Below are 57042 nucleotides of genomic sequence, written 5' to 3'. Positions count from 1 at the left end.
ATCTGGCCGACCGCAGCAATCTGAAACAGGTCAGAGAAATAGAGCTGGATGGCAACTATCTTTCCTCAAGAAAAATCGGCCCTATTCTCTATCTGGTCAATAATAAATACATTCCCCTCTACCGGCTGCAGGAACAGCCGGAAGCACTGACGACACCCGGATACAGAGACAGCCTGGAAGGCGGGGAAATGAAGCGGATCGGTTATGAAGAGATCTGCTATTTTCCGGGGTCCCCGCAACCGAATTACCTGCTGATTGCCGGAATTGATCTTGAGAATCTGAGTGCAAAGAAGATGGAGTTGAAAACCTATCTGGGAGCAGGCGAGAGTATCTACAGCTCCTTGGAAAATCTTTATGTGGCCGTACCTGAATATAAGTACGATCAAGACCGGCCTCTTCCGGAGCCAGCAGATACGGCAGTAAGTGATACCCCTGCTCTGTCCAGGATGATTGCGGTTATGCCGGCGGAAGTAAATACCCGTGTTTATAAATTCAACCTGCAAAATAGTGAGACGAAGTATCTGGGGATGAGCAGCGTACCCGGTAATATTTTGAACCAGTTCAGCATGGATGAGCACAACGGTTATTTCCGGATTGCCACCACCCTTCAGAAGTTTTCTATTCGGACAGGGGAGGCGGAACTGACCAATAACCTTTATATTTTGGACCAAAACATGAATCAGGCGGGAAAAATAGAAAGCATCGCTCCTGGAGAGAGGATTTACTCAGTCCGTTTCATGGGGGACAGGGGCTATATGGTCACCTTTAAAACAGTAGACCCGCTGTTCGTCCTGGACTTAAAAGACCCGAATCATCCTGCTATTCTCGGTGAACTTAAGATTCCGGGCTACAGCAATTACCTCCATCCTTATGATGAGAATCATATTATCGGTTTTGGGAAAGAAGCTGTAGAGGTGGAAGAACCTCACTGGTCGGGAGAAGGTACAGTGAAAAATGCCTATTATCTTGGCATGAAGGTGGCTCTCTTTGATGTCAGCGATGTGAACAACCCCAAAGAAAAATTCAAAGTCGAAATTGGGGACAGAGGGACAGAGTCAGAACTATTCTCGAACCATAAAGCCCTTCTTTTTGATAAAGAGAAAGGTATCCTGGCTTTTCCGGTGACGGTTTGCGATGTGGACCCGGCCATCGTAAACAAAGACGATTACCTGGCTCAGAAAGATCCGCGCCAAGCTCACGGGCAGCCGGTTTTCCAGGGAGCCTTTGTCTATAATCTTTCCGCATTGGACGGCTTTACCCTTAAAGGAATGATAACTCACCACCCCCCGGGAGCGGTGGCGAACCTCCAGCATACCGGGCGCTATGACTATAACCGGAACATTTCCCGCATCCTCTATATCGGAGATACACTTTACACCCTATCCAACGGCTATCTGAAAGCCCATGATTTAAACACCCTGGAGGAGCAGGGAGGGATAGAGATTCTCAACTGATCTCTTCCTTCCTCGGCAGTTCCGCGAGTCTTTAGTATCGATCAAATGGTGCACCGGTGCACCATTTGATCGACGGATGGGAGATTAAACATTAAAGCCGCCTTTTGAAAACTGCACCCCCAAAGTGCCAAAAGGAACACCTTCTGAGGGAGAATGATGAAAAGCTTAACTATTTGAGTTAGAATAAGATTAGGAGTAAAATGGTACCTGGGAGTGAATATTGATGAATAATAAACCTGAACCAGAAAAAGGCGGCAGAGCGGTGATTGACAAATTGGAAGAGAAATGCCTGGAAAAAGAAATCGTCTTTGCCGGGCGGATGCTGAGAATGGACCGGGACAGGGTTCGTTTGCCCAATGGTGCGGAAACCACCCGTGAAGTGGTGAGACACCCGGGGGCAGTGGGAATCTTACCCTTTAAAGGGGATGAGCTGCTTTTGGTCCGTCAATATCGTTATCCTATTCAGCAGGCTACCTTAGAGATGCCGGCGGGTAAGCTGGACCCAGGGGAAGAGCCGCTGGTCTGTGCCGAGCGGGAATTGAGAGAAGAGACGGGTTATCGCGGCACCTTGGAGCATTTGGTCAGTATTTATACGACCCCGGGCTTTACCGATGAGATCATTCATCTCTATAAGGCAACGGAATTAGTTTGGGATCCTCTGCAAGCTGATGAGGATGAATTTTTGAATGTGGTGAGTATGCCTTGGGCCCAAGCCAAAGAACAGGCTTTATCCGGTAAACTTAATGATGCCAAAACCATGCTGGCCATATTATTGTTATTAGGTAAAGAACAGTGACACGTTACTATACCGATCTCCATATTCACATCGGCCAAAGCTTAGATGGAAAACCAGTCAAGATTACTGCGGCTAAGTCCATGAATCTACCCGGCGTCATCCAGGTTGCCCGTGATATCAAAGGTCTATCCATGATCGGGATAATCGATTCCCAATCCCAAGGAGTGCGGAAGGATTTTCTTACTTTGCTTCAAGAGGGTTTACTCCGGCCTCTCGAGGGAGGAGGATATACGGCCCAAGGATTGATAATTATTCCGGGTACGGAAATCGAACTCTCTCTGGGGACGGGTTCCGCTCATTTTCTTGCTTATTTCCCTACCTTAGACCACCTGGAAAAATATATCCGTAAACTACAACCCTATGTAAAGAATTGGCAGCTTAGCTCTCAAAAAGCTCATCTGAGTGTGGAGCAATGGCTTGAAGCCGTAGCGGTTGGTGAGGGCATCTGGCTGCCTGCTCATGCTTTTACACCCCACAAAGGGATTTATGGCAATTGCTGTGAGAGCCTCCTTGATGTTTTGCCGGGAATGCCCCTGGCCTTAGAGATTGGTCTGAGCGCGGACCGGCAAATGGCGCGCTCCATCAGCGAATTGGGTAAGGTCGTGCTCTTCAGCAATTCAGATGCCCATTCTCTGCCCAAGATCGCTCGGGAGTATAATCTGCTGAATCTATCTGAGGGCTCCTTTCAAGGGCTGCAAGAGCTGGTCCATAGGATTAAAGGCGAAGTTTTAGTTAACTATGGACTGCCCCCTGTATTTGGCAAATACCACAGAACCTATTGTTTAGTCTGCGAAAAGGTCGTTGAAGGGGAGCCGCCCTTACTGGGATGTTCGACTTGCGGTGGTGGACATGTGGTCATGGGTGTGCTGGATAGATTGGTCAGTATTGCGGATGCCGAAATTCCTGCTGAACCGGATCCGCGCTATATTTACCAGCTGCCTCTTAAGGACTTGCCGGGAATCGGACCGAAAATGGTCCAACGCTTACTCCAGAGTTTTGGTACTGAAATGAATGTGCTTCATCACGTCCCTATGGAAGATTTGGTGAAGATAGCAGGAGAAAAGGCCGCGCGCTGGATATACCTTTCCCGCCAGGGAAAGCTGCATTTACAAGCAGGTGGGGGAGGAGTATTTGGCAAGGTAGTGGACATACTTTCCTAGTTTTCCGAATAGGATGTCTATAGAGGATGTCGACACATAATTTTGTGTGTTGCGAGCCATTGTGCGGCTATAGACGGGAGGCTGGAGGTATGCGTAAGCTTGGAGAGCATATCCGACAATATTGGGTGATTTATCTGGCTCTGGTCAGTGTTTATCTGGCGGGAGTCATCTTTGGAGCAGTGGGCGTGGGTGCCTTAAATAGTGGGGAAATCCAGGAACTCAGCAGTTTTCTGGACAAGCTTCTTGCCGGTCAGCCGACCACCCTTGACACTGATTTCCTTCTTCAGCTGGCCAGGGAGCAATTCATCATTATGGCCGGTATTTGGCTTCTCGGCTTAACCGTCATTGGAACGCCCTTAATCTTTCTCATCATATTTACAAGAGGATTTGTATTCGGCTTCACCTTAAGCTTCATTATTGGCATGAAAGGACTCTGGGGGTTTGGACTTGTTTTGATTTCCATACTGATTCCGGCCTTGGCGGGTATTCCCTTCCTTCTTTTGGGGGCGGGTTTGGCTACCATCTTCTCGGTAATGCTCTTAAAAGGTAAACAAGTCGGAGAATCCTTACGGCGGGAGTTTATGTATTATTCCGTGGCGACCATCCTGGTCTCTCTGGGAGCTGTCTTTATCGGTGTTTCCCAGGGATATTTCTCCATTTTGGGGGCGCGTTTCTTTAACCTCTGAGAAAAAGAATGATTTTCCAAGCGATTGATATGCCTGAAGGGTAGGAGCCGGGACAACGGACTGCCCTCCAGGCATTTTTTCTGTTATGGCCCTACCTAAATCGGCAATGTATCATAAGCAATTCTTATAAAATTTGTCGGGAAATAAACGTAAAAACATATTGATTAATGGAGTTAGCAGTGGTAAACTATGCCTAGTTAGCACTGCCTTACTATATTTTTTGTGAATTAAGGAGTGATCATAATGACAACACAAACTCTCGGTCTCCCGATTGGAAATTTAAATGGAGCCGCTTTGGTACCGGCTGCTGGCTTAATGCCATTAGCTATGGTAACCCCCGGTGAGGATGTCAAAGTCGTTTCCATTAAAGGAAGAGACAATACCAAACGCTTTTTGGAAAACTTGGGCTTTGTGGAAGGAGCGGTTATCGCTGTGGTCACGGAGCTTGCCGGTAATGTCATTGTTTCCGTTAAGGATGCCCGGGTTGCAGTAAATAAAGCCATGGCAACACGGATTCTTACGGTTAAAGCATAAATGTGAGCATAAAGAAGTTCTTTTTTAGCTCTGCAATGAAGATTCGTCAAGGACGATGAAGGAGGAACAGGAATGTCTACCCTGAAGGATGTGAAGGTAGGTCAAACGGTAAAGGTGGTAAAGCTCCACGGTCAAGGAGCTATTAAACGCCGTATTATGGACATGGGGCTGACAAAAGGCACGGAGGTATGTGTGCGCAAAGTAGCACCTTTGGGAGACCCCATCGAGCTGAATGTTCGTGGGTATGAGCTTTCCATTCGAAAAGATGATGCTGCGAATATCGAAGTTGAATACTAGGATACCTATTTTTTTTGGCCCGCAGTTAGCCTGGGCTAACTGCGAGAAGGAGGAACAATGATGCCATTGAAAATTGCACTGGCAGGTAACCCTAACAGTGGAAAGACCACCCTGTTTAATGTCCTTACGGGTTCTAATCAAACCGTAGGAAACTGGCCGGGAGTAACTGTAGAGAAAAAAGAAGGCAAGCTTAAGGGACATAAGGATGTAACCATCGTTGACCTGCCGGGAATTTATTCCCTTTCACCCTACACCCTGGAAGAGGTCGTCTCCCGGAATTATTTAATCGGTGAAAAACCGGACACTATTATTAATATTATTGATGGCTCGAATTTGGAGCGGAATTTATATCTTACAACTCAACTCATTGAAATTGGAATTCCCGTGATTGTTGCCATTAATATGATGGACATCGTCAATAAGAATGGGGATAAGATTAATACAGAAAAGCTCTCCAAAGCTCTGGGCTGTGAAATTTTCGAGATCTCGGCCATCAAAAAGATGGGAATCTCCGAATTAGCGGATAAAGCGGTAAAGACAGCACAAAACCATCGAATAAATCCTTCCCGGCTCGTTTTTCAATCGGAAATCGAAGAAGCCCTCAAGGATATTGGCAGCAAACTCCCTGGAGGTATTCCTGAGGAACAGAAGCGCTGGTATGCGGTAAAACTCTTCGAACGGGATGCAAAAATCCTTGAACAAATGACCGCTGTGGATGTGGAAGAGGTCATTGCCGCTGTAGAAGATGCTCTGGATGATGATAGTGAATCCATTATCACCAATGCCCGGTATAATTATATTTCTTCAATTATAAAAGGAAGCTACATTAAAAAGAGCTCCTCTAAAATCACTACCTCGGATAAGATCGATAAAGTGGTAACCAATCGCTGGCTGGCCCTTCCTATTTTTGCGGTCATCATGACGATGGTCTACTATATCGCCATTACGACAATCGGTGATCTTCTTACCGGATTCACCAACGATACCCTCTTTGGGGAATGGATCAGCGGGCCCCTGGCAGCTTGGATGGAAGGAATCGGTACAGCCGGTTGGTTGAACGGACTTGTAGTGGATGGGATCGTCGGCGGAGTCGGTGCGGTACTTGGCTTTGTTCCCCAGATGCTCGTTCTCTTCTTCCTCCTGGCCATTCTCGAAGAATGCGGCTATATGGCACGGATTGCCTTCATTATGGACCGGATATTCCGCCGCTTCGGTCTTTCCGGAAAATCCTTCATCCCCATGCTGGTTGGTACCGGGTGCGGGGTGCCTGGGGTTATGGCCACACGGACCATTGAAAGTGATCGCGACCGGAGAATGACCATTATGACCACCACCTTTATGCCCTGCGGTGCAAAGATGCCGATTGTGGCGTTGATTGCCGGGGCAGTATTCGGCGGTGTATGGTGGGTGGCTCCCAGCGCTTATTTTATCGGGGTTGCGGCTATCATTATTTCCGGTATTATTCTCAAAAAAACCAGTCGTTTTGCCGGAGACCCTTCTCCCTTCGTCATGGAGCTGCCGGCTTACCATATGCCCACTGCGGGAAGTGTTCTGCGCAGTACCTGGGAACGGGGCTACTCCTTTATTAAGAAAGCCGGAACCATCATCCTGTTAGCCAGCATCTTCATTTGGTTCCTGTCCTCCTTCGGTATGGTCGATGGAGCCTTCCAGATGGTTGAAGACATGGATGCCAGTATCCTGGCTGCCATCGGCGGAGTTGTGGCACCAATTTTTGCACCCCTTGGTTTCGGTACTTGGCAAAGTACGGTAGCTACTATCATGGGACTGGTTGCTAAAGAAGAGGTTGTTGGCGTGTTCGGGGTTCTCTACGGAGTGTCGGGGGATGCGCTGGGATTGGTTGAAGAAGGAGCTTTTGGCAGCCTGGGTGCAATAGCTGCTCACTTCACAGCTCTTTCCGCTTACTCCTTCTTGATCTTTAACCTCTTGTGCGCTCCTTGTTTTGCAGCTATCGGAGCCATCAAAGGGGAAATGAATGATATGAAATGGACTTGGTTTGCCATCGGATACCAAATGGTTTTTGCCTATGCCATTGCCTTCATGGTATTCCAATTCGGTTCCTTGTTCAGCGGCGCAGGGTTTACGGCGGCTACAGCAATTGCAGTCCTTGTCCTGGCGGGGCTATTGTATTTCCTCTTTAGACCCAATCGGTCTACCCCAAGAGTCAGCGGGGTTCCGATAAAAGGGTGACATCTATAAGTAAGATTTGATTCCTAGTAGTAAGAAGGTGAATGCTATGCTTGAATGGATAATATCCAATGGAGCGAATTTAATTATCGGTGCTGTTGTTCTTGCTATCGCTGCCCTGGCTGGGCTCAATGTGTACAGAACAAGAAAGAGCGGTGGATGCTCAGGATGCTCCAGCAGCTGTGGTAGCGGGAGTGAATGCAGTGTGTCCGATCATAAGCCATAATAATCAAACCAATAGCTAAATAATAATACGATGAAAGCCGCCGCTGTATATCAGTCAGCGGCTTTTTTTCACAAAGTGGACTGAATTTTGCTTGTGCAAAGGTCCCGCCGACTCTTTAGCAAAGTTTGACAGCGAACGATTGATTTTTCCGCTTAATTATACTATGCTTTTATAGAGTCGTATTATAGGAAGCTTGTATAAATAATGTAAAAAGGAGCTATAGCCATGAGTATTCAAGAATCCGGCGAGATGTATCTCGAGACTATTTATATACTTCAGAAGAAAAAAGGCGATATTCGCTCCATTGATATTGCCAATGAGCTTGGTTATACAAAGCCGAGTATAAGTCGTGCGGTAGGAATTCTTAAGAAGAATGACTATATCGAAGTAGATTCTTCCGGTGTTATTACCTTGACCGATGAGGGAGAGAGGATTGCCTCCCATATCTATGAACGTCATGATATCATCACCCGATATCTGGTCTATTTAGGTGTGGATAAGGAGACCGCAGCACAAGATGCTTGCCGTGTGGAGCACGTCATTAGTCAGGCTACCTTTGAGAAAATGAAAGAAGAGTATCACAGACGAATGAAAGAACAGAGCTAGAATAGAGTGCTATGTATGGAATAGAGGGCTGTTGCAAAATGAACTGTAAAGTTCGTTGAGCAACAGCCTTTTTTGCTCCGGGCTATTCGATATTCGGGATTTAATTCGCTAAAATAAGTATTCTTTTCTAAATTTAAGAAGGGTATTGACGTACATATCTGCCAGTGTCAGAATATTCATAATAATAGACAAATGAATGACTATTCACTTTAGAAAAGGAGAGAGAGTATGTTTGATTTCCTCTTGACCCCGGGACAAAAACTCCTCCAAGAAGAGGCGGCAAGGTTTGTCAAAGAAAAGGTGCCAAAACAGCTTATCCTGGATATGGATGAAGAAAAGGTAACCTATCCAAAAGAATACCTAATGGATTTAGGTCAAGCAAAACTTCTGGGCTTGCGCTTTGCTGAACAGTATAGTGGACGAGGCTTGCAATGGGTGGATGAAGTTTCAGTTCTCGAAGAGATCGGGGTTTTGGGTACGAGCTTGGCCTGTCTCTACTCCTTACCTTCCATCGTCGGAGAAGCGATTAATCATTTCGGCTCGGAGGTACTGAAGAACCGTTACTTAAAGCCCACTTTAGAAGGAAAACTTTACACCGCCGAAGCTTTGACTGAGCCTAGGGGAGGATCGGATTTTTTCGGAGCGACCACTTTAGCCCGGCGTGAAGGGGATTTTTATATTCTCAATGGGCAAAAGCGCTTTGTAGTGGGAGCAGAGGGTGCTGACTACTTCATGGTTTACGCCAAGACCGATCCGGAAGGACCCGCCCATCAGAGTATTAGCGCCTTTATCGTAGACCGTGGCCCTGGAGTGGAAGTGGAACATATCTATGGCTTAATGGGAACCCGCGGAGGTGGCGCAGGCCGTGTGGTTTTCAAGGATGTAAAAGTTCCCGCAGAAAACCTTCTCGGTGTGGAAAACGGGGCAGCAGATATCTTTTATCAGATGATGATCCCCGAACGATTAACCAGCGCTGCAGGAGCTTTGGGGATGGCCCGGGCTGCTCTGGAAGTAGCTTCGGATTATAGCACCAAGCGCAAAGCCTTTGGCAGAAAAATTAAAGATTTTCAAGGAGTCAATTTCAAAGTGGCTGATTCAATCACCCGCTTGGATGCCGCCCGCGCTTTGGTCTACGCTACCGCCCGGGCAGTGGACTCAGGTGTGCCGGGGAATGTGGCGCGCCGTCTGGTCTCAGAGGCGAAAAAGTTCGCAACGGACTCGGCTTGGGCTGTGGTGAATGATGCCATGCAAATCATGGGAGGGATTGGTTACACTAATATATTCCCCATCGAGCGGTTGCTGCGGGATATCCGCCTTATCATGATTTGGACCGGTACCAATGAAGTAATGAATCTTATTATTCAACATGAGTATTACAAAGAGCGTCGAGAGAATTTACAGCCCCACCGATCCTTAGAAGAGGATGCAGTGAATGCCCATTTGACAGAGGAAAAAGTATATGAGTAGCAATCTGTAACTATATAGAAGTTAGGGTCCGGGGATTAAGGGTTAGAGAGTAAGAACCATATTAATGGAGTTGGGAGGTATATCATGAGTCAGGAAAACAAAATGTCTGAATTTCCCTGGAGAGCTCAATACGACCAACAGGTTCCCCATCAGCTAAACTACCCTGAAGAGACTGTGGATGCGTTGTTCCGAAAGAGCGTGAAGAAGAATTCCAAAGATATTGCCCTAATTTATTTTAATAAAAAGATGAAATACGAAGATTTGGGTGATAAAGTTGAACGATTGGCCGGTTCTCTGCAAAAGCTGGGTATTAATCCGGGGGATCGGGTTGCCCTTTTACTGGCCAATTGTCCTCAATATGTTATTTCTTATTATGCTATTCTTAGCATTGGCGGGGTGGTTGTTCCTGTTAACCCCCTCAGCACTGAATCGGAATTATTGCATATCTTTCGGGATGCTCAGGTCAAAGTAGTCATTTGTCTGGACCTTTTGGCAGAGCGGCTGGAAAATGTGAGAGACATTTGCCACAACGCCGGAGAAACCCATTTGTTGTCGCATACCTTCTATACAGCCCTCAATGAGTACATGCCTTTTCCTCTGAAATTCCTGTATCCATTCACACGGAAGTTGTCTCCAGGAGGTAAAGCCCGCCTAAAAGTGGCTAAGAAGTTTAAGGATTTGCTGAATCAGAGCAATAGTCCTGAAATAAAGGAACATCTATCGCAAAAGGTTGATGTCCGGAAGGATGTTGCGGTCCTTATCTACACCGGCGGAACCACCGGACGTCCCAAAGGAGTTATGCTTTCTCATTATGGCTTGCTTACGAATGCTTACCAGGCTATAGCCTGGGTTGAAATGGACAGTAAGGATCGTTTGGTTACGGTTCTTCCGGCCTTTCATGGGTTTGGCATGTCTGTATGCATGAATGCTCCTCTGTTCTCAGGGGCTTCTACGATTTTGATTCCGCGCTTTGAAGCGAAGGATGTACTAAAAGCCATTCACAAACATAAGCCCACTTATTTTGCCGGAGTTCCTACGATGTATATAGGTATGATTAATTATCCCCAATTAAAACGCTATAGCCTTTCCTCCTTAATCGGGTGCTTTGTAGGAGCAGCGGCCTTGGCTCCCGAAGTAAAAAGAAGCTTCGAAGAGCTTACCGGAGCCCGGCTTATGGAGGGTTACGGTCTCACAGAAGGGGTCAATGCCCTATGCTGTAATCCTCTGCGGGGTGAAAATCGAACTGGCAGCATCGGCTTCCCCTTTTCGGATGTAAACTTTAAAATCCGGGATATCGACACAGGTGAAGAGGATCTGGCCCCCGGCGAATCTGGGGAGCTGGTTATTCAGTGTCCGGATTTAATGCTTGGCTATTATAACCGGCCGGAAGAAACAGCCTATGCGTTAAGGAATGGCTGGCTGTACACCGGGGATATTGCTACCATGGATGAGGATGGCTATTTTTATCTCGTGGACCGTAAAAAGGATATGATCATCACCGGAGGGTTCAATGTCTATCCGCGGGAAGTGGAGGATGTGCTCTATGAACACCCGGCTGTTAGGGAAGCCTGCGTTATTGGGATCAAGGACGGCTACAGCGGGGAAAAGGTGGTGGCTTTTGTCAGCCTTAAAGATGGGGCTGCAGCTACAGAACAAGATATCATCGCCTTTTGCCGTAAACACCTTGTTCCCTATAAAGTCCCTAAAACCGTAGAGTTCCGTACCGATTTACCCAAAACTGCTATTGGTAAGATTCTGCGCCGGGCATTACGGGACACTCCCCCTGCAGAAGGGGAAGGGGAGAAGAGTTCCAAGGAAGTGGCATCGACCAGATAATTTGAAAGATAGGAGGATGCCCAGATGTTGGAATGGAGTATGTCTGAAGAGAAAAGGGATTCTCTAAACTGGCTTTTAGAGGAATCCGCCCTTAAAGGCTTGAGACGCGGGACTCGCTACCCTAATCATCGTTTTTTCGGAATACTGTGTTCCTATTTTCCGGAAGAACTGATTATAGCCTTTGGCCTTGAGCCCCTGCGTCTTTTGCCGGATTCCACCAATCGGACCCCTGCGGAGCTACCCACATTTTCCTGCTCATTAGCCCGGGGGGTATTGGATATGGAATTGCAAGGTCAATGGGAGGATCTGCTGGGGGTTGGCTTCGTCCACACCTGCGATACCATGCAGTGTCTAAGCGGCATTTGGGAATTCGCCGGTAAACAAAAAACCGTGAACATGGTTCCCCCAGTTATGCTTAAAGCACCTGGGGCTAATCAATATTATCAGGAAGAGGCCAAGGGGGCCTGGGAGCAATTGAAAGAGCTGAGCGGTCATGAGCCCACAGAGGAGGAACTGCGGGAAGCCATCCGCTTATGCCGGCGCATAAGGGAAAAGGTTAGTGAGGTGGAGGAACTGCGGGGGAAATTACCCTCCCCTTTGACGGCGGCCCTCCTGCAGGCCGGACAGCTCATGCCCAAGACAATCTATGAAGAGGCCCTGGCAGAAGTGCTGCCTGAACTCCATGCAAGAGCGGAAGAGTCCTCTTCAAGAGCACGCCTCATGATTACGGGGGCCGTTCTTGAAAACGATCATTTATATGCGATGATCGAGGATTTAGGGGGAAGAGTAGTAGTGGATGACACCTGTACGGGTTACCGCCACTACTCCGGCCCCCTACTGGAGGACTCGGATAACCCCTGGTATGATCTGGTGAAGCGTTATGAGGATATGCCTCCCTGTCCCTGCAAGAACCAAAGTCTTAACGCCCGTCTGGAGTATTTGGAGAATTTAGCCTCCCAGCGGCAGGTGGAAGGAGCGGTGCTGGTCATACGCAAATATTGCGAACCCCACGCCTGGGATGCAGTCCCTTTGGCGGAGACCCTCCAAAGCCAGGGAATTCGCACTTTGGTCCTTGAATTAGAGGGAGCGGATGTAGGGGGACAGGAGAGGACCCGGCTTCAGGCGTTTTTGGAGAGTATTCTCGAGAATCGGTCTTCAATCTCGGAGGGGAGGGCGCAAAAATGACCCAGAAAGCACAGAAACGAAATTATCGCCCTCTGCGGAGTACGGATACTCTGAAAAGGACCATGAAGCGCTACTATCTTTTAACGGGATATCACCGCTATTGGGGTAAGCCTGTGGGCCGCAAGATTGCCTGGGTGACCAGCGGGGCTCCCATCGAAATTTTGCGCGCTTTTAAGATCCATCCGGCCTACCCGGAGCAATATGCCGCTATTTACAGCACCAATAAGGCCACGGCCCAGTTATGTCAGGTGGTAGAAGCTGCAGGCTATTCCCAGGATCTGTGCTCCTATGCCCGCTCCAATATCGGTGGAGTTTTACGGCCTGATCTGGCCCCTATGGGAGGAATGCCCAAACCCGATCTCCTGGTGGCCTGCAATAATATCTGTGGTACGGTATTAAAGTGGTATGAGGCTCTGGCCCGGCATTTTGAAGTTCCTTTGCTGGTGCTGGATACCCCTTACCTAACAGCGGAGATGACGGACCAAACGAAGAATTATGTCTTGGAGCAGCTCAAGGGAATGATCGTGGAGCTGGAGCGTATTACAGGCAGGGCATTGGATGAAAAAGAACTGGAAAACCAGATGAAGCTCAGCCGGGAAACCACCGATCTATGGAAAGAAGCCCGTAGAGCCTGTCAATCCCGTCCCTCCCCCCTGAATGCCCCCGATCTCTTTATCCATATGGCCCCCATCGTGGTGATGAGGGGAACCAAAGCTGGACGGGATTATTATCAACTATTTTGTGACGAGGTCAAAGAGCGGGCGGGCCTCTCCCAGGGTGCTGTGGAAAATGAGCGGATTCGTCTGGTCTGGGATAATATTGCGATTTGGCCCAAAGTATTTAGTTTTAATAAGATGTTTACGGAACGGGGAGCATGCTTTGTGACTGATACTTACAGTGGGGGATGGGCCATGGATCAAGCACCGGGAACCCCCCTGGAAAGTTTGGCCGTCACGTATACGGAGGTTTTCCTGAACCGCTCTCCGGAGTTTCGTACTAAGCAACTTGTAAAGCTCATTCAAGATTATCAGGCTGACGGCTTCGTGATGCACTCCAATCGCTCTTGCAAGCCCTATTCTTTGGTCCAGGAGGTTATTCGCAGAAGGGTCATGAAGGAGACGGGTGTTCCGGGATTAATGATCGAGGCCGATATGGCTGATCCCCGGGCCTATGCTGAAGAACCCATCCGCAATCGTGTTCAGGCATTTTTGGAGACGTTTGATTGAGGTGGGCAAAGGAAAGAGGGAAGGTATGGCCAAGATTTATGTAGGGGTCGATATCGGCTCCCTGACGGTGAAAGTCGTTCTTATAGACCAGGAATTGGAGATTATTGCTTATGACACGGCCCGGGCCGGGTATAGTGGACGGGAAGTGGCGACTCAGATGGTGGCTAAGCTACTCTCGGAGTCGGGACTTGGCCAGGGGGATGTAGAGGGGACGGTTGCTACCGGATACGGGAGGATTACTTTTCCTGCCGACCGGGAAGTGTCGGAAATCACCTGCCAAGCCCGGGGAATTCATCATCTTTTCCCCACTGCCCGAACTATTATTGATATCGGGGGACAGGACAGTAAAGTCATTCAATTGCTGCCTAATGGCAAAGTCGTGGATTTTGCCATGAATGATAAATGTGCAGCAGGAACAGGACGCTTTCTCGAAGTCATGGCCTCAGCTTTGGAGATTAGTTTGCATGAAATAGGAAGTCTTTCGGAAAAATCTCAGAATCCCACGGCCATATCCTCCTTTTGTACGGTCTTTGCGGAATCGGAAGTGATTACTCATGTATCGGCGGGAAGGCCGAAAGAAGATATTCTAGCCGGGGTCTGTGAATCCGTAGCCAGCCGTGTGGCATCCTTAGCACAGCGGATTGGCTTATTGCCGGATATTGTGTTTACCGGTGGGGTAGCCCGCAATCAAGGGGTATTGGCTGCACTCCGTCGGCAATTGAATCATCCTCTGCTGGTGTATAGTGAACCTTCTATTACTGCTGCTTTAGGAGCAGCCTTAATGGCATCAAGACAATCCTCTACTGCATAAGTTTTAGGGATTGGGGGTCGAAGTTATGCAGAGAGGTAAAAACTGGCCGGAGTTTTTCTTAACTATCGCACGGATCCTTCTCTTAATGATGTTGCTGGCAGTTATGCTACCCAAGCTGGTCACAGTATGCAGTCTCATCATCACATCTCATGGGGATAAAGATGAGAAGCCCAGCGGTAATCCTATGCGGGTTGAAGAGGAAGGCAGTATTTGGAGCGAATTTGTTATACAGCTCTTTCCCGATATAAAAAGATAGAGATTCTCCGGTTCAAACCGCAGGAAAACCTTTCCCTCTTGTAGAATTTTCTAAGCTAGGGAGGGATTGCTGTGGTTCAAACAGAAGCTTGGATTAAAAAATATTTGACATACCTTAATGTAGAACGAGGACTTTCCCCAAATACCCGAATCAGCTATGAGCGCGATCTGAAGAAATTCACAGCATTTCTTCAACAACGCGGGAAAAACTTTATATCTTGTGATGGAAATGACCTTTTCTTATTTCTTCTCCAGGAGAAGAATCAGGGGAGGTCTGCTCGCACATTGGCACGGCACCTCGCAACCCTGCGAGGTTTCTTTTCTTTCCTCCTAGGAGAGGAGATGCGGGAGGATGACCCTACTGAGTACCTAACCACTCCGAAGCTTGAGCAGCATCTGCCTCATGTTCTGTCTGAAGACTCCATTTATAAGCTTATGGGCGAAGGAGGAGAACCGGACAAAGGACGGGATAAGAATGGAAAGAGTAATGAAAGAACCGGAACTACTGACTCCCAGGGGAAGGATAAAGGACTATTGATGCGTAATATTGCTATGATTGAGGTACTCTATGGTTGTGGTTTACGTGTCTCCGAATTGGTGGGCTTAAAGGTTTCGGATATCATCTTTGAGACAAGAACCTTGCGTTGCCGGGGAAAGGGGAACAAAGAGCGGATTGTACCGATAGGAGAATACGCTCTTGAGGTTTTGCAGGATTATCTGGATCATTATCGGGAGGAGCTGAAGGGCAAGAATAAAACGGAAATTCTCTTCCTTAATTCCCGAGGTACGGCTCTGACCCGGCAAGGGGTCTGGGATATCCTCAAAAAATGGGCGCAAGACCATGGCGTCAAGGAAACTATCTATCCACATAAATTCAGACATAGTTTTGCTACCCATCTCTTGGATCATGGAGCAGATTTGCGATCCGTCCAGGAAATGCTGGGGCATGCAGATATTTCAACGACCCAAATTTATACCCACCTTTCCCGTCAAAGACTTCTGGAAGTATTCCGTAGAGCTCACCCTCGGGCCGATTAATGAAATAAAGGAGGAATTACTTTTTGAAACGAGTCATCTTAATTGTTTTAGATAGCGTTGGCATAGGCGAAATGCCGGATGCCCATGAATACGGAGATATGGGGAGCAATACCTTAGGCAATATTGCCAAGGCCCGTGGAGGCCTTCATTTGCCTCATCTTCAGGAATTAGGCCTGGGTAATATTGCGCCTATCCAAGGGGTGAGTCCCAAGGCAAGCCCTAAAGGCGGGTATGGAAAAATGGCGGAAAGATCCCCGGGTAAGGATACCACCACGGGACATTGGGAAATAGCCGGCGTGGTATTGGAAAGAGCCTTCCCTACTTTTCCCCAGGGCTTTCCGGAAGATTTTATCCGAGCCTTCGAAAAGCGCATCGGTCGCCAAGTTATAGGTAATGAAGTGGCTTCCGGCACAGAGATTATTCAGAGGCTGGGACAGGAACATGTCCAAACAGGGAAACCTATCGTCTATACTTCTGCAGATTCAGTGTTTCAGATCGCAGCCCATGAAGAGGTGATCCCTTTAGAGAAGTTGTATGGAATCTGTGAGATAGCCCGTGAAATGCTGGATGGGGATTTAAGAGTAGGCCGAGTCATAGCCCGCCCCTTTTTAGGCAGCGAAGGAAACTTCTACCGGACCACCAATCGTCATGACTATGCCATTGAGCCGCCCCACAAAATCCTTCTGGATGTGGTAAAAGAAAAAGGACTTCATGTCATGGCTGTGGGAAAAATCAAAGACATTTACGCAGGTCATGGGGTCACAGACCATGTTCCCAGCAAAGGGAATAAAGATGGAGTGGATAAGACCTTAGCCTTTATCAAAAAGAAGAAGCCGGGTTTCATCATGACCAATCTGGTGGATTTTGATATGCTTTATGGTCATCGCAATGATGTGGAAAATTATGCTAAGGCCCTAGAGGAGTTTGATGGGAGATTGCCGGAAATCCTTGATTTGCTTGAAGAGGAGGATATCCTGTTCATCACCGCAGACCATGGTTGTGATCCCACCACGGAAAGTACGGACCATTCCCGGGAGTATGTCCCCTTACTGGTCTACGGAAAAAAGGTTATACCCGGAACGAATCTAGGGATCCGTCCCTCCTTTGCCGATTTGGGAGCTACCATTGCCGATTATTTAGGGACGGAAGCTCTGCATAATGGTCAGAGCTTTCTTAAAGAATTAATCTGAAATGAACTCATTCAAAAAAAGCTGACAAGGAGAAGATAACTATGATACGTGAGCAAGAATTTATGGACAAACTCAGTGAAACCCGGCGGTATATTATTGAAAAAATAAATATGGAACCCCAAATGGGGATTATCCTGGGCTCAGGATTAGGTGGTTTTGTGGAACTGATTGAAGATAAGGTGTCTATTCCTTATCAGGAGATTCCGAACTTCCCGGTTTCCACCGTTGAGGGGCATAAAGGACAATTGGTGTTTGGAAAAGTCTTGGGTAAACCTGTTGTAGCCATGCAAGGGCGCTTTCACTTCTATGAAGGGTACCCCATGCAGGAAGTGACTTTTCCCGTTCGGGTCATGCAGGTTTTGGGAGTATCCGGACTGATTGTAACGAATGCTGCCGGCGGAATTAACCCTGCTTATCGCCCAGGGGATCTGGTTTTGCTCAAGGACCATATCAATATGATGGGAGACAATCCCCTTCGCGGAGCCAATCTCAGTAACCTGGGGCCTCGTTTTCCCGACTTAAGTGAAGGTTATGATCTTGAATGGCGGCAAAAGGCTCTGACAATAGCCCGGGAGGTAGGTATCTATCCCCAGGAAGGGATCTACGCCGCTATGAGCGGTCCCAGCTATGAAAGCCCGGCTGAGATTCGTTTTCTTCGCACAGTAGGAGCCGATCTTGTGGGAATGAGCACCGTCCCCGAGGTTATCGTGGCCAACCACGGAGGAATGCGGGTTCTTGGCATTTCCTGTGTTACAAACATGGCCGCCGGAATCCTTTCCCAGCGCCTTAGCCATGCGGAGGTCATGGAGACTGCCGAGCGTATCGAGAAGCAGTTTGTACGGTTTGTGCAGGCTTTGGTTAAGGGGCTGGCGTAATCATTAGGCATTGTTTGAGGTAGGGTGCGGGTCACTTCCGTGTGATCCCCGAAAAATGAGGAGAGTAAAAAGAACTTAGGGGGCAAAGCAATGCGGGTAGTTGATATAATTAACAAAAAAAAGATAGGTCACGCCTTGACCCAAGAAGAAATAGAGCATTTCGTACAAGGTTATGTAAAGGGTGAGATTCCCGACTATCAGATATCTGCTCTTTATATGGCCATTTACTTTCAAGGGATGAATGATGAGGAAATCGCCAACTTGACCATGGCCTATGTGAACTCTGGCGAGACCATCGACTTATCCGGTATCGATGGAGTAAAAGTAGATAAGCATTCAACTGGGGGAGTGGGGGATAAGATAAGCCTAATCGTCATTCCCCTGGTTGCTTCATTAGGAATCCCTGTGGCTAAAATGAGTGGAAGAGGGTTAGGTCATACCGGCGGTACCATTGATAAACTTGAAGCGATACAAGGATTCAGAACTGCCTTAAGTACGGAGGAGTTTATCGCCAATGTGAATAACCACGGAATGGCGGTAGTGGGTCAAACAGCAAACTTAACCCCTGCCGACAAACTTACCTATGCCTTAAGAGATGTTACAGGAACCGTGGATAGTATTCCGCTCATAGCAAGTTCAATCATGAGTAAAAAGATTGCCTCTGGGGCAGATGCCATAGTTCTTGATGTTAAAGTAGGTTCGGGGGCTTTCATGAAATCCCTCGAGGAAGCCAAAAAACTTGCAGAGTGCATGGTGCAAATAGGGAAGTCATTAAAGAGAAGGACCATCGCTATAATTACAGATATGAATCAGCCTCTTGGACATGAAGTAGGGAATGCCAATGAGATAAGAGAGGTTATCGATGTTCTAGGCGGAAAAGGAGCTGAGGACGAAACAACTGTTGCTTTGACGATTGCCGCTTATATGGCTATTGCCAGTGGAAAATATCATGATTTCCAGTCAACTTATGGGGAGCTTCAGCAAGTTATTGCCTCAGGTAAGGCCATAGAGAAATTAAAGGAGCTTATCTCAATTCAAGGAGGAAATCCACAAATTGTCCATGAGCCGTGGCAACTACCGCAAGCGAAACATCATATAGAAATCCTCTCAACCCATGCGGGATATGTAAGCTATATTGACGCTGAATACATTGGGCTTGTTGCTATGCAGTTAGGGGCAGGAAGAAAGAAGAAGGACGACCCCATTGATTATGCAGCAGGGGTAACTCTTTTGAAGAAGGTCGGAGATTATGTTGACCTTAATGAACCACTATGTATTCTTCATACCAACCTTGATCATGTGGAAACGAATGTTTTAAAGGCCTATGCATTTCAAGATAGCAAGCCTGCCCCGATGGAATACATTCATGAGATCATAAAATAGTCTAAGAGTCATAGGATGAGCTGCTTTCACGTAATCTTTTAGTACCTAAAGTTAGGAGTGACTACAGATGCGTGAAAAGAAAGTGTATTCCCTGGCAGGGGAGACCACAACAGCTCATCGTTACGCTGTGGTGGGCAATGCAGACCGCTTTCTAAAACATAAACATGCCTATAAGGCTTGGGAGACCTTGAAGCTATTCGGCTGTGTCGTTCATCCCGTGGCTGAAGATTTGCCGCGCTTGGAAGGTTTTAAGGTCTATTCACGACTGTCGGCTTTGCAGGATAAGGTGGATGTGGTGGTTCCCTGTTTGAAAGCGGAATTGATTCCTGATATTATCAGTCAGGCTCAGGAATGTGGGGCCCAATTCGTTTGGTTTCAAGAACGCAACTGGACTGAAGAGTTTCAGGAACAAGCGGATGCAGCGGGAATTAAGGTGATTCAAGGCTGTATTTTGAAACATAAAATTTACCCCAAACTCTTTGGCTACCTACACCCTTGCTACTGGCATGGGTTACACTCTCCTAAGGCCCCTAAACGTCGTTAGGGACAGAGGGATAGGATTACAGAATACAAGAATAGTGTACAAACGTTCTCCAGATAATTATGGAGAACGTTTTTTGTTTTTAGTTCTTTTCAAAGAGCGTAATTTTTGGATAAATCGTCCCTTTCGATATAATTTATTTTTCTGGGGATAATAGAATAAATATGTTTCATAAGGGGGTTAAAAACGAATGCGTAAAGCACTAGCTTTGATTTTTGCCTTGGCGTTATTGGTCGGGAATCTGGTTGTTCCCCATCAGGCCTACGGTGCAGTATTAGAGACCGACGCAGTAAGTGCCATCCTTTTGGATGCTAAATCCGGTCAAATACTTTTCGAAAAAGAGATCCATAAAGAGTTGCCGCCAGCCAGTGTGACAAAATTGATGACACTGTTAGTAGCTGCCGAGGCGGTTGAATCGGGACGCGTAAGTCTCACCGATAAAGTTACAGCCAGTGAAGGTGCCAGCAGTTTAGGAGGCTCACAAATTTATCTGGAGCCGGGAGAAACTTTTTCTCTGGAAGAAATGCTGATTTCGATAGCTGTGGGCTCGGCCAACGATGCCTGTTATGCCGTAGGGGAACATATCAGCGGCACTCATGAGGCCTTTGTGGAAGAGATGAATAAGAAGGCTAAAGCGATTGGCGCCAATCATACCCACTTTGTGAATGCCTATGGTTTACCGGCAGAAGGGCATTATACCAGTGCCTATGATCTGGCCCTCATGGGGCGAGAAGCTTTAAAGTATCCCCTGATCCGTAAATTGACGAGTATGAAAGAGTACGATTTGCGCGGGGGCAAATTCAAGCTTTGGAATACCAATAAATTGCTTTGGTGGTATGAGGGAGCCGATGGATTTAAAACCGGTTGGACCAGTGAAGCCAATTATTGTCTCGCCTCTACTGTTGAACGGGATGGGTTGCGCCTTATTGCCGTAGTCATGGGAGTTCCTCAAGTGCGAGGACATTTTACTGAATCCATGAAGCTGTACAATTATGGCTTTGCTAATTTTGCCTATAAAGAATATGCTCCTGCCGGTCAGAAGCAGGGAGTCATTAAGGTTCACAAGGGAATGGAGGAAGACCTTGTAGCTGTCACAGAAAAAGCGCTGGGAGTCACCGTGCAGAAAGGAAACGACAAAAATATCTGGGCAGAGACTAAGCTCAACCCAGATGTAGAGGCACCAATAAAAGCGGGTCAAAAGGTCGGAGAAATCCTTCTCTATCGTGATAATGAAATGTTGACTTCTGTGAACCTGGTGGCGGAAAAGGATATTGAGAAAGCAGGGATTGGCAAGCAAATCATCCGTACCCTTGAAGGGGTATTTGGATTTTAATGGAGAGGATCCAGGGTTACAGATCACCTTGATGATCAGGTTCATGAAGAAATTGACGAATACGGTGCAGAGCAGCCCGCTCAATTCTTGAGATTTGGACTTGAGAAAGGTTAAGGAGTGCAGCGATCTCACTTTGAGTCTTATCTTCATAAAAACGCATCATCAGGACGAGTTTCTCACGTTCAGGGAGTTTATCCAGAACTTCTTTCAGGGCAATCTTTTCGAACCAACCGGCATCAAGCTCCTTCTCCATAGGAAGTTGATCCAGAATATAGATGGGATCGGAGTCATCTTGATAGAGAGTATCATGAATGGAGGTGGGACTTTGGACCGCTTCTAAGGCGGATACAATATCTTCTCGATCGACTCCGATATTTTCTGCGATTTCACCGATGGTAGGGTCCCGGCCCAGGGTTGCAGACAAACTTTCCCGTGATTTATTGACCTTATACACCAGCTCTTTGTAAGAGCGGGGGACCTTAACGGGATGATCGTCTCTCAAGAAACGGCGTATCTCCCCGATGATCATGGGGACGGCATAGGTTGAGAACTTTACACCATAAGTAAAGTCAAACTTGTCGATAGCCTTGATCAGGCCGATGGTGCCGATTTGAAAGAGATCCTCCAGTTCATACCCACGGTGGGAAAAACGTTGGACAAGATTGAAGATCAGCTTAAGATTGCAGTTGATCAGCCGCTCTCTGGCTTCAACATCTCCTTCCTGGGCACGATGGAGCAGATCCATCATCTCTTCATCAGATAGAAGAGGAAAGCGGGGAAGGTTCATTTCCGTTAGTCTTTGAATCATAATTCTATCCCCCCTAATGCGTGGAGGGCTGGATTTTGTCAAGTTGCTTAATCATTGTGACGGTAGTACCCTGATTGACCGCAGACTCCACCTGAAGATCATCCATGAAGGATTGCATAAAGACAAATCCCAACCCCATGCGCTCAGGATCTGTACTAAAGGCCGGTTGCATGGCTTGCTCTACATCGGGTATTCCACATCCTTCATCTTTGACAATGATTTTTAAGGCTTCGGGGTTTTGCTCGATGGTTAAATGAACCAGCTTGTCCGGATGATTGGCATAACCATGAATAATCGAATTGGAAACCGCTTCACTGACTACTACCTTAAGTTCTTCAATATCGTTGAGGGAAAGGTCCAATTGGGCGCCGACGGAGGCGATCAACATCCGGGTGATCCCCACATTTTCGGCCAGACTATAGAACTTAAGATCTAAAAGGTTTCTTTTCATACAGTTTTTCCCTTCCTTCCATCTTCCTGGTTCAGCATATCTTCAAATTGAATGATACGAGGGAGACCGGATAATTCCATAATCTTATAGATATGGGGAGGTACCCGGGTTACGATGACTTTTCCCCCCATAGGGAGAAGCTTCTTGTAGCGTCCAAGAATAACGCCAAGCCCCGAACTATCGATGAAGCTGATGCTCTCCAAATTAAGGATGACCGTCCGCACTCCACGACGTTCAATCTCATTATCTATGGCCTGGCGTAGACTTTCAGAGGTATTCATGTCAAGTTCTCCCTTTAAGGTTAAGAGCAAGGTCTGACGCTCTAGTTTTTTGTCAATAAGCAATGGTGTTCCCCCCTATTGAGTCTTCTCAAAGTTCAATTCGACGACATCCATAATTTTCCTGCCTGAGTGTAAAAAATATTTATTATAGTAAAAATATGGAAGATAAAATTAAGGCACGCATAAAAAGGGACTTCAGGATTCATACTATGTTTTAGCACTATTGACAATTATTAATTAGGGATAATGAAAGGAGTGATTTCCTTGGCTGACCAAAAACTTCGCCCCCCAACGCTCAATGTGACTCCTGAGGAATACAGCAAATTAGCAAAATCCATGACTCCAAAGCCTACGCTCGCTAAAAATATCGTCAGGGCGTTCCTTGTCGGCGGAATCATTTGCGCTTTCGGACAAATTGTCATTAATTTTTTAGTCCAAATGGGGCTGCAAAAAGACGATGCTTCGACAGCCGCAACGGCTTTTCTTATCTTATTGGGGGCACTCCTCACCGGATTAGGTGTTTATGATGAAATCGGAAGATTTGCAGGGGCCGGATCCATTGTTCCGGTCACGGGATTTGCTAACTCCATAGTGTCCCCGGCCTTGGAGTTTAAACGGGAAGGTTATGTGATGGGTGTCGGTGCCAAATTGTTTACCGTAGCAGGACCAGTATTGGTATACGGGATTGCCGCTTCGATTGCTATAGGCATAATCACCTATTTCCTGCGCTAGGGAATCGCACTTAGTATGGAAAGTAATACGAAATGGGGATGAAAAAAGAATGAACCTAAAACGTATGGGGAATCAAACCGTAGTTTTCTCGAATCCGCCCGTAATTCTCTCCTCATATTCCGTAGTTGGACCTATGGAGGGTCAAGGCCCCTTGGGTAAGTCTTTCAGTAAGGTATGGAAAGATAATATTAATGGGAATTCCTCCTGGGAAGTTGCCGAAACCAAAATGATGGAGGAAGCCTTGGAGGGAGCAGTCAAGCAATCACAAATCAATAAGGACGAGATCGATTATCTCTTGGCCGGGGATTTGTTGAATCAGCTCATTTCTTCGAATTTTGCTGCCCGAACCATGGGCATCCCTTTCATCGGTCTGTATGGAGCCTGTTCCACCATGGCTTTAAGCATGTCTGTGGGAAGCATGCTCATCGATGGGGGATTTGCCCGTAAGGCGCTTGTGGGGGTATCCAGCCATCATGATACAGCTGAACGCCAGTATCGCTTACCTACGGAGCAGGGCGGTCAACGGGCTATGAGCGCTCAATGGACTGTGACCGGGGCAGGAAGCCTCGTCCTCGGTCAGAGTGGGGAGGGGCCTCGGATCACGGCTTCCACAATCGGCAGGATTGTGGATTTCGGGGAAACAGATGCCAATAATATGGGGGCTGCGATGGCTCCGGCTGTAGCCGATACGATTCTCAATCACCTTCAGGATATGAACCGTACACCGGAGGATTATGATCTGATTATTTCCGGTGACTTAGGTTCTGTAGGATTAAATCTTGCCCAAGAAGTACTGAAAAAGTCGGGGCTTCATTTCAAAAATTTCTCGGACTGTGGAGTATTAATTTATGACAAAAGTCAGGATGTCCATGCAGGAGCCAGTGGCTGCGGCTGCTCAGCAGTGGTCTTCGCCGGACATATTCTTAAAAAAATTAAATCTGGCCAGTATAAAAGAGTCCTTCTCGTGGGGAGCGGGGCTTTACATAGCCCTACTTCCAGTCTCCAGGGAGAGTCCATACCAGGAATTGGGCACGCCGTAGTCATCGAGGCATAAAGGAGGAAAAGGAAATGTTTGAGCAGATTATTCCAGCGTTTGTGGTAGGCGGTCTGATTTGCGTAGTTGGTCAACTTCTTATGGATTTAACGAAACCCACTTTTACCCCGGCTCATGTGTTGGTAACCTTTGTCACCGGCGGAGCTGTTTTGGGTGCTCTCGGTTTATACGGGCCCTTGGTGCAATTCGCCGGAGCGGGAGCGTCGGTGCCCCTGTCAGGATTCGGTTATTCCTTAGCCAAAGGAGCAATGGATGCTGTGGGAGAAAAGGGCCTTCTGGGGGCTTTTTCAGGCGGGGTAGAGGCGACAGCCGTAGGGATCGCGGCGGCAGTCTTTTTTGGCTATTTAGTTTCCGTAACCTTTAATCCCAAGGGATAAGATAAATGCGAATTTGATCCGGCTTAAAGGACTATGGGAATTGCGTCTGGAGGAAGTAGTTTGGATAATTCAAGTGAGCGCAACCTCAAGGTAAGCAAAAATTTTCAAAAGAATCTGGACTATCTTAATCGGGAACTAGGGGTTCCCGATAGCTTTGATATCATCCTTCGGGAAATGTCCATAGGCGGGAAAAAGATTGCCATCTACTCTGTGAATGGCATGGTAAACACGGAAGTTGTCAGTATCATCCTGGATGCCCTTGTGGATCTTGAGCGGGCTGATCTCGTGGTGAACGCCCTACAGACTTTAGTGAAAGGCCGTATCGTAGGGCTGCAGGTGTCCGAAGTGGACACCATGGATAAGATCCTCTATTTCATTTTGTCCGGTCCCATGGCCATCTTCGTTGAAGGCCAGGACAAAGCTATTATCGTTGACGCGCGGAGTTTTCCGGCCCGCGCTCCCAGTGAACCGGATATTGAACGGGTTACCCGGGGGGCCAGGGATGGTTTTACGGAGACCTTGGTCTTTAATACAACCCTGATACGCCGCCGCTTACGTGATCCCAAACTTAGAATGAAATTAATGCAGGTAGGGGGGCGGTCCAAGACCGATGTCTGCGTGGCCTATATCGAAGATGTTACCAACGAAGAGCTGGTCAATGAGATATCTGAAGAAATTCAGAAGATCAAGATTGATGGAATTCCCATGGCCGAAAAAAGCGTGGAAGAATTCATTCTCGGAAGCAAGATATGGAACCCCTATCCCAGGGTTCGCTATACGGAACGACCGGATGTGGCAGCCGTTCACTTGTTAGAAGGCCATGTGGTGGTATTGGTGGATACCTCTCCTTCGGTTATGATTGCCCCGGCGACCTTTTGGTCCCATACCCAGCACGCCGAAGAGTATCGTCAGGAACCAATCGTTGGGGCCTATTTGCGGTGGATCCGTTTTATGGGCATTTTTGCAGCACTTTTCCTTTTGCCTTTATGGCTGGCCTGTGCTTTAAACCCCCACCTCCTTCCCGAATGGTTGCAATTTTTAGGGGTTGAAAAAGTAGGGAAGATCGGGCTGATTCCACAAGTGTTTTTGGCGGAATTCGGGGTGGATTTGGTCCGCATGGCTGCCATTCATACACCAGGGCCGCTGACCGTGGCACTGGGTTTAATTGCAACCTTTATGATTGGTGATGTGGCCATTAAAGTTGGACTCTTTGCTCAGGAAATTATTGTTTATCTTGCCATAGTCACGGTGGGTACCTTTGCTACTCCCAGCTATGAGCTTGCCCAAGCCAATCGCCTGGCCCGTCTGTTCCTTCTGGTCATGGTTGCCCTCAATAACTTTATCGGTTTTGCCATCGGCGTCCTAATTTTATTCTTCTTACTATGGAGGACGAAATCCTTCGGTGTTCCCTATTTATGGCCTTTATTGCCTTTGGATTTAAAAGCCCTGGGTACAGTTCTGGTGCGGTCTCCTCTGCCTATAAAAAATAAGAGACCCAGTATTCTCAAGCCGAAGGATACCATACGCCAGCCTCAAGGGCATGATGAATAAGGAGGATTCTGATGAGACTAGGGTTTCCGCGGGCTTTGTTGTACTATGAATATTACCCATTTTGGGCAGGATTTTTTTATAAATTAGGAATTGAACTGGTTACCTCCCCTCTAACCAATCGGGAGATCATGGAAATCGGCCTGAAGAAGGCTCCTGATGACACCTGTCTGCCGGTAAAGATACTGGTAGGGCATCTCACGGTCCTAAGGGGTGTGGAGGGGATATTTCTTCCCCGTCTGGTGAGTATGGAACAGAATACTTATCACTGTCCCAAAATTCTCGGGCTCCCGGAGAGCATTTTCTATGCTCTTCCCGCCGAATCCAAGGTGTATACCGTAGATATCAATTGGCGGGGAGGGAAGAGGGAGGTTATAAATAGCCTTATGGCCTTCGGGGGGGGAATTGGGTGCTCAAAAGGTCAGATAAGGGAAGCCTTTGCGGAAGCTCAGCGTTGGCAGAAAGCTTACCAGAGAATGCGTAATGCAGGGTGGTCCTTTGAAGAAAGCATGGAATGCTTTGAAGCTTTAGCAGAACCCATGAAGCTAAAGGATTTGGGATTTAGTCAAGAGGGCAGTCGCCGTCAGAAGCCTGCTGAATTTGAAGATGGGTGGTTGCTGGACCATGAAGCCCAGGCCGGCAGCCGGGAGAATCAGCCCAAGATTGCTTTAGTAGGGCATAGTTACCTGACCTATGAATCCTATGCCAATATGAACTTGTTACAGCGGCTTCGCGAAAAGGCCCAAGTATTTGTGGTAGAGAATGTGGGCTCAGCCCCCATCGAAGAACAACATAGTAAGCTCCAGAAAAAAATCTTTTGGAGTCATGCCAAGAAGATCTTCGGAGCAGGCTCAGCTTATGTGGAGGATCCGGAAATTGATGGCTTAATTTATCTTTCCTGTTTTGGTTGCGGAACGGACTCCATGACCAACGATTTACTGGCCCGCCGGGCCCGCAAGAATCAAAAGCCATACTTAGTGCTTACTTTAGATGAACACAGCGGAGAGGCAGGCTTGGTCACCCGTATCGAAGCCTTTCTTGATATGCTTGAAAGGAGGAAGGACTATGAAAGTCACCTTTCCTCATATGGGGAACGCTTGGATAGTCATTCAAGCCTTACTTGAGAATTTGGATGTGGACTATGTAGTGCCGCCGCCCAATAGCAAAGAGACACTGAACATAGGGACCCAGCTGGCACCGGAATCTTTCTGCCTTCCTCTTAAGCTGAACCTGGGGAATTTTGTCCAGGCTGCAGCCCAAGGTGCAGATACGGCTCTCATGACGGGAGGAGTTGGCCCTTGTCGCTTTGGCTATTATGGGGAGATGGAGAGGGAAATTTTACAAGAAGCGGGATATCTCTTTGATGTCATAACCCTCGAACCACCCGATGGAAGTTTATTAGGACTTGCTGAGCGAATTCGTAAACTTGCCGGTACCAAGAACACCTGGAACCGCATCCTTAAAGCCATGCTTTTCGCTTACCGAAAAAGTGTGGTCATGGATCAGATCGAAGATATGTTTCATGGTTTTCGTCCTCTTGTTAAGGCTCCCAAGGAGGCCGATCAGCTTTATGAAGAAGCTAAAGGACGGTTGGTTCAGGCTATGACGGATCAAGGGATGAAGGATGTTTTGCAATGGCTGAGGGAGCAGATGGATGATAAGAGCTCCGGAAGTGCAAAGGAGGAGGGAGAGAATCCGCTAAAAATTGCGGTCATCGGTGAAATCTATACCCTATTGGAGCCTTTTATCTCCATGGATGTGGAAAAGGAATTGGGTAACCTTGGAGCGCTGGTGGATCGTTCCCTCTATTTGTCGGGATGGGTAGGTCAGCATGTATTCCGCGGCTTGGCCCAGGGGTACCGTCCGATAAAATCCTATTACTCACTGGCCAAGCCCTACTTAAATCATTTTGTCGGGGGCCATGCCCAGGAAACCATCGGGGCTGCGATACAGTTCGCCCAAGAGGGGTATGAAGGAATCGTTCAACTCCTGCCTCTGGGCTGTATGCCAGAGATTGTAGCGTCCAGTATTTTGCCAAAGATTCAAGAAGATTATGGAATACCCATTATGACCTTAACCGTGGACGAGCATACGGGAAAAGCCGGTGTACAAACACGGATTGAAGCCTTTGTGGATCTGCTGGAGCGGTCCCGTCAAAAAGGAAGAGTGAACAGGGAGGGAGTGTTGGATCTTGCCGGTAAGTAAGTTTTTTCTTGGCGTCGATGTGGGTTCGGTCAGTACCAATATCGTGCTTCTCAATGAGGAGGGAACCATAGCCCAGACCATGTATTTGCGGACCCAGGGACGCCCCATGCATACAATTCAGGAGGGAATGCGGGAGCTTCGTGCCCGTATTGGCTCCGGTGCAGAGATTATAGGGGTGGGAACCACAGGAAGTGCCCGTCAATTAGCCGCTACCCTTTTGGGGGCCGATGTGGTAAAAAACGAAATAACAGCTCATGCTGTAGCCGCTTCCCGTATGAATACCAATGTCCAAACCATCTTAGAAATCGGCGGACAGGATTCTAAAATCATCATATTACGCAATGGGGTCGTCGTAGACTTTGCTATGAATACGGTCTGTGCAGCAGGGACCGGGTCATTTTTGGACCAGCAGGCGTCACGTTTAGGTATTCCCATCGAAGAGTTCGGGGTATTGGCCTTAAAAGCCCAACATCCCGTACGAATCGCCGGACGGTGTTCTGTTTTTGCGGAGTCGGATATGATTCACAAACAGCAGTTAGGTCATCCTCTCCCGGATATCGTAGCGGGGCTATGTCAGGCTATGGTGCGAAACTACCTTAATAATGTAGGGAAAAATAAAGAGATCCTGGGACCGGTATTTTTCCAAGGGGGTGTGGCGGCCAACCCGGGTATTCGCAGAGCCTTTGAAGAAGAGCTGGGACAAGAGGTCGTCGTACCGGAGCATTTTTCAGTCATGGGAGCCCTGGGAGCTGCTTTCCTGGCTCAAGAACGCTTCCTGAACAAAAAGGGTCCGGCCACTAACTTCCGAGGGTTAAAAATGGCTGAAAGCCACTTTAAAGCATGTAGTTTTGACTGCAAAGGCTGTAGCAATCGCTGCGAGGTGGTGGAGATCAGGCAAGAGGATAAGGTGCTGACCCGTTGGGGAGATCGCTGTGGGAAATGGTCTGTTGCGGATTCGGAGTCTTTAGAAGGGATAATGGCTGAACAGAGCCTAGCGTCTGGGTCTTACAAATATCAGATCCAGGGCAACAAGAATTAATATAGCAATCAGAATGGTCTCTAAGCCCCGGTTAGGAATGATAATTCTTGGTTCACCCCAGCCATAAGTTAAGGTATTGGGGTAAGCGAAGGCCGGAGGTTGTGCAGGGGATATCATCGGATAGGGATAAGAGGGGAGATGGGGCTGACCATGAAAAAGAGTGGGATTGCTATAAGGACAGGGGCGATGAAGGTGGGGGGAGTAATAAGCAGGATACCCCCCGGAATACCCATAAGGATATGGGGGATTGGGATAGTAATTTCTTGGGTATTCATAAGATTCCCGAGAACCGAACAGGGTGGAGTTCATAGGCTACCTCCATTCAAACCGATTTATTTGGGGTCAGCCGAATTATAAGAGAGAGTGGCTTGTGCTGAGAGAAGAGGAGTAAGCACAAGCCTTTTTCGTGCTGCACATGTTTAACCCTTATCTTGAATGAACATAATTTAGAGAGATGAGAATGACAAGGTCTTTATGTGGTATTATATTCCAAATTCCTTGGTTTGCTACCTTTAGGTGAGACAGAATAAGGATAGAGGTAAAACAAAGATAAAAAATTTCTTCCAGGGTGTATAATGCCTTACAAATTGTTTGATGCTATGGGAGGGAATTTTTATGGATATGGAGTGAGAGAAGATGGATAAAAAGAACATTAAGAATCGGCTGATTCACTTCATTCATGCTTATGGATTTAATGCTGTTTTAGGATTTGGCTTAGGAATAGCTATTGTCTTGGCTGTGTTTATGATTTCTGGAAGACCGGGGCTTTTTGATCTGGAAGCACGCAGCAGCAATATGAACCGAACTGCTTCCAAAGAGGAGAACTTGGGTAAGAATCAAGAATCCTTTGGTCTCGGTGAAGCAGGAGACTTAAAAAATACAGTGGACAAAGAAGTGCCGGAAGGAAACCTAACCGATGAAATCTCCAATGAACTTGCTCTGAAGGACCGGGTTACAGTGTTGCTTATTGGCATGGATAACCGTCCCGGGGAAGTGCTCAGCAATACGGACACTCTGATGGTGGCCAGTCTGGATCAAAAGAGTAAAAAAATGATTTTACTTTCTATTCCCCGCGATACCCAGGTTATTCTCAATAACAAAAAAGAGAAAGTCAATGCCATAGCCCGTTTGCAAAAAGGAGCAATCTCCACTCAACAGTATTTACAGGAGCTGATCGGGGCGCCTATTGACGGTTATGTCCTGACCAATTTTCAAGGATTTAAAAATATTGTGGACAGCTTAGGCGGGATTTCCCTTAATGTGGAGAAGGATATGTATTACGATACCGGAGATGAACAAGATCGTTTTATCAATCTTAAAAAGGGTATACAACGCCTCAACGGTACTCAGGCCTTGCAATATGCACGTTTTCGCAATGATGAACTTGCGGATATTTCCCGGGTTTCCCGGCAGCAGGAAGTGATAAAAGCTATTGTGGCTGAGGCCACAACCCCCCGGAATATTCCCAAGCTTCCCATCATCGTCCCCAAGATCTACCAGGCCATAGAGACCAATCTCAATCTAGGACAGATCTGGGCTTTATCCATGGCCTTTAAAAATAAAGAAACCTATGAAGTGATTAATCAAACCCTTCCGGGTCAATTCTCAGATGAAGAGGGCATCAGCTATTGGAAAGTCAGCCCAAAGGAGACTAAGGTCATTCTGAATCAGCTTTTTCAGGGTAAAACATCCCCAATTTTCGAAACGATCCAAAAGGTTAATGGACCGGCTAAGCCTCCCGTAAAAAAAGAAACCAAGCCTGAGATTGAAGCAGATAAAGTCAAAGATAAGGAGAAAGATAAAAATCAAGATAGTAAGGAAGCGCCTATAACCATGGAGGTTTTGACCACTGAAGCCAATAAAGCAGAAACACAAAGCCAGGAAAAGATCAATACAATAGAGGAAGATATAACCTTCGAGATCCTTGAATAGAATAAGTATCTTGTCATTTCCTGTAAACAAAGGTATAATATTTGAGGCGTTCCTAGATGGACACAGGATACAAAATGGAGGTTATTTGATGGAGAAGTTGTTCGAGAAGTTGAAGGAGTATTTACATATGGATACTGAGATTCCATTTGATGAATTCTCTCAATACTATAAGAGCCTGATTGAATGCTTAAATACCACGTTTGAGGAAATGGATCAAGATACCCACCTAAAAGCTCGTTATGCTTGCTCTATTGTGCAAGCCAACGCAGAATCCCGTGAAAAGAGTGAAAAGAAAAACGCTAAAGCTTATAAGAAGATCAGTGCCAAAACCGCTTTTTGGATGAATGCCATTAACTATCGGCTCATTAAAGAGGGTATGACTCAAGCTGAGATTGATCAAGCTATTGAAGCCATTAATGATAGTATTTAATACACAGGAGAAATCTACAAAGCACTTCGTTCGCGAGGTGCTTTATTTATAGGTGTTCCTTTTCTTGCTGGAGCTGCTAGGTAAATGATATAATTATGGTTAATCTTTTGTATTGAGAATGAATGATAAGGAAGTAAACATGATTGTCATATTAACCCATCGCCAAATGGATTTTGATGCGTTGGCATCCATGGTAGCTGCACAAAAGATTTTTCCAGATAGCTTTATGGTCGTGGACGGGAAATCCAACCCCTATGTTCAGGATTTTATCGCCTTGGCCAAAGACAGGCTGCCTTTTTTGCGCCCCAAAGATGTGGATTGGACCAGAGTGGAAAAGATTGTGTTGGTGGATACCCATAATTTGCAGCGGGCAGCGGGAATTAAGGAAGAGGTATTCGACCAGATACCTCTCATTGTTTATGACCATCATCCTTATTATGGCTCCCTTACTGATCAGATGCATATTGAGAGCATCGGCTCCTGTACCACCTTACTCATTGAAGAGATCAGGAAAATGGCCATACAACTCAGCCCTTTTGAGGCGACCCTTCTTGCTCTGGGTATCTATGACGATACGGGCAGTTTGCTTTTTGAGAGTACCACGGTACGGGATGTCAAAGCCGTGGCCTATCTCCTTGAACAAGGAGCGAATCTGGGGGTTGTGGCGGAATATCTTCGTAAGCCTTTAATTGAAGATCAAAAAGAACTCTTGCAGCAGCTCCTGGATAATGGAAAGACTAAGGATTTTCAAGGTCAGCCCGTCTATATTTCTTGGGCTGAAGGGGATGAATATGTAGGGGGGCTTGCCCTTTTAGCTCATCGGGTGGGAGAAATGGAAGGGGCAGAGACCTTATTTCTAGTAGTTCAGATGGAGAATCGCGTCTATCTGGTAGGCCGCTCACGAGGACGAGGGCTTGAGGTCAATCGCATCGTGCAAACTTTTGGCGGAGCGGGACACGCCCGTGCTGCTTCAGCTACAGTGAAAAATGCTTCTGTGGATGAGATTCTGAAGCAACTCGACGGTGAATTGGAACGGCAGGCTCACCGCATTAATCGGGTGAAGGATATTATGAGTTATCCGGTTAAAACCGTATCTCCGGAGATGAAACTCAGTGAGGTAGAACAAATTCTGCTGAAATATGGTCATACGGGGGTGCCGGTAGCTCAAGAAAACCAATTAGTTGGTATCATTTCCCGCCGGGATGTGGATAAAGCCATAAAACATGGCTTGGCTCATGCCCCGGTCAAAGGATTTATGACCAAGGATGTGGTGGTTGTAGATGCCGGTTCCAGCTGGGAAGATGTGCAAAGAACCATGGTCCAGCATGATATTGGCAGGGTTCCTGTTTTGGAAGATGGAAAACTAGCAGGGATCGTTTCCCGTTCCGATATCCTGCGGATTGTTCATGGCAGTGCGGTTCCCACAGAAATGTCCTTAACCCGCCATCGCAGTTTAGCTATGCGGGAAGATATCTTACACTTGTTTGAGGAGTTACCGGAGCGAATCCGCTCTTTGCTGGGATCGGCTCAACAGGTAGCCGATGAGTTAGGGTATTCCGTATTTGTGGTAGGGGGATTTGTACGGGATATTCTGCTTAAGGTGCCCACTCAGGACCTGGATTTTGTCATCGAAGGAGATGGACATGCCTTTGCCCGAGCTCTTGCCGATCAGCTTCAGGATGTTCAAGTGGTATTTCATGATCAATTCGGCACCGCTCGCTTGGATTTCTCCGACGGATCTCACCTGGATGTAGCCAGCTCACGTCGTGAGGACTATTCATCTCCCGGCGCGCTGCCTCAAGTGGAAGAATCTCGTTTGCGTGATGACATGTTCCGCAGGGACTTTACGATTAATGCCATGGCCATAGCCATTAATTCTATCCACTACGGGGAACTGGTGGATTATTATGGTGGTCTCAGAGATCTGAAACAAGGAGAAATTCGTTTTCTTCATAATCTTAGCTTCATCGAGGATCCCACTCGTATTCTCCGGGCCCTGCGCTTTGCCGGCCGTTATGGTTTTCGTCTGGCTAAAGAAACCCGTGAAGGGCTTTATACAGCTTTGGATGCAGGTGTCTTGCAGAAACTAAGTATAGAGCGATTCACTGAAGAATTCATGCATATGCTTTCTGAATTGAAATTTGGGGTCATGGGGGAATCCATGCTTCTTATGGGGGTGCTCCGCAAGTGGTTTGGAGCTGAGCTGCCCTGGGATTTTACTCATCCTAAGCTGAATCAGGAAATTTCACCGGAAAGAAAATTACTCATCTCCCTGCGCAGGATGGACAAATCCCAATTCGAAAAAGTTCAGGAAAAACTTCGTCTGCCCAGGGAAATAAAGGGGATTGCCTATAAATACTTTGACGTTATGACCGGACTGATCTCCCTGGGAATAGCGGGAGAACCTTCCGAAGCTTCTTCATATTCTAAGGAAAAGATTTCTTTAAGGAGTTTGGATCAATATCTTGAAGGTATACCGGCCATTCTCATGGAAGTTTTTCTATGGGATGAACGATTCTGCGATTCCGTAGAAACTTACGTAGAAGCAGTCAATGGCATTCATCAGACTACGGATGGAATGACTCTACGACAATGGGGAGTTAAGGAAGGACCGGATATTGGTCGCATTCTTAAAGCGGTTCGCCTTGCTTGGCTGGAAGGTAAAATACATACCGGAGAAGAAGAGAAGGAATTTGTGCTGAGTTTTTTAAAGGGTGGCTTGTCAAACCGACCGAAGGGGGAAACTACGTGTTCAACTTAACCACCATCATAGCTAATATACCTGCTTTACTTGTTGGATTTGCTTTTCATGAATATGCCCATGCTTGGGTTGCTGATCGTTTGGGAGATCCGACCCCGAGAAGTCAGGGACGATTAACCTTGAATCCCTTCGTTCATTTGGATATCTTTGGTACACTTATGGCTGTACTCTACTCCTTCGGCTGGGCTAAACCGGTCATGACCCAACCCCATTATTTCAAAGGAAATAAAGAACGGGGGAGAGTGTTGGTATCCATTGCCGGCCCTTTAGCCAATCTTTTGGCTGCATTTATCGCCATGATTCTTTGGATCATAACTTTAACCTTTATGAAGGATTCATCCTGGACGAATACAGTGTCGACAATATTCATGTCCATGGTATTTATGAATTTAGGTCTTGGGGTGTTCAATATCCTGCCTATTCCGCCTTTGGATGGCTTTTCCATCTTAAGAGGGGTTGTTCCTGGACGGTACAGCAAGGTTCTCAATACCCTGGAGACTTATGGTATGTTCATTTTGGTTATAATACTATTTACCAACTTTTTGGGAGTGGTATTACGGCCTGCTGTATCCGGCCTTTACGTCTTGTATCGTGACACCGCTTTGTTCTTGCTGTCACCTTTTATCAGTTAGGGTCAGAGAGTTTGCGCATGAAAGGTGACGCTGAAAAAGCCCCGAGAGCTAATTCTCCAGGATTTTGCTTTCGGCGTTCACTCCATAAGCTGCGCGGAACAATCTAATCGCTCAATACTTCTGCTCCGTCGGGTATCCGCCCAAATCGCTCCTCGAAAGCACTGCTTTCGCACTTGTTCTCAATGGGCGGTTGGAAACGTCCTGTTTCCAACCCGACTCCGCTGCAGTCTTTTCGCGAAGATTGCTTACCTGCTCGCTTAGAATCCGTTCTCTGCCTTAAAGCAAAATCCTTGGGCTGCCTTACGGGCTTGAGCAGCGCGATGTGGGGTAAGCTACCTGACCGGATTAGCTTTTTCATCATCTGCTGGTGCCGGCCGCGGCATGAAAGGCTACTCTGAAAAAGACCTGAGGGAGAATCGCAAAGGCCCCAGAAAAGCGCTGAAAAGGGACCCGCAAGCGTAGCTTTACGCACAGGAGCGAACGGATTTAGCGCAGGGGCGGTCGGGTCAACGAAGCTTTTTTAACGTAGCGAGCCATGGTTCACATCAGGTATTACCCAGAGGTTTGGCGTCGAAAGTGTCCGGTGGACAGTTTCGCTCAAAGCGGCACACCCCAAAGAGTACTTATCCGCTGCAGATGCTGTTAAGAAAGCGAGTTGACCAGCCCTGGAGCTATAGAGAGAGCGTTGTGCGTAAAGCTACGTGACCCGGATAAGAATTTTCATCTTTTGTTGTGCCACCCAGCGACAGAGACATTTACTAAGCAATAGAAAACCTACAATTGAAAGGAGTCTTACAAGTGAAAGGTAGAATTTTTAGTGGCATGCGTCCCACGGGGAGCTTGCATATTGGACATCTCAGTGTTATCCAAAATTGGGTTAAGTTGCAATCTGAATATCAAAGCTATTTTGGGATTGTGGATCAGCATGCTTTGACCACCGGTTATGAGGATGGTTTGGATTTTGGAACACTTATTCGGGAAATTGCCCTGGATTGGTTGAGTGTGGGAATTGATCCGGATAAGTCGGCTGTTTTCGTTCAATCCCATATTAAGGAACATGCGGAACTGCATCTCCTTTTATCCATGATTACCCCCCTTTCCTGGTTAGAGCGGGTGCCGACCTATAAGGATCAAATGCAGCAGTTAGGAAAAGAAGGGGGAAAGGACATCTCAACCTATGGCTTCCTGGGATATCCCCTCTTAATGGCTGCCGATATCTTAGTATACAAGGCTGATACTGTACCTGTAGGGGAAGATCAAATCCCTCATGTGGAGTTGTGCAGAGAGATTGCCAGACGATTTAATCACATCTATGGTCCGGTTTTTCCTGAACCGAAAGCCCTGATAGGCAAGGTTCCCCTGCTGCCCGGTGTTGATGGGCGTAAAATGAGTAAAAGCTATAACAATACCATCTCCTTAACCGCTTCCACAGAAGAAATCAAAGAAAAGGTTCAACAGATGGTGACGGATCCGGCCCGTTTGCGCAAAGATGACCCGGGTCATCCGGAGGTCTGTGTTGTCTACAAATTCCATGAGATTTATACCCCTGAAGTGGCAGAAGTTGAAGAAAACTGTCGCGGTGGCAAGATCGGCTGTGTGGCTTGTAAGCGTCATTTGGCCGAGAATCTCGATAAGCTGTTGAGTCCTTTCCGAGAGCGCCGTGCGGTGTGGGAAGAGCCGGGTAAGATTGAGAAGGTTTTAGAGCAGGGAGCTGAACAAGCTCGAAGCGTCACCCAAGTAACGATGAAAGAAGTTCGCCAAATGATGGGGCTGAAATGAACAACGGGTTATCGGTAAGTCATAGTACCAATACCGTTCCTTATGTGGAGCTGTCCGTATATCAGGGTCCCATGGATCTCCTTCTTAACCTGATTCAACAGGAAAAGGTGGATATCTACGATATTCCTATTGCCAAGATTACCGATCAATTTATCGATGCCCTGCGCCGGATGGATGATTTAGATATGGAAGTGACCAGCGAATTTCTGGTTTTGGCTGCCCAGCTTCTCCAGATTAAGTCTCGGTACTTGCTGCCAAAACCGGTTAAAGATGTTCCTGAAGAGGAGGAAGGGGATCCCCGTCAGGAATTAGTAGAACGACTCCTGGCTTACCGGGCTTTTAAACAGGCTGCTGAAACATTGGGAGAGATTCAAATATCTTCCGGCCAACGGTATTTTCGTGAGGTGGATGTTGATGAGCTGCGCAGCCAATTCACTCCGGTGGATCCCTTGGAAGGAATTCAGTTCGAAGCGTTATGGCATGCTTTTCAACGGATTGTGGAAAGGGCGGAACAGGGGGAAGAGATCAGGACAGTGGAGCCTGATGAAATCCCCATTGAAGTCATGGTGAATGATGTGTTGCGCCGGGTTATCCTACATCCTCGTGGGCTGCGCTTCAGTCAATTGATTCGGGGCACTAAACGTATGGAGATTATCGTTTCTTTTTTGGCTTTACTGGAGCTGTTGAAGTCCGGAAAAGTACACTGTGAACAAAGTTCACAAAACGAAGAGATTTTTGTGTTTCCTACAGAAAAAGCTTGGGAATTTACTGAAGGGGAGTAGATAATGCTGTTTCGGGATAGAGAAATTGCGGGAGTCGAAGCGCTGTTATTTGTTGCCGATAAACCCCTGACCAAGGAGGGTTTAGCGGAGATCCTTCAGTTGAGTATTGAGGATATTGCTGAAATACTGTATGACCTTAAGGAGCGTTACGCTGCGCCGACCAGTGGGGTTACCCTTATTGAAGTCAATGAAGGTTATAAGCTGGGAACCAAACCGGAAATGTCCGCTTATATAGAAACTCTCTACCATCAACCCTCCCAAGGACTGTCGGGAGCGGCTTTAGAGGTACTGGCCATTATCGCCTATAAGCAACCTGTCACCCGGGGGGAAGTAGATTTTATTCGGGGAGTACAATCCGATCGTGCTTTAGGAACTTTGGTGGAAAAAGGTCTTGTGAAAGATGTGGGGAGAAAAGAAGGTCCAGGCCGACCTATTCTCTATGGAACTACAGAACAGTTTCTGATTCATTTTGGACTTAAGTCCCTGGAGGAACTGCCGGATTTAAACTTTGAGAGTATGCAGGAAGCAGCCCCGGCTGAAGAGCTTGCTGAACTATTATGGGAAAAATCCTCTGAAGAGCTGCCGATGGAGACTGCGGAGCCAATGAAAGAGAATGAAAACTGTGATTAAAAGAGGGAGTGTCGCAAAACTGCGTTTTAAAGTAGTGGCGATGCTCCCTTTCAATATCCCCTGCTGCATCATGGTGTATAAATACTCCCTTTTAGGGCATTCTAAACTGTTAAGATGGCGCTCGGAGGGATAATGGTGCAGATTCTCGCTCTTCTACTTGCGATATTCATTTGGTTAATCATGATCCTATGGGTCAAAGCAGTAATAGAATTTCGTTATTCCCGCATTGAAGAAAATGATCATCTGGAAATTAATCTTTCTGCCTTAGGAGGTTTTTGGAAATTCCGAATCACCATTCCGACGATCAAACTGGAATGGGAAGAGGGACCCAAAATAGCGGCAGAGCAGGAAGCACAAGTACGTACTGGCGAAAAGCGAAAAGCCTTTCAAGAATTGAAAGTTCGCTATTTCAAAAATAGTTTTTTCTATGAGTTCTTTCCCAATATCCCTTCCCTGCTCTTGGCCTTTGATCGTCTTAAAAAGAAATTCTATCGCGGAATCCATTGTACTGAGTACGACTGGAAAATCGAATATGGTCATGAGAATCCTGCGGTTACAGCTTTGGTCTCAGGGAGTTTTTGGGCAATGCTTGGCTATTCTCTGGGAAGAATGTATAACCAAGTTACCATGGATACTCAAGAACCGCAGATTATGGTGGTGCCTCAGTTCAAGAAGCCGGGTTTTCGCTGTGATATTCAAAGCACCTTCAATCTGCGCATCGGCCATATCATGTTAATAGGAGCCAATCTTGCCGGACTCATCTTGCGCAGAATCAGAAAGTAGGGTTGAGCTAAGCCTTGCTCTTTAGACGGAAAAAGGAGAGCATTTCCTCTCCTTTAATCATGATGTTCCTTTTCTTATTCTTCAGTAATCCATTCATATCCTAAATTCTCAGTCATCGTCTTTAGATTTTTAGCCAAGATATTGATTTGGTCAGGGCTTAATCCTTTCACCATCATAGAACTCCATTCGCCGAGGATGCCTTCTAGAATGGGCAATAGTTCCCTTCCTTGTTCGGTCAGGTAAATTCGCCAAATCCTTTTGTCCTCCTCGTCCGGTTTGCGGAGGATATAGCCCTCGTTCTGCAGCTTTGTGACTGCCCGGGTTATGTTAGCCCTGTCAATGCCTAATAGGGTGGATAATCTTTCCTGTGTTACCCCATCGTCCTTCTTTAAAGCAAGTAATACGGCGTACTGCCCGCTTCCAATCTTATAAGACTGCAGTTCCTTTGAAAAATGAGCCTGTGACTGACGATATAAAATGGAGATGCAACGTCCAATGGAAACCTCTTGCTCAACTTTCGACATATGACTTCACTCCCGTTTTGCAGATGAATACACCTTATCATAAAGCCGTTATGATTACAAAAACTTAATGCATATTATTAGCGAAAAAAGACCATATTGTTATTATGAATGATTAAGTTAGAAGGGGTGGATAACTATGGGGAATCATCCCATTGAAGCTTTAATGAAAAGTGCTATGGAAAGTATCCAAGCCATGGTTGATGTAAATACGATTGTTGGCGATCCAGTTGAATCCCCAGATGGTTCAGTCATTATCCCTGTTTCCCGGGTGTGTTGCGGCTTTGCCGCGGGAGGTAGTGAGTTTGCGCCTCCTGAAGGGGAGCGAGATGAAGGAGATAAAAAAGAAAAAGCCACAGTTTTCCCCTTTGGTGGGGGTAGCGGTGCCGGGGTATCGGTACAACCTGTAGGGTTCTTAGTGGTGGGACATGGTCAAATACGTCTGCTGCCCATCGATCACAATGTGGTGATTGATCGCGTATTTGATGAGATTCCCAACTTAATGGATAAGATCTCCAATATGATGAAGAAGGACAAATCTAAGGATCAGGCAACCAAGGAAGATATAATTATCGTTGGCGAGCCTTAATCACTTAGGGTAGCAAGTAAAACCAATAACGCCGTAATATCTGCGTGCATTAAAAAACGGTAATACGAAGAGTCGTAGTTACCGTTTTTTTCTATCCCGAAAAAGGCTCCAGAAGCAACACGAAAAAGGCTATTGAGCGAGCGATGTCCATGAAAGCTTCCCCTCCTCAGGTCTAAACCCCTTCATACCGACATAGATATTTACTTAAGGAGGGGAGGACATGGTTAATGCCATCTGGTTGTTTATGCTGATTACGGGCATTATCGTGGCTGCCCTGAATGGGAGGATAGACACGATCACAGAGTCGGCGATGAAAGCAGCAGAATTGGGGGTAGAGACGGCGTTTGGTCTCATTGGGGTCATGAGCCTTTGGCTGGGACTTATGAAGCTGGCAGAGGAAGCAGGCTTCGTAAGAGCCTTAGCCCGTTTTTTTGGGCCGGTAATTCGTCGGCTTTTTCCTACCCTTAGAGAAGATAGCCCGGCCCTTGGGGCTATTATTATGAACCTGAGCGCCAATGTCTTGGGATTAGGAAATGCTGCCACACCTTTTGGGCTAAAAGCCATGCAGGAGCTGCAAAAGGAAAACCCCACCCCGGACACGGCCAGCCCTGCCATGATAACTTTTCTTGCTTTAAATACCTCTTGTATTACCTTGATTCCGGCCACCATCATAGCGGTACGACTGAAGGCTCAATCCATTAATCCCACAGAAATTATTGGTCCGACAATTTTTGCTACAGGATGTGCCATGACGATGGCCATTCTTGTCGATTTTCTGATTCGGCGGAGGTCTAGGCTATGAGTTTTATTGCAGAAATCTCCCGTTGGGCCATTCCGTTTTTACTGTTGTTCATTCCCTTGCTTGCATTTCTACGCAAGGTACCTGTGTATGAATCCTTCGTCACGGGAGCTGAAGAAGGCTTTAAAACGGGGATCAAGATTCTCCCCTTTCTTGTGGGTATGCTTGTCTCCATTCGTATTTTTGTGGATTCGGGTGCTTTAGAGATTCTCGCCAAATTATTGCAGCCTGTCTTTACTGTCTTTGGCTTGGATTCCGATCTTACAGCGATTATACCCCTGGCGATCATGCGCCCTCTAAGTGGTTCAGGGGCTTTGGGAGTAGCGACCCAATTGATCAATCAGTATGGGCCGGACTCATTCATCGGCCGCTTAGCTTCTACCCTTCAGGGGAGCACGGACACCACCTTTTTTGTTTTAACCGTCTATTTTGGTTCGGTAGGAATCAAGAAGTATCGATATGCCTTGAAGCTGGGTCTCATGGCGGATTTGATCGGGTTGATTGCTTCCATGTGGATTGTGCATAGGATGTTTTATTAAAGCCGTTCATGAGCATACTAAGGAGGATAAGGAGGCCTTAGTATGCTTTTTGTTGTGTTGCCCGCTTACAATGAAGAGGCAGGTCTTGAACTGCTGCTTGATGATATCCGAAAGGCATGTCAAGGGATTCCGACTCAGATCATTGTCGTCAATGACGCCAGCACGGATCATACCCTGGATATCGCCCAAAATTATGCACAGAGCTTTCCGGAAGTTCAGGTCCTTTCTCATCCTCAGAACAAAGGATTGGGCGGCAGTTTGATGACAGGGTTCAAACACGCCTTTGCTCAGCGTAGAATCCTAAGGAAACAATGCAGTGAATGGGTAGGTTATGATGATATTATTCTGACGATGGATGCTGATAATACACACCCGGCGGATCGGATTCCTTTTATGGTAGAACAAATTGATCAAGGGGCGGATCTGGTCGTAGCCTCACGGTATGCTCCTGGTGGCAAACAATACGGGCTGAATCCACTGCGGCAGGTTCTCTCCTGGGGAGCAGGTCAAGTCATGACCCTGTTCTTTCCAGTACCGGGACTGAAGGATTATTCATGTGGGTACCGGGCTTATCGTGCTTCTGTCTTAGAGAGCACGTACATGATCTATGGAGAAAGGCTTATTGAAAGCCGCAGTTTCGCCGGAATGGTCGAGCTTTTAGTGAAGGTGGCGGGTTATTGTAGAGAGATACGGGAGATTCCCTTCGACCTGCATTATGAGAAGAAACAAGGAAAAAGTAAAATGAAAATTATGGCCACCATAATGGGCTATTTTGCTTTAATCCTTCGCTTGAAGAAGGAAAGATGGGGTTGGGTGGAATGGGTAGGAGAATAAATGGCATCTTCGTCCTTATTTTGATTCTGGGAGCAGTGCTTCGCCTCAAAGGAGTCACGAATCCTTATCTGGATGATCAGAGCTGGCGGCAGGCAGACACAGCAAGCATGGCTTTAAATATGCTGGGACATCTGGGAGATTTTCCCGATGTCTTTTTTCCTATGCTTAATTATGATGGAGCAGGACCTCAGCCCGTGGAGCTGGAGTTTCCATTCTTACCCTATCTTCTGGCCTGGACTTGGGCCCTGTTGGGCTGGCAGGATCTATGGGGGAGATTGTGGGGGATTTGCTTTTCCCTGCTTACCCTTGGGGGAATCTATAAATTCGGCAAGTTGGCTTTATCGGAGAGAGCAGGGTTATGGGCTGCGGCTTTTTATGCCTTCATTCCCTTAACCACGTACTATGGCAGGGTGGTTATGCCGGAGCCTGTGGCCCAAGCTTTCAGTATCTGGGCTCTAGTCGCCATTTTCTCCTGGAGAAGAAACCCGACCTGGATTCGTCTGTTAGGGGCTTCAATCCTGATGTCAGGGGCTATTTTAGCTAAGCTTCCCCAATTGATGATTTTTCCGGTGGCCCTGATGCTTGGTTTTTATCCCTTTCAGAGAAGACTGGGAAAAATATTGGTCTATAGCTTTTTATCCTTACTTCTTCCTATGCTATACTATAGCTGGGTTCACCTCGGGGCAGGGGAGGCTAGTCAATTTGTTTCGGGGATCCTGTCCCACCAGGTTATGGAAGGCCCAACGGGCTATGCTGAAAAACTTTATAAAAATTTAAAATATGGATTGGGTTTGCCGATTCTCTTAGCCTTGATGGGGATAGCTCTCATGGTTCGGAAGAAAGTTCTCGGAAATGAAGTGCATCTTGGCTTGATTTTATGGTCTGGGATCAGTGGGGTTTATTTGGTAGTAGTCTGCCTTAAGATTCCCCTGGATTATTATCTGATTCCATTAGCCCTGCCTATGGTTCTGTTAACTGGTTATACCTTAGATACCTGGGGCGGAGACAGTGAAGGGAATGGGATTCCTGCTTTTGTGGTGGGAGCATTGCTTGTTGGATTGCTTTGGGTTAATCAAATTTTATATTATGAATCAAAATACCAATGGGACGAGAGACTTCTTACCCAGGCCCAGTGGATTCGTCAACATACAGAAGAAAACAGTGTTTTGATTTTAAGCGGTTCCCAACCTATGACCTTATATTATTCCCAACGCTATGGCTATCGCTTAATCCGTGATGATCTACGAGCCTGGCTTGATTTGCAGGAGCTGCCCGGAGATTATTTGGTTGCTCTTCCCGACTCTCGGGGGGAAGATTTTTGGAAACGGATAGAAAGTGCTTACACCCAGGTTGGTCCCGGTGTGTACCAGATAAAGGACCAACAATAGCTTGGGTTGGGGTAAGGTAGAACGAGAATTTATAAGTATCTAGGAGCGATCAGATTTGAAAAGAAAGAATGAACAGAGTGTTCCAAGGCAAGAAGAGCGTTTGCAAAAGGTCTTAGCCCAGGCAGGGGTCGCCTCCCGTCGGCATGCTGAAGAAATCATTTTGCAGGGGAGAGTTCAGGTCAATGAGGAGGTCGTCCAAGCCTTGGGTACTAAGGTTGTGCCCACAGACCGGATTGTTGTGGACGGCTTACCACTTCAATTGCCCCAAAAAGAATATGCCTATTATCTATTGCACAAACCCACCGGGTATATCACCAGTGTTATCGACCCTCAAGGAAGAAAAACCGTTATGGACCTCATGAAAACAGTTCCTCAGAGAGTATACCCTGTAGGTCGCTTGGATTATGATACCTCCGGACTGCTCCTTCTCACCAATGATGGGGATTTAGCTCACCGCTTAATGCATCCTTCTTATGGAGTGGAAAAGACCTACCGGGTAGAAGTGGGGGAGAAGATACCTGAACAAGTCTTAAAGCGTTTAGAAAAAGGAGTCATTCTGGAAGATGGAAAAACGGCCCCAGCCCGTGTAAAAGAAGTTTCACAAAAGGGCCGGGGCTCTGTGCCTACCTATGAGATTACGATTCATGAGGGACGGAATCGTCAAGTGCGAAGAATGTTTAAAACTATAGGTTTCCCTTTAATTGCATTAAAACGGATTCGCTTTGGTTCCCTTCAATTAGATCATAATCTGGCACCAGGGGCCTTCCGCGCCTTGTCCCAAACGGAAATCCGACAATTGCGTCAGACAGTAAAGCTTACCTAGCTAGTGAGGCATATGCAAGGCATGATCAAGTGACTTATTCCATTTCTCAATGTCCCGTCCGCCGAACTTTTGGAGGGCGTTGGCTACAGAATTGACCTTTTCCTGTCCCGTAGTAATAAGGACAAGAAAATGTCCTGTTCTTACCTCGTATTCATAGTGACGGGCACGTTCGGGACTGAGGCCATAGCTTAACAAAGCTTCCGTTAACCCTTGCCCTTGAGGGCGATGGAGCAGGTCATTGGCTAGGGGGCCGGCCACCACACATTCCCCAAGATTGGGAATATCCATAGGTGGGGCTTGAACTAACCAAGCGTTAAAGCGGTCAAAATTAATTTCCGGCGGTACAAAGGCAAGCTCGTTAGCGATCTCTTCTTTAAAATCGCCTTGATGAAGATAGCCGGCCCGAACAATGACAGAAATATAGCTATTGGCTAAGGATTCCCCTTGGATTTCTTCCACAGCTTCTTTGGTTTGCTGCGGCCCCTTAAATACGGCAAGAATAGTTCTGGTCATTTTTATCCCCCTTCATGATTTTTGTTAGTATATCCATAAACAGCATGCTTCACACAAAGAGGAGAAGGAGAATTGGAAACCTTGCCGAATTAAGTGATAAACTTAGAGTGTAAGGATCTCTTTATAATCATTATAGAAGGACTAAGCGTGGCAGGGAGATGGAGAATGAAGATTCGTATTGGAAATGAAGTGCTTACAGAACATATTCGGGCTAGAATCCGCTTGGATTTCCGTGGGGAAGGAAAGGGCGGACGCTTTATATTCGGGGGGAGAAGCAACGAGGAAGCGGCAGAACAGGCTCGTGAGCAGGAAGTCGCTTTACTACGAAATGTGCCCTTGCAGGGACTATTCCTGGAAGACATTGATGTAAGCCTTGATGTGTATAGCGTCAATGAATCCGATGGTCGACGCAAACGGGAGGTTGCTTACGCTCCTATCATCCTGACCCTAAGATTGGAGAACCTGGATGATTTACTTCCTTTCATCGTGAAACCGGAATTTCGCAAAATTGAATTCCTGAGTCCGGAGAATTTGCAGATTCACCGGCTGGATGTGGAGCGGCTTTTCTTTCGGGTAAGCCAACATATCCAAGAAGAAATTAAAAAAGCAGAATTACGCTTTCAATAAGTTACAACCCAGTTCATGAGCTGGGTTTATTTTTTTGCTCATTTAGGGGGTATGTATGATATTTTCTCAAAAATTGCTAATAATAACCCGTAAGCATGACTCTTTCAACAAGTAATCTCAAAAAAGAAAGGTGGAATTTATTCATGCCTTGGACTCAAAACTATTCCGCATTAGGGGGAAGTATAGCACTTACTGCTTTAGTTGTTTCAATTCCTATCTTTTTCCTCCTATGGGCACTGGCCATTAAACGTATGAAAGGACATATTGCGGGTATATCGACTCTGCTCATTACCCTTGTCATAGTTGTCCTTGTCTACAAGATGCCTATCTCAATTGCTCTTTCGGCAAGCTTATATGGAATTCTTTATGGGTTATGGCCGATTTCCTGGATCGTGGTTACCGCTGTGTTCTTATATAATCTAACCGTTGAGGCCGGCCAATTCGATGTTATTAAAGGCTCCATTTCCGCAATTTCGGATGACCGGCGGATTCAAGCCTTGTTGGTGGCGTTCTGCTTTGGAGCTTTCTTAGAAGGAGCCGCCGGGTTCGGTGCCCCTGTGGCTATCACAGCCTCGATTCTGATCGGCTTAGGCTTTAATCCACTCTATGCGGCAGGGATTTGCTTAATTGCCAATACGGCACCCGTAGCCTTTGGTGCCATTGGAGCACCGATTATCGCAGCGGGTGCAGTCACCGGCATGGGGGACTTTGTCATTTCCCAGGCTATAGGACGTCAGCTTCCTTTCCTATCGGTGATCATCCCTATCTATCTGATTGTGCTCATGTCCGGTTGGAAAGGAGCCAAGGAGGTTCTTCCGGCAGCTCTTGTGGCAGGGATCTCCTTCGCCATTGCCCAGTGGTGGTCTTCTAACCATCTGGGCGCCTATCTCCCGGATATTATCTCTTCTTTGTTTTCCTTGATTGCCCTGACCTTGTTCTTGCGTGTATGGAAACCTAAAAATAACTGGCGCTTTCCTCATGAAGAAGGTAAAGAAAAAAACGTGGTTACGCAAAGATTTACCGCAGGGCAAATTATTAAAGCCTGGTCGCCTTTTGCCATACTCACTGTCTTGGTCGGGATTTGGGGAACCCCTGGGTTCAAGAACTGGGCTACCAATGCAGGGCTTTATATCAATATACAGCATTGGCCGGGATTGGATGGGCTGGTCTATAAGGCGGCTCCCATTGTAGCCAAGCCGACCGTCTATGCGGCAGCTTATAAATGGGATTGGTTTTCTGCCGCTGGGACAGCCATTTTAATTTCCGCCATCATCTCCATGTTTATTCTCGGGGTTAGCCCGGGAAGAGCTTGGAAAGTCTTTGTCAAGACAATTAAGCAATTAATCTTTGCGATTATAAACATTGCCGCTGTTCTAGGGTTCGCATACTTAGCCAACTATTCAGGGCTGTCCTATACCCTGGGTCTGCTCTTTGCTTCGACAGGTTCTTTGTTCCCCTTCTTGTCTCCTGTATTAGGATGGCTGGCAGTGTTCCTTACCGGATCGGATACCTCTGCCAATGCTTTGTTTGGTAAATTGCAGCAGGTTACTGCCGAACAGATTGGGGTCAATCCGGTCTTAACCGTGGCGGCCAACAGCTCCGGCGGGGTTGTGGGCAAGATGATTTCTCCCCAATCCATTGCGGTAGCGGCGGCAGCCACATCCCTGGTGGGGAGGGAGTCGGAGCTTTTGCGGTTTACCCTGAAGCATTCCATAGTCCTTTTGCTGGTTATTTGTATCATGATTACCCTGCAGGCTTACGTGGTTCCGGGAATGATTCCCGTAATTTCAGCAGGACCATAAAGGAAAGTTCAGGTGGAGTTTTGACCCCATCTCTCAGAGGATAAAGCTTAAACAAGTTCTTAAAAATGTTATATATAATTAAACCAAGAGTATCTAGAGGGAAGGGGAGCATCTCCTTCCTTTTAGTTTGGGGAATTTTATATTGAATTCAAAATTAAAATTCTATTCGACATAATAAGTGAATTTATTCTTTTACTTGCTTTTCTATTGCAAATGATGTGAATTTAACATACAATTACGACTGGAGGTCAGACCAAAGTTACATAAAACACTTGGTCCGACCATTATAATTGGCTTTGTTGGCCTGACCATACTATGATAGGAGGAATTAAACAGAACATTATAAAAAATAAGAATATTTAAATCAAATTAAAAAAGACACATAATTTGAAAGGTGGATTAACTCATGCCATGGACACAGGATTACGCAGCACTTGGCGGTAGCCTTGGCTTAACTGCACTTGCTGTTTCAATTCCAATTGTATTTTTATTTTGGGCTTTAGCGGTAAAAGGAATGAAAGGGTATGTCGCAGGACTGATTACCCTTGCTATAACCATCGTGGACGTCATTATTGTTTATAAAATGCCGGTTACTCTGGCGCTTTCAGCGACTGCCTACGGTATGATTTATGGAATCTGGCCAATTGCCTGGATTGTTGTTACTGCAGTGTTCTTATATAATTTGACTGTAGTTTCGGGTCAATTTGAAGTTATTAAGAGTTCTATTGCCTCCATTTCCGATGACCGTCGTATTCAAGCTCTTATTGTAGCGTTCTGTTTTGGAGCGTTCTTGGAAGGTGCTGCAGGTTTCGGTGCACCCGTTGCTATTACCGGTGCTATTCTAATTGGTCTTGGCTTTGATCCTATTAAGGCGGCCGGACTTTGCTTGATTGCCAACACGGCTCCTGTTGCTTTCGGTGCTATCGGGGCCCCCATTATCACAGCGGGTGCTGTAACCGGTATGGGTGACTTTGTTATCTCCCAAGCGGTAGGTCGCCAGCTTCCTTTCCTCTCCGTCGTTATTCCTTTTTATCTCATTGTATTAATGGCTGGTTGGAAAGCCGCAAAAGAAATATGGCCAGTGATTCTTGTTACAGGGGCTTCCTTTGCAATAGCTCAATGGTGGTCTGCTAACTACTTGGGTGCATATCTTCCAGATATTATTTCTTCCTTATTCTCCTTGATTGCTACCACACTCTTCTTAAAAGTTTGGAAGCCAAAAACTACATGGCGTTTCCCTCATGAAAGAAACACCAAAGAACCAGAATACAAGAAGTATTCCGGTGGCCAAATCTTTAAAGCATGGTCTCCATTCCTTATCCTCACGGCTATGGTTACTATCTGGGGTACACCAGCGTTCAAAACATTTATCACCAAAGAATTAGGCCTTATTCTCCAATTCAAATGGCCTGGTCTTGATGGATTAATTTACAAAGCAGCTCCTATCGTTGCTAAACCTACTGTCTATGATGCAATCTTCAAATGGGACTTCTTATCTGCTGGTGGTACAGCAATTCTTATCTCTGCGATAATAAGTATGTTCGTTCTCGGAATCAAACCTTCTGTTGCAGGAAAAGTATTCATCGACACTTTGAAACAGCTCAAATTTCCTGTAATTAACATCTCTGCAGTACTTGGATTTGCTTATCTGGCAAACTATTCCGGTCTTTCCTATACATTAGGATTGGTTTGTGCATCCACTGGCCTGCTCTTCCCTGTTCTTTCCCCAGTATTAGGTTGGTTAGGTGTATTCCTCACCGGTTCCGATACATCGGCTAACGCTCTCTTTGCTAAATTACAACAAGTTACTGCTGAGCAACTTAATCTGAACCCAGTGCTCACCGTTGCAGCGAACAGCTCCGGTGGTGTAGTAGGTAAAATGATTTCTCCTCAATCCATTGCTGTTGCGGCTGCGGCTACGTCTCTAGTTGGTCGTGAGTCCGAGCTCTTCAAATTCACAGTGAAACACTCGCTGATTATGTTGGCAGCAGTCATTGTTATTATTGTTCTGCAAGCCTATGTGGTGCCTGGCATGATCCCTGTTATTGCTGATGCCGCCGCATTACTTCATTAAAATTGAATTGTATATATAGTGGACAACTTATTTCAAATAAGTTATATTAAAATTATTACGAATCAGTAATGGGAAGTAGTTAACTACTTCCCATTACTTTCTATATAGATAGAGGAGGGTATCATGGATTTAAAACCAATCAAAACGAAGAAAATATACGAAGAAATCATCGAGCAGATAAGGGTTTTGGTGGTTAAAGGGGATCTAAAACCGGGGGATCGTTTGCCATCTGAGCGGGATTTGGCAGTTCGCCTTAATGTCAGTCGTGCTTCTGTTCGAGAAGCCCTTAGTGCACTGGAAATGATGGGGCTTTTGGAGATTCGCAGTGGAGAAGGAACCTATATTAAGAAAATCAATTTAGATTCTATTGTGACACCTTTAACATGGGTTTTGAGTATGGAGAAAGATACTATTCTGGAATTACTGGAAGTTCGAAAAATGTTGGAGGGCCAAACCGTGGCTTTAGCTGCCAAAAGAGCAGCTTCTGACGATCTGAGTGAGTTGGAAGAGGCCCTGAAAGCTATGTATGACGATGTACAAACCGGTCAATTGGGGGAAGAAGCGGATCTGCGTTTTCATTACGCCATAGCCAGAGCCAGCAAAAATAAAATCCTGCTCCGACTTATGAATGCTATATCAGATACCATGCATCAATCCTTAAAAGCCAGTCGGGTGCGCCTTTATGAAGAGCATGCTACACCTGAAATCTTATATAAGGAACATGTTCTCATCGTAGATGCTATTCGGATAAAGAATGATGAACAAGCTCGTCATTATATGCTGGAGCATTTGGCGGGGGTTGAAGAACGGCTCTTGAGCTATTACTCCAGTAATAATGTCTAGGATGGTATGACCAAGTTGTAATGCTGATCCCTTATCTTTTGGGTGGTCAGTTTTTATTTTATTTAAATTATAGGTTCAGAATTGAGTAATTTATTTTAATTGACAGAAATATTGCTAGTCAATGCAGAGTTGTTCGTGATAAACTTAAGTGAGAATTGAGGGCTATCCTTAAGGAGAGAGTTAACATTGGAGCTTAAACCGATTAAGACACGTAAAATTTATGAAGAAATCGTGGAGCAAATTCGTGAACTGGTGGCTCGTGGAGAGCTTAAACCCGGCGATCGATTGCCTTCAGAGCGAGATCTGGTGGAGCGATTAAAGGTGAGTCGCGCTTCGATTCGGGAAGCCCTAAGTGCATTAGAATTGATGGGCTTGCTTGAAGTGCGTAGCGGTGAGGGAACTTTCGTCCGCAAATTGCGTTCCGAATCGGTGGTTGCGCCTTTAGCATGGATGCTCACCATGGAGAAGGGGACAGTGCTCGAATTGCTGGAGATTCGTAAGATTCTTGAGGTTCAAGCTGTAGGGATGGCTGCTGAGCGTGCCGAGGGAGAGGATTTAAGAGAATTATCCGCGGCATTAGAGCGGTTACAAGACGATTTAAACAGTCCAACCTCCGATGGCTCCTCGGACCATCGATTTCATTATGCTATTACACGTGCAACAAAGAATAAGATTATGATCCGGCTTATGGACACCATATCGGATCTTATGAAATACAGTCTTAAGACGAGTCGTTCGAAGCTGTATGAAGGAAAATATACACCTGCTCTTCTTTTTCAAGAGCATAAAAAGATTTATGAAGCTATTATGGCAAAGGATATACAAGGAGCAAAGGACTTTATGCTCGCCCACCTTACTGGGGTCGAGGAAGAAATCTTAAAAGGCTTTGATGAAGAAAATAATGCAGCAAAATCTATAAATTGATATGCTTTAGATAAGATATGAAAATATTGGGACAGAGCGTAAAAGGGCTCTGTCCTTTCTTTTCTCTGTTAAAACGTTTATACTAAGCTTGATGAAAATTTTTTTAGGGCTTTTGCAGGATAAAATAGATCAAGCGTTGTTCTAAGAGGTGAAGTAGATGCTAAACACATGTCAAATGGTCTATCATCATAAGAATTGTTTAAATACAAAAAAACCCTATGCTAAGCCTTGTCGGTTATGTATAGAGGGTTGCCCTCATCAGGCTATTTCGGAATATCGCGAAATTGATGCCAAAAAGTGTACCGAATGTGGGGTGTGTATGGCCGTTTGTCCTAGCGATGGCTTTGTGGATCGTTCGACAGACCTCCTGCATACTTACATTGAGGAAGGTGAGGAGATTACTCTCAATTGTCCTCAGGCAGCACCTTTAGGATTTGAGATCCCCTGTTTGGGGATAATTGATGGTGATCTGTGGCTTACCCTAATGCACGCCGCGAAGGAGAAGAAGGTTATCATCCATACGGGGAAATGTGCAGAGTGCCCTGATAAAAGAGCCTGTGCTTTAAGTGTGAAGAGCTTCAAAGCCATCCATGAGGATTGGCCGGATCATCCCCCGATAGTCATCCAAGTAAGTCCTGACCAACCAGAAGAAGCTGAAACACCAGGAATTGGTCAAAAAAGCAGAGCTGCCCTACCCAAAAAGCCGGCGGAAAAAAGAGGGTGGAAGCAGAAAGGTTGGGAGAAGCTCGAAAGCATATTACCTGGGTTGACAGCTGATGAAGCCTACCCAATCCCCCGTACGCGCCAATTATTAGTAAGGCGGATGGAAGGAAGTCCCCAGGACAAGATCCCAATCCCTGCTTTGCAGGTGGGAAATAAATGTACTAACTGCGGGGTTTGTGCAGCCATCTGCCCCCAAACAGCACTTGCCAAGAGAGAAAATGGAGAGGAACTAACCCTTATTTATGAACCTTATAAATGCGTCCGCTGTCAGCGCTGTGTCAATATTTGCAACCCGAAGGCCCTGGAATTTGTGCAAAAGCAACTGTCTCATCGTCACTACACGGGTAAAATTCTTCTCCATAAAGGAAGTCCTAAGCATTGTACCCGTTGTGGTAAGCAAGTATTCGATAATTCTGAACCCCCGATGTGTGTCGCTTGCGCTTCTTCCTCAAGTGATAGCATCTTTAATTCTTAGATTCCTAAAATAAATAGAAAACACGGCTAAGCCGTGTTTTCTCTGCCTATCAGTGATTTCGTTTTCGGTAGGGCAACAGTGGGAAGACTCTTTCGTGATTAATGATTGTGATGATTACAGCCACAGCCACAGCTATGGCCGTGCACATGAAGAGCGGGGGAAGCGCCATCTTGTCCGGTGGACTTTTTCTTCGCAGGTTCCCTTAAGAGTTGATTCGTTAAATGCCGAGTATGAGAAAGTGGCTGTTGCTGAACTTCCAAAGCCAGCTCGATGGTTTGGCGCAGGGTTTCATTAGGTACCCCTAAGGCTTTGGCATCCGTAACGGCTGAACGAAGGTTGGCCAGGGCATTCGTAGCTGCGGCAGCAGATATTTGTATTAATAAAGTTGTTTTTTGATCCAATTCCATAGTGACTCCTCCCGTAGTTGAATTTAAACCTAATATAGCATAAGAATGCGATAATCACAAAAACTTTAAGCAAATTTATGTTTGTACAGTCAAAGAGGATATTGAGATTCAAGGAAGGATTAAAGATGAAAGAAGAACGTGTTATTGTGGTCGGAGCAGGAGCAGCCGGACTTATGGCTGCGGGGCAAGCTGCCTTAAAGGGGGCTGAAGTTCTGCTTATCGAAAAGAAAGAACGCCCTGGACGGAAAATCGCCATTTCGGGTAAAGGACGTTGCAACCTAACCAATGCCGAGAATGTGGGAGATTTTATCCGGAATTACCCAGGCAATGGGCGTTTTCTCCATGGGATCTTAAGAGAATTTGATAATGTAAGACTTCGCGACTTCTTCTCCCATTATGGTGTTGAGACCAAAATAGAACGGGGAGGGCGAGTATTCCCTATCTCTGATGATGCCGAGCAAATCGTTGAGGCCTTGCTCAAGTATAATATGGATGCGGGAGTGGAGTTGGCTACCGGACAAACGGTGGAAGAGATACTTCTTCGTGAAGAGAAGGTCTGGGGTGTGCGTTTAGGCAATGGAAAAATCCTTGAAGGAAAGTCGGTGATCATCTGTACGGGGGGCGGTTCTTATCCAGCTACAGGCTCCACAGGAGATGGCTACAAGATGGCTCATAAGCTAGGCCATAAGGTTATCCCCCCGCGGCCATCTCTTGTTCCGTTGAGAACTCACGAAGACTGGGTGACTCAGGTTCAAGGGCTTTCCCTAAGGAATGTGGAAGCCGCTTTGTGGTATAGCGGGAAAAAGCAGCAAACAGAATTTGGAGAGATGCTTTTTACTCACTTCGGTGTCTCCGGCCCGATTATTCTTACTTTGAGCCGCTGGGCGGGAGAAGTATTGGCCCGCGGAGAAAAGGTTCACCTGACTATCAACCTCAAACCTGCCTTGACGGCAGAACAATTGGATCAGAGGGTACAAAGAGATTTTAAGAAATACTTAAATAAGCAATTCAAGAACTCACTGGATGAGATCCTCCCTAAAAGCTTGATTCCCATAATCATCCAATTGTCTAAAATCCCCCCTGAGAGAGTGGTCAATAGTATCAATAGGGAAGAAAGAAAATACCTGGTGCATTTGTTGCAAGAGCTCCCTTTATCCATCAAAGAGACCTTACCTCTAGCTGCAGCCATCGTGACGGCTGGAGGAGTGGATGTCAAAGAAATCGATCCGAAGACCATGGCTTCCAAAAAGGTCAAGGGTCTGTATTGGGCCGGAGAAGTAGTGGATGTGGATGGAGTGACAGGAGGCTATAATCTGCAAGCAGCTTTTGCCATGGGATACCGGGCTGGCCGAGGAGCGGGAGAATACGCTTTAATAAATGACTAGAATCTGCACGCTCTAAAAATAATAATCATGTCTTAGTTCTACACAGGACGCATAAACTGGTGATGAGGTGAAGTTTATGCGTCCTTTGCAATTTTTTAGTAAGAATAAGAAGCGAAATGGATTTATTCCTCGTTCCGGGAGAACCACAGCCCGTGCCAATAAACGTCGGCATAATTATTCGTCAGGTCTGCTTAAATTCGAGAAGGCTATTATTCGGGCGGTCGTTCTCTCAGCTGTCTTCTTGGTTTTAGCTCAGATGGCTTTAGGGTTAGCTAAAGATCCTGTGGATTATTATATTTCCGTGGCACAGAACGTAGAAGCGCCTTCCTTGGACAGTACGCCGGTATCAAGTACGGTCACACCGAATTTAATTCAGGAAGCGACTTCTCAAACATCCCTGATAACCCTCAAAGCTGTTCCCGCCGCACCGGTCCGCGTGATCCAAAATGGAAAAGTTCTCGGAACCTTAGCACGAGGGGAATTGGAGATCCCTGTTCAAGGAGGAATACTTCAGTTGGATGGAACCAATGTATCCGCCATTGTGCGCATACAGGTGATCAGGAAAGATTCCGCCCTGACAGAGCCTCGGCTTAATCAGACGGTTATTATCGAGCATAATGTCCAAACTTTAAGAGTCAGCCGCTAGGACATGGGATAAAAGATGTTGCTCGGTTATTGCCTGAGGCAGTTTATCTATGCTATACTAAATTATTAAAAATTAAATATTTCTAATGGTTGGGGCAAACTTTGTGAAAGCAAAGGACGCTAAAGCTATGGGTCTAAGGTCGTTGCGCAAGATCGACTAAGATCGCCAAGCTACAAGTGCTTAGAACTTCTTAGGGGAGAGTAGTTCCTTTTTGGACTACTCTCTTTTTGTATGCTTTTTTAGGAAAGGAGTGCTTACAGGACCGCGACATTATGAGTCTGTCTATCCTATTTACACATTATTATTGACTTGAGGGGGAGATCCAGTGAGTACGAAGAAAAAGACTATTAATTTTTTGCAGGAGTTTTCAATACCATTAATTCTAGGTGTTCTTATTGCACTTGTTTGGGCTAATTTAGTGCCGGAGAATTACCATCATTTTGTGCACAATGAAATTATGGGAGACCTATCCCTTCATTTCTTTGTTAATGATATTTTTATGGTGTTCTTTTTTGCTATAGCGGCTGTTGAAATCACCCAGAGCCTATTGCCTGGAGGGAGCTTAAATCCCATTAAACGGGCCGTCAACCCCTTAATGGCCACCCTTGGCGGTGTTCTGGGCCCGGCCCTTGTATTTATTGGTTTAAATGCCCTGATAGGGAGTTCCGAATTCGCTAAAGGTTGGGGCATACCTACAGCCACCGATATCGCCTTAGCTTGGTTGGTGGCAAGGGTAGTGTTTGGGGCTCATCATGCTGCCGTCTCCTTTTTATTGCTCTTGGCTATTGTCGATGATGGCATCGGTCTCATGATTATCGCCTTCTTTTACCCTGACCCCGCCAATCCGGTGGCCCCGATCTGGTTATTGCTCACTGTGGGAGGGATGCTGGTCGCTTATCTGCTTCGACGCAAAAATGTTCGGAGCTACTGGCCTTATATCGTCTTTGGGGGAGTGCTGAGTTGGGCAGGGCTTTATCTGGCTCATATTCATCCGGCTCTGGCCCTGGTTTTCATCGTTCCCTTCCTGCCCCACCCTCCCAGGGAGGAATTCGGCTTGTTTGAGGATGATCCCAAAGATCATTCTACTTTGAAAACATTTGAGCACGAGTGGAAAATTTTCGTGGATTTTGGCCTGCTTTTGTTCGGGTTAACCAATGCGGGCGTGGAGTTCTCGGAAATCAGCACCCTCACATGGCTCATTTTCATTGCCCTCTTAGGAGGAAAAACTCTGGGAATATTCCTAATGGGCTCTTTGGCAACAGTTATCGGCTTTCCCTTTCCCAAGGGCATGGGGTATAAAGAGCTTCTTGTGGCGGGCGTGGTAGCGGCTATGGGACTCACAGTCGCCCTGTTCGTTTCAGGCGTGGCCTTTATCGATCCGGGTCTGCAAGGAGCAGCAAAAATGGGAGCCCTCTTCAGTGCAGCTTCGGCAGTCATTGCCTTGGTCGCGGGTAAAGTGCTAGGAATTAAGAAAAGCCAAGACACTCAAGCTTAATTCTGAACCCAAATCTGTATGGTCATCCGCAATTGATTTTTCCATGCAGAACTATAGATTCGAGCTTGAAAATCGATCGGATGCATCATATAATATAATTTAATATCCAATTCAACATCTGATGTAGAGATACTAGTTGTAGGACGGTTTAGTTTTCTATTTTTCCCCCCAATTGAATAATGGAAGGATGGTAGGACGGTGGAATCAGATAATTGACACCGTAGGTGTCTTTTTTATTCTCTTTTTTAGGAAATGTACTAATGTCTAAAAGTACATAGTGTAGTACTATTAAAGATGGATAATCTAA

Annotated in this window: 59 protein-coding genes and 1 riboswitch (1 of these 60 running past the window's edge); of the genes, 51 read left to right on the top strand and 8 right to left on the bottom strand. The window is 46.4% G+C overall.

What is annotated here, in order from left to right:
• The 21 genes from DESPCE1_RS0114505 to DESPCE1_RS0114410 form a co-directional block, all read left to right on the top strand.
• On the top strand, positions 1-1454 hold the 3' portion of the coding sequence (locus DESPCE1_RS0114505; RefSeq protein ID WP_019850892.1) for a beta-propeller domain-containing protein. Its footprint begins 613 nt before the window's first position; 1454 of the gene's 2067 nt are visible here — the last part of the coding sequence; its start codon lies beyond the left edge, outside the window; its stop codon occupies positions 1452-1454.
• Positions 1455-1677: 223 nt separating this feature from the next.
• The gene (locus DESPCE1_RS0114500) at positions 1678-2250 is read left to right on the top strand and encodes an NUDIX domain-containing protein (protein WP_014794683.1); all 573 of its coding nucleotides are present in this window, start codon (positions 1678-1680) and stop codon (positions 2248-2250) included.
• Positions 2247-3410, top strand: a complete 1164-nt coding sequence (locus DESPCE1_RS0114495) for an endonuclease Q family protein (RefSeq protein WP_014794682.1) — start codon at positions 2247-2249, stop codon at positions 3408-3410. The genes DESPCE1_RS0114500 and DESPCE1_RS0114495 overlap by 4 nt, the downstream gene beginning before the upstream one ends.
• Before the next feature lie 89 nt (positions 3411-3499).
• Complete coding sequence (spoIIM, locus tag DESPCE1_RS0114490; protein WP_014794681.1) at positions 3500-4096, top strand: stage II sporulation protein M; 597 nt, start codon at positions 3500-3502, stop codon at positions 4094-4096.
• 243 nt (positions 4097-4339) lie between these two features.
• Positions 4340-4630 carry a FeoA family protein gene (locus DESPCE1_RS0114485; RefSeq protein ID WP_014794680.1) on the top strand — a complete coding sequence of 97 codons (291 nt, stop codon included), beginning with the start codon at positions 4340-4342 and terminating at the stop codon, positions 4628-4630.
• A gap of 72 nt (positions 4631-4702) precedes the next feature.
• Entirely contained in the window at positions 4703-4927 is a 225-nt protein-coding gene (locus tag DESPCE1_RS0114480; protein WP_014794679.1) for a ferrous iron transport protein A, read from the top strand.
• Positions 4928-4987: 60 nt separating this feature from the next.
• Positions 4988-7135: a ferrous iron transport protein B gene (feoB, locus tag DESPCE1_RS0114475; RefSeq protein ID WP_014794678.1), complete on the top strand. Its 2148-nt coding sequence runs from the start codon at positions 4988-4990 to the stop codon at positions 7133-7135.
• A gap of 46 nt (positions 7136-7181) precedes the next feature.
• Entirely contained in the window at positions 7182-7358 is a 177-nt protein-coding gene (locus DESPCE1_RS22665; protein WP_014794677.1) for a FeoB-associated Cys-rich membrane protein, read from the top strand.
• Positions 7359-7583: 225 nt separating this feature from the next.
• Positions 7584-7964: a metal-dependent transcriptional regulator gene (locus DESPCE1_RS0114470; RefSeq protein WP_014794676.1), complete on the top strand. Its 381-nt coding sequence runs from the start codon at positions 7584-7586 to the stop codon at positions 7962-7964.
• 228 nt (positions 7965-8192) lie between these two features.
• Entirely contained in the window at positions 8193-9431 is a 1239-nt protein-coding gene (locus tag DESPCE1_RS0114465) for an acyl-CoA dehydrogenase family protein (RefSeq protein ID WP_014794675.1), read from the top strand.
• A gap of 84 nt (positions 9432-9515) precedes the next feature.
• On the top strand, positions 9516-11267 hold the full coding sequence (locus tag DESPCE1_RS0114460; protein WP_014794674.1) for a long-chain fatty acid--CoA ligase: 1752 nt from the start codon (positions 9516-9518) through the stop codon (positions 11265-11267).
• A 24-nt stretch (positions 11268-11291) separates the two neighbouring features.
• On the top strand, positions 11292-12452 hold the full coding sequence (locus DESPCE1_RS0114455) for a 2-hydroxyacyl-CoA dehydratase subunit D (protein ID WP_014794673.1): 1161 nt from the start codon (positions 11292-11294) through the stop codon (positions 12450-12452).
• Complete coding sequence (locus DESPCE1_RS0114450) at positions 12449-13678, top strand: 2-hydroxyacyl-CoA dehydratase subunit D (protein ID WP_019850891.1); 1230 nt, start codon at positions 12449-12451, stop codon at positions 13676-13678. The genes DESPCE1_RS0114455 and DESPCE1_RS0114450 overlap by 4 nt, the downstream gene beginning before the upstream one ends.
• A 25-nt stretch (positions 13679-13703) precedes the next feature.
• On the top strand, positions 13704-14489 hold the full coding sequence (locus DESPCE1_RS0114445; protein ID WP_014794671.1) for an acyl-CoA dehydratase activase: 786 nt from the start codon (positions 13704-13706) through the stop codon (positions 14487-14489).
• Positions 14490-14514: 25 nt separating this feature from the next.
• The gene (locus DESPCE1_RS0114440; protein ID WP_019850889.1) at positions 14515-14745 is read left to right on the top strand and encodes a hypothetical protein; all 231 of its coding nucleotides are present in this window, start codon (positions 14515-14517) and stop codon (positions 14743-14745) included.
• A gap of 71 nt (positions 14746-14816) precedes the next feature.
• Entirely contained in the window at positions 14817-15782 is a 966-nt protein-coding gene (gene xerD / locus DESPCE1_RS0114435) for a site-specific tyrosine recombinase XerD (RefSeq protein WP_014794669.1), read from the top strand.
• 23 nt (positions 15783-15805) lie between these two features.
• Positions 15806-16972 carry a phosphopentomutase gene (locus DESPCE1_RS0114430; RefSeq protein WP_019850888.1) on the top strand — a complete coding sequence of 389 codons (1167 nt, stop codon included), beginning with the start codon at positions 15806-15808 and terminating at the stop codon, positions 16970-16972.
• A 41-nt stretch (positions 16973-17013) separates the two neighbouring features.
• Positions 17014-17847 (top strand): purine-nucleoside phosphorylase, encoded by an 834-nt coding sequence (locus tag DESPCE1_RS0114425; RefSeq protein WP_014794667.1) that lies wholly within the window; start codon positions 17014-17016, stop codon positions 17845-17847.
• 90 nt (positions 17848-17937) lie between these two features.
• Positions 17938-19230 (top strand): pyrimidine-nucleoside phosphorylase, encoded by a 1293-nt coding sequence (locus DESPCE1_RS0114420; protein WP_019850887.1) that lies wholly within the window; start codon positions 17938-17940, stop codon positions 19228-19230.
• Positions 19231-19297: 67 nt separating this feature from the next.
• Entirely contained in the window at positions 19298-19774 is a 477-nt protein-coding gene (locus DESPCE1_RS0114415) for a CoA-binding protein (RefSeq protein ID WP_014794665.1), read from the top strand.
• A 187-nt stretch (positions 19775-19961) separates the two neighbouring features.
• Positions 19962-21104, top strand: a complete 1143-nt coding sequence (locus tag DESPCE1_RS0114410) for a D-alanyl-D-alanine carboxypeptidase family protein (protein WP_014794664.1) — start codon at positions 19962-19964, stop codon at positions 21102-21104.
• A 16-nt stretch (positions 21105-21120) separates the two neighbouring features.
• On the opposite strand, the gene sigF is transcribed toward DESPCE1_RS0114410, so the two are convergent.
• The 3 genes from sigF to spoIIAA are packed head-to-tail and all read right to left on the bottom strand — an operon-like array spanning position 21121 to position 22707.
• Positions 21121-21912, bottom strand: coding sequence for an RNA polymerase sporulation sigma factor SigF (sigF, locus tag DESPCE1_RS0114405; RefSeq protein WP_014794663.1), 792 nt, complete (start codon positions 21910-21912; stop codon positions 21121-21123).
• 13 nt (positions 21913-21925) lie between these two features.
• On the bottom strand, positions 21926-22363 hold the full coding sequence (gene spoIIAB, locus DESPCE1_RS0114400; RefSeq protein ID WP_014794662.1) for an anti-sigma F factor: 438 nt from the start codon (positions 22361-22363) through the stop codon (positions 21926-21928).
• The gene (gene spoIIAA / locus DESPCE1_RS0114395; protein ID WP_014794661.1) at positions 22360-22707 is read right to left on the bottom strand and encodes an anti-sigma F factor antagonist; all 348 of its coding nucleotides are present in this window, start codon (positions 22705-22707) and stop codon (positions 22360-22362) included. The genes spoIIAB and spoIIAA overlap by 4 nt, the downstream gene beginning before the upstream one ends.
• Positions 22708-22908: 201 nt before the next feature.
• On the opposite strand from spoIIAA, the gene spoVAC reads away from it, so the two are divergent.
• From spoVAC to DESPCE1_RS0114360, 7 genes are read left to right on the top strand one after another with little or no spacing between them, the layout of a single operon-like run.
• Positions 22909-23376 (top strand): stage V sporulation protein AC, encoded by a 468-nt coding sequence (gene spoVAC, locus DESPCE1_RS0114390; RefSeq protein WP_014794660.1) that lies wholly within the window; start codon positions 22909-22911, stop codon positions 23374-23376.
• A gap of 49 nt (positions 23377-23425) precedes the next feature.
• Positions 23426-24430, top strand: coding sequence for a stage V sporulation protein AD (gene spoVAD / locus DESPCE1_RS0114385; RefSeq protein ID WP_014794659.1), 1005 nt, complete (start codon positions 23426-23428; stop codon positions 24428-24430).
• Between the two features lie 14 nt (positions 24431-24444).
• Complete coding sequence (gene spoVAE / locus DESPCE1_RS0114380; RefSeq protein WP_014794658.1) at positions 24445-24807, top strand: stage V sporulation protein AE; 363 nt, start codon at positions 24445-24447, stop codon at positions 24805-24807.
• Between the two features lie 60 nt (positions 24808-24867).
• The gene (locus tag DESPCE1_RS0114375) at positions 24868-26358 is read left to right on the top strand and encodes a spore germination protein (RefSeq protein ID WP_014794657.1); all 1491 of its coding nucleotides are present in this window, start codon (positions 24868-24870) and stop codon (positions 26356-26358) included.
• Between the two features lie 11 nt (positions 26359-26369).
• Positions 26370-27479 (top strand): acyl-CoA dehydratase activase-related protein, encoded by a 1110-nt coding sequence (locus DESPCE1_RS0114370; RefSeq protein ID WP_014794656.1) that lies wholly within the window; start codon positions 26370-26372, stop codon positions 27477-27479.
• On the top strand, positions 27421-28560 hold the full coding sequence (locus DESPCE1_RS0114365; protein ID WP_014794655.1) for a 2-hydroxyacyl-CoA dehydratase: 1140 nt from the start codon (positions 27421-27423) through the stop codon (positions 28558-28560). The genes DESPCE1_RS0114370 and DESPCE1_RS0114365 overlap by 59 nt, the downstream gene beginning before the upstream one ends.
• Positions 28547-29599, top strand: coding sequence for an acyl-CoA dehydratase activase (locus DESPCE1_RS0114360; RefSeq protein ID WP_014794654.1), 1053 nt, complete (start codon positions 28547-28549; stop codon positions 29597-29599). The genes DESPCE1_RS0114365 and DESPCE1_RS0114360 overlap by 14 nt, the downstream gene beginning before the upstream one ends.
• Here DESPCE1_RS0114360 and DESPCE1_RS0114355 read toward each other — a convergent pair.
• Positions 29552-29908, bottom strand: coding sequence for a hypothetical protein (locus DESPCE1_RS0114355; RefSeq protein ID WP_014794653.1), 357 nt, complete (start codon positions 29906-29908; stop codon positions 29552-29554). The genes DESPCE1_RS0114360 and DESPCE1_RS0114355 overlap by 48 nt on opposite strands.
• Positions 29909-30235: 327 nt before the next feature.
• Between DESPCE1_RS0114355 and DESPCE1_RS0114350 the strand changes: the two genes are divergently transcribed.
• The 4 genes from DESPCE1_RS0114350 (at position 30236) to DESPCE1_RS0114335 (ending at position 35354) form a co-directional block, all read left to right on the top strand.
• Positions 30236-31531 (top strand): LCP family protein, encoded by a 1296-nt coding sequence (locus DESPCE1_RS0114350; RefSeq protein WP_019850885.1) that lies wholly within the window; start codon positions 30236-30238, stop codon positions 31529-31531.
• An 88-nt stretch (positions 31532-31619) separates the two neighbouring features.
• A complete protein-coding gene (locus DESPCE1_RS0114345; protein ID WP_014794651.1) occupies positions 31620-31961 on the top strand; it encodes a hypothetical protein in 342 nt (113 codons plus the stop codon).
• A gap of 139 nt (positions 31962-32100) precedes the next feature.
• A complete protein-coding gene (locus DESPCE1_RS0114340) occupies positions 32101-34722 on the top strand; it encodes a CBS domain-containing protein (RefSeq protein ID WP_014794650.1) in 2622 nt (873 codons plus the stop codon).
• The gene (locus DESPCE1_RS0114335; protein ID WP_014794649.1) at positions 34710-35354 is read left to right on the top strand and encodes a site-2 protease family protein; all 645 of its coding nucleotides are present in this window, start codon (positions 34710-34712) and stop codon (positions 35352-35354) included. Before DESPCE1_RS0114340 ends, DESPCE1_RS0114335 begins: the two co-directional genes overlap by 13 nt.
• Before the next feature lie 103 nt (positions 35355-35457).
• Here the strand turns inward: DESPCE1_RS0114335 and DESPCE1_RS22660 are convergent, their stop codons facing one another.
• Positions 35458-35715, bottom strand: coding sequence for a hypothetical protein (locus DESPCE1_RS22660; RefSeq protein WP_148269922.1), 258 nt, complete (start codon positions 35713-35715; stop codon positions 35458-35460).
• 437 nt (positions 35716-36152) lie between these two features.
• Between DESPCE1_RS22660 and trpS the strand changes: the two genes are divergently transcribed.
• The 4 genes from trpS (at position 36153) to DESPCE1_RS0114315 (ending at position 39328) form a co-directional block, all read left to right on the top strand.
• Positions 36153-37133 (top strand): tryptophan--tRNA ligase, encoded by a 981-nt coding sequence (gene trpS, locus DESPCE1_RS0114330; RefSeq protein WP_014794648.1) that lies wholly within the window; start codon positions 36153-36155, stop codon positions 37131-37133.
• Positions 37130-37915, top strand: coding sequence for a ScpA family protein (locus DESPCE1_RS0114325; RefSeq protein ID WP_019850884.1), 786 nt, complete (start codon positions 37130-37132; stop codon positions 37913-37915). The genes trpS and DESPCE1_RS0114325 overlap by 4 nt, the downstream gene beginning before the upstream one ends.
• Positions 37916-37918: 3 nt before the next feature.
• On the top strand, positions 37919-38545 hold the full coding sequence (gene scpB, locus DESPCE1_RS0114320; protein WP_014794646.1) for an SMC-Scp complex subunit ScpB: 627 nt from the start codon (positions 37919-37921) through the stop codon (positions 38543-38545).
• Positions 38546-38677: 132 nt separating this feature from the next.
• On the top strand, positions 38678-39328 hold the full coding sequence (locus DESPCE1_RS0114315; RefSeq protein ID WP_019850883.1) for a DUF2953 domain-containing protein: 651 nt from the start codon (positions 38678-38680) through the stop codon (positions 39326-39328).
• Between the two features lie 74 nt (positions 39329-39402).
• On the opposite strand, the gene DESPCE1_RS0114310 is transcribed toward DESPCE1_RS0114315, so the two are convergent.
• Positions 39403-39852, bottom strand: a complete 450-nt coding sequence (locus DESPCE1_RS0114310; RefSeq protein WP_014794644.1) for a MarR family winged helix-turn-helix transcriptional regulator — start codon at positions 39850-39852, stop codon at positions 39403-39405.
• A 136-nt stretch (positions 39853-39988) separates the two neighbouring features.
• Between DESPCE1_RS0114310 and ytfJ the strand changes: the two genes are divergently transcribed.
• From ytfJ to DESPCE1_RS0114280, 6 genes are all read left to right on the top strand, one after another.
• Complete coding sequence (gene ytfJ, locus DESPCE1_RS0114305) at positions 39989-40438, top strand: GerW family sporulation protein (RefSeq protein ID WP_019850882.1); 450 nt, start codon at positions 39989-39991, stop codon at positions 40436-40438.
• Positions 40439-40658: 220 nt separating this feature from the next.
• Positions 40659-41240, top strand: coding sequence for a nucleoside recognition domain-containing protein (locus tag DESPCE1_RS0114300; RefSeq protein ID WP_019850881.1), 582 nt, complete (start codon positions 40659-40661; stop codon positions 41238-41240).
• A complete protein-coding gene (locus DESPCE1_RS0114295; RefSeq protein WP_014794641.1) occupies positions 41237-41776 on the top strand; it encodes a spore maturation protein in 540 nt (179 codons plus the stop codon). The genes DESPCE1_RS0114300 and DESPCE1_RS0114295 overlap by 4 nt, the downstream gene beginning before the upstream one ends.
• Positions 41777-41818: 42 nt before the next feature.
• Positions 41819-42610: a glycosyltransferase gene (locus DESPCE1_RS0114290; RefSeq protein WP_014794640.1), complete on the top strand. Its 792-nt coding sequence runs from the start codon at positions 41819-41821 to the stop codon at positions 42608-42610.
• Complete coding sequence (locus tag DESPCE1_RS0114285) at positions 42580-43998, top strand: glycosyltransferase family 39 protein (protein ID WP_028305583.1); 1419 nt, start codon at positions 42580-42582, stop codon at positions 43996-43998. Before DESPCE1_RS0114290 ends, DESPCE1_RS0114285 begins: the two co-directional genes overlap by 31 nt.
• Before the next feature lie 55 nt (positions 43999-44053).
• Entirely contained in the window at positions 44054-44821 is a 768-nt protein-coding gene (locus DESPCE1_RS0114280) for a pseudouridine synthase (protein WP_019850879.1), read from the top strand.
• Here the strand turns inward: DESPCE1_RS0114280 and DESPCE1_RS0114275 are convergent, their stop codons facing one another.
• Positions 44822-45334: a hypothetical protein gene (locus DESPCE1_RS0114275; protein WP_014794637.1), complete on the bottom strand. Its 513-nt coding sequence runs from the start codon at positions 45332-45334 to the stop codon at positions 44822-44824.
• A gap of 165 nt (positions 45335-45499) precedes the next feature.
• Here DESPCE1_RS0114275 and DESPCE1_RS0114270 point away from each other — a divergent pair, with 165 nt between their 5' ends.
• The 6 genes from DESPCE1_RS0114270 (at position 45500) to DESPCE1_RS0114245 (ending at position 52802) form a co-directional block, all read left to right on the top strand.
• A complete protein-coding gene (locus tag DESPCE1_RS0114270) occupies positions 45500-45961 on the top strand; it encodes a hypothetical protein (RefSeq protein ID WP_014794636.1) in 462 nt (153 codons plus the stop codon).
• Between the two features lie 143 nt (positions 45962-46104).
• The gene (locus DESPCE1_RS0114265) at positions 46105-47763 is read left to right on the top strand and encodes an L-lactate permease (protein WP_014794635.1); all 1659 of its coding nucleotides are present in this window, start codon (positions 46105-46107) and stop codon (positions 47761-47763) included.
• A 406-nt stretch (positions 47764-48169) separates the two neighbouring features.
• Positions 48170-49837 (top strand): L-lactate permease, encoded by a 1668-nt coding sequence (locus DESPCE1_RS0114260; RefSeq protein WP_014794633.1) that lies wholly within the window; start codon positions 48170-48172, stop codon positions 49835-49837.
• A gap of 123 nt (positions 49838-49960) precedes the next feature.
• Positions 49961-50680: a FadR/GntR family transcriptional regulator gene (locus tag DESPCE1_RS0114255; protein ID WP_014794632.1), complete on the top strand. Its 720-nt coding sequence runs from the start codon at positions 49961-49963 to the stop codon at positions 50678-50680.
• Positions 50681-50866: 186 nt separating this feature from the next.
• A complete protein-coding gene (locus DESPCE1_RS0114250) occupies positions 50867-51604 on the top strand; it encodes a FadR/GntR family transcriptional regulator (protein WP_014794631.1) in 738 nt (245 codons plus the stop codon).
• A 157-nt stretch (positions 51605-51761) separates the two neighbouring features.
• Positions 51762-52802 carry a 4Fe-4S dicluster domain-containing protein gene (locus DESPCE1_RS0114245; protein WP_019850878.1) on the top strand — a complete coding sequence of 347 codons (1041 nt, stop codon included), beginning with the start codon at positions 51762-51764 and terminating at the stop codon, positions 52800-52802.
• A 98-nt stretch (positions 52803-52900) separates the two neighbouring features.
• On the opposite strand, the gene DESPCE1_RS0114240 is transcribed toward DESPCE1_RS0114245, so the two are convergent.
• On the bottom strand, positions 52901-53209 hold the full coding sequence (locus tag DESPCE1_RS0114240) for a hypothetical protein (protein WP_014794629.1): 309 nt from the start codon (positions 53207-53209) through the stop codon (positions 52901-52903).
• Between the two features lie 125 nt (positions 53210-53334).
• Between DESPCE1_RS0114240 and DESPCE1_RS0114235 the strand changes: the two genes are divergently transcribed.
• The 3 genes from DESPCE1_RS0114235 (at position 53335) to DESPCE1_RS0114225 (ending at position 56735) form a co-directional block, all read left to right on the top strand.
• The gene (locus DESPCE1_RS0114235) at positions 53335-54594 is read left to right on the top strand and encodes an NAD(P)/FAD-dependent oxidoreductase (RefSeq protein ID WP_014794628.1); all 1260 of its coding nucleotides are present in this window, start codon (positions 53335-53337) and stop codon (positions 54592-54594) included.
• Between the two features lie 76 nt (positions 54595-54670).
• Positions 54671-55240: a hypothetical protein gene (locus DESPCE1_RS0114230; RefSeq protein ID WP_014794627.1), complete on the top strand. Its 570-nt coding sequence runs from the start codon at positions 54671-54673 to the stop codon at positions 55238-55240.
• Positions 55241-55323: 83 nt separating this feature from the next.
• Positions 55324-55418: riboswitch (cyclic di-GMP riboswitch) on the top strand.
• Positions 55419-55565: 147 nt separating this feature from the next.
• Positions 55566-56735, top strand: a complete 1170-nt coding sequence (locus DESPCE1_RS0114225) for a Na+/H+ antiporter NhaA (protein ID WP_019850877.1) — start codon at positions 55566-55568, stop codon at positions 56733-56735.
• Positions 56736-57042: the final 307 nt, after the last annotated feature.

The sequence above is a fragment of the Desulfitobacterium sp. PCE1 genome, from assembly GCF_000384015.1.
Classification (GTDB): Bacteria; Bacillota; Desulfitobacteriia; order Desulfitobacteriales; family Desulfitobacteriaceae; genus Desulfitobacterium; species Desulfitobacterium dehalogenans.
The sequence above is the reverse complement of the archived record's forward strand: the minus strand, read 5'-3'. Positions and strand labels throughout refer to the sequence as shown.

Bases quoted from the DNA above. Each gene is read 5' to 3' on its own strand.
- DESPCE1_RS0114500 (WP_014794683.1), top strand. From the start codon at position 1,678: ATGAATAATAAACCTGAACCAGAAAAAGGCGGCAGAGCGGTGATTGAC.
- spoIIM (WP_014794681.1), top strand. From the start codon at position 3,500: ATGCGTAAGCTTGGAGAGCATATCCGACAATATTGGGTGATTTATCTG.
- DESPCE1_RS0114485 (WP_014794680.1), top strand. From the start codon at position 4,340: ATGACAACACAAACTCTCGGTCTCCCGATTGGAAATTTAAATGGAGCC.
- DESPCE1_RS0114480 (WP_014794679.1), top strand. From the start codon at position 4,703: ATGTCTACCCTGAAGGATGTGAAGGTAGGTCAAACGGTAAAGGTGGTA.
- feoB (WP_014794678.1), top strand. From the start codon at position 4,988: ATGCCATTGAAAATTGCACTGGCAGGTAACCCTAACAGTGGAAAGACC.
- DESPCE1_RS22665 (WP_014794677.1), top strand. From the start codon at position 7,182: ATGCTTGAATGGATAATATCCAATGGAGCGAATTTAATTATCGGTGCT.
- DESPCE1_RS0114470 (WP_014794676.1), top strand. From the start codon at position 7,584: ATGAGTATTCAAGAATCCGGCGAGATGTATCTCGAGACTATTTATATA.
- DESPCE1_RS0114465 (WP_014794675.1), top strand. From the start codon at position 8,193: ATGTTTGATTTCCTCTTGACCCCGGGACAAAAACTCCTCCAAGAAGAG.
- DESPCE1_RS0114460 (WP_014794674.1), top strand. From the start codon at position 9,516: ATGAGTCAGGAAAACAAAATGTCTGAATTTCCCTGGAGAGCTCAATAC.
- DESPCE1_RS0114455 (WP_014794673.1), top strand. From the start codon at position 11,292: ATGTTGGAATGGAGTATGTCTGAAGAGAAAAGGGATTCTCTAAACTGG.
- DESPCE1_RS0114450 (WP_019850891.1), top strand. From the start codon at position 12,449: ATGACCCAGAAAGCACAGAAACGAAATTATCGCCCTCTGCGGAGTACG.
- DESPCE1_RS0114445 (WP_014794671.1), top strand. From the start codon at position 13,704: ATGGCCAAGATTTATGTAGGGGTCGATATCGGCTCCCTGACGGTGAAA.
- DESPCE1_RS0114440 (WP_019850889.1), top strand. From the start codon at position 14,515: ATGCAGAGAGGTAAAAACTGGCCGGAGTTTTTCTTAACTATCGCACGG.
- DESPCE1_RS0114425 (WP_014794667.1), top strand. From the start codon at position 17,014: ATGATACGTGAGCAAGAATTTATGGACAAACTCAGTGAAACCCGGCGG.
- DESPCE1_RS0114420 (WP_019850887.1), top strand. From the start codon at position 17,938: ATGCGGGTAGTTGATATAATTAACAAAAAAAAGATAGGTCACGCCTTG.
- DESPCE1_RS0114415 (WP_014794665.1), top strand. From the start codon at position 19,298: ATGCGTGAAAAGAAAGTGTATTCCCTGGCAGGGGAGACCACAACAGCT.
- DESPCE1_RS0114410 (WP_014794664.1), top strand. From the start codon at position 19,962: ATGCGTAAAGCACTAGCTTTGATTTTTGCCTTGGCGTTATTGGTCGGG.
- sigF (WP_014794663.1), bottom strand. From the start codon at position 21,912: ATGATTCAAAGACTAACGGAAATGAACCTTCCCCGCTTTCCTCTTCTA.
- spoIIAB (WP_014794662.1), bottom strand. From the start codon at position 22,363: ATGAAAAGAAACCTTTTAGATCTTAAGTTCTATAGTCTGGCCGAAAAT.
- spoVAD (WP_014794659.1), top strand. From the start codon at position 23,426: ATGAACCTAAAACGTATGGGGAATCAAACCGTAGTTTTCTCGAATCCG.
- spoVAE (WP_014794658.1), top strand. From the start codon at position 24,445: ATGTTTGAGCAGATTATTCCAGCGTTTGTGGTAGGCGGTCTGATTTGC.
- DESPCE1_RS0114370 (WP_014794656.1), top strand. From the start codon at position 26,370: ATGAGACTAGGGTTTCCGCGGGCTTTGTTGTACTATGAATATTACCCA.
- DESPCE1_RS0114365 (WP_014794655.1), top strand. From the start codon at position 27,421: ATGAAAGTCACCTTTCCTCATATGGGGAACGCTTGGATAGTCATTCAA.
- DESPCE1_RS0114355 (WP_014794653.1), bottom strand. From the start codon at position 29,908: ATGAACTCCACCCTGTTCGGTTCTCGGGAATCTTATGAATACCCAAGA.
- DESPCE1_RS0114350 (WP_019850885.1), top strand. From the start codon at position 30,236: ATGGATAAAAAGAACATTAAGAATCGGCTGATTCACTTCATTCATGCT.
- DESPCE1_RS0114345 (WP_014794651.1), top strand. From the start codon at position 31,620: ATGGAGAAGTTGTTCGAGAAGTTGAAGGAGTATTTACATATGGATACT.
- DESPCE1_RS0114340 (WP_014794650.1), top strand. From the start codon at position 32,101: ATGATTGTCATATTAACCCATCGCCAAATGGATTTTGATGCGTTGGCA.
- DESPCE1_RS22660 (WP_148269922.1), bottom strand. From the start codon at position 35,715: ATGATGAAAAAGCTAATCCGGTCAGGTAGCTTACCCCACATCGCGCTG.
- DESPCE1_RS0114325 (WP_019850884.1), top strand. From the start codon at position 37,130: ATGAACAACGGGTTATCGGTAAGTCATAGTACCAATACCGTTCCTTAT.
- scpB (WP_014794646.1), top strand. From the start codon at position 37,919: ATGCTGTTTCGGGATAGAGAAATTGCGGGAGTCGAAGCGCTGTTATTT.
- DESPCE1_RS0114315 (WP_019850883.1), top strand. From the start codon at position 38,678: ATGGTGCAGATTCTCGCTCTTCTACTTGCGATATTCATTTGGTTAATC.
- DESPCE1_RS0114310 (WP_014794644.1), bottom strand. From the start codon at position 39,852: ATGTCGAAAGTTGAGCAAGAGGTTTCCATTGGACGTTGCATCTCCATT.
- ytfJ (WP_019850882.1), top strand. From the start codon at position 39,989: ATGGGGAATCATCCCATTGAAGCTTTAATGAAAAGTGCTATGGAAAGT.
- DESPCE1_RS0114300 (WP_019850881.1), top strand. From the start codon at position 40,659: ATGGTTAATGCCATCTGGTTGTTTATGCTGATTACGGGCATTATCGTG.
- DESPCE1_RS0114295 (WP_014794641.1), top strand. From the start codon at position 41,237: ATGAGTTTTATTGCAGAAATCTCCCGTTGGGCCATTCCGTTTTTACTG.
- DESPCE1_RS0114290 (WP_014794640.1), top strand. From the start codon at position 41,819: ATGCTTTTTGTTGTGTTGCCCGCTTACAATGAAGAGGCAGGTCTTGAA.
- DESPCE1_RS0114285 (WP_028305583.1), top strand. From the start codon at position 42,580: ATGGGGTTGGGTGGAATGGGTAGGAGAATAAATGGCATCTTCGTCCTT.
- DESPCE1_RS0114275 (WP_014794637.1), bottom strand. From the start codon at position 45,334: ATGACCAGAACTATTCTTGCCGTATTTAAGGGGCCGCAGCAAACCAAA.
- DESPCE1_RS0114270 (WP_014794636.1), top strand. From the start codon at position 45,500: ATGAAGATTCGTATTGGAAATGAAGTGCTTACAGAACATATTCGGGCT.
- DESPCE1_RS0114265 (WP_014794635.1), top strand. From the start codon at position 46,105: ATGCCTTGGACTCAAAACTATTCCGCATTAGGGGGAAGTATAGCACTT.
- DESPCE1_RS0114260 (WP_014794633.1), top strand. From the start codon at position 48,170: ATGCCATGGACACAGGATTACGCAGCACTTGGCGGTAGCCTTGGCTTA.
- DESPCE1_RS0114255 (WP_014794632.1), top strand. From the start codon at position 49,961: ATGGATTTAAAACCAATCAAAACGAAGAAAATATACGAAGAAATCATC.
- DESPCE1_RS0114245 (WP_019850878.1), top strand. From the start codon at position 51,762: ATGCTAAACACATGTCAAATGGTCTATCATCATAAGAATTGTTTAAAT.
- DESPCE1_RS0114240 (WP_014794629.1), bottom strand. From the start codon at position 53,209: ATGGAATTGGATCAAAAAACAACTTTATTAATACAAATATCTGCTGCC.
- DESPCE1_RS0114235 (WP_014794628.1), top strand. From the start codon at position 53,335: ATGAAAGAAGAACGTGTTATTGTGGTCGGAGCAGGAGCAGCCGGACTT.
- DESPCE1_RS0114230 (WP_014794627.1), top strand. From the start codon at position 54,671: ATGCGTCCTTTGCAATTTTTTAGTAAGAATAAGAAGCGAAATGGATTT.